The sequence below is a fragment of the Pseudomonas sp. F007 genome, assembly GCF_057814275.1.
Window position 1 is genome coordinate 576,346 of sequence record NZ_JBVATA010000003.1, and the last position, 45,906, is coordinate 622,251.

Sequence of the window (45,906 nt, forward strand, 5' to 3'; positions counted from 1 at the left end):
TGGCCCGGCGCAGCAGCGCGGGGCGATTGGCATCATGGCCGCCGCGACCTTCGGCCTGGCGCTGTTGTTTGCATTGCTGGTGGTCGACAGCGGCCGGCTGTACCTGGAGCAGCGCAAGTTGCAGCGGGTGGCCGATACCGCTGCGCTGGAAGCGGTCAGTCGCGGCGGTAACTGTCTGCCGGGCCTGAGCGCCGCCGCCTATGCCGGGCAAAGCGCGGTGCGCAACGCCTTTATCGTCGACCCCACCACCACCCTGACCACCACCTGCGGCACGCTGGTCACCGCCGCCAACAACTTGCGGACTTTTGCAGTCGATAGCAGTCAGTCGGCGGCGATTCAGGTGGTCGCCACCCATCGGGTGCAGACCAGTGTCGCCGGCGCACTGTTCAGCCTGTTCAGCGGCAAGGCAGTCAGCATCAATACCCAACTGACAGCGACGGCGGTAGCGGCCAAGCCCAAGCCGACCCTGGCGCAATTGAGCATCCGCAGCACCCTGCTGAGTGTCGATACGGCGCGTTCCAATACCCTTAATCCGTTGTTTTCCGGCTTGCTCGGCGGCAATGTCAATCTCACCGCGGCGGGCTGGGATGGCCTGGTCAAGACCGACGTCAACCTGCTCAAGTTCATGGATCAATTGGCGATCAAGCTCAAGGTCACGGCGGGCGACTACACCAAATTGCTGACGACCGAGGGCTCAGTGACGGATTTCCTTCAGGTCGCCGCGACCGTGGCACCGGTCAACGGCGCCACGGCCGACGTCCAGGCAGCGCTGGCCAAGCTGCAGGTAGGCGCGATCAACGCGCCCCCGATCAAGCTGGGAGACATCCTGCAACTGCAAACCGGCACTACTGCGGCCGGCCTTGATGCGGCGGTGCAGCTGTTCCAACTGGTGCAGGCGTTCGTGCAACTGGCGAACAAGAACGCGGCAGCGGTGGCGGTATTGCCGGTCAATGTGCTGGGGCTGTTGGGCCTGACCACCACGGTCAAAGTGATTGAGCCGCCGCAGTTTTCAGCGGTAGGGGATCCGGCGTTGGCCAAGGTTGCGGGGGAGTTCGGGGTGAACCGGATTTATGTGAAGACGGCACAGGTGCGGGTGTTGAGTTCGGTGGATCTATCGCTGGTGAGCAACTTGCTGAAGCTGGTGACCGACCTGCTGAACGGCGTCCTTGGCCTGATCAACACCTTGCTGGCGCCCGGCTGCCTGCTGGGTGGTACCTGTACCCAAACGGACCTCCAGGTGTTGCCCAACGCCAAGCTGGATGTGGGGTTGGAGGCCGGGGTGGGCAAAAGCTATGTGACGGACTACACCTGTGACCTGCCGACCACCAAGAGCCTGACAGCTACCACTGAGATCGCGGCTGTCAGCGTCAAGATCGGTCATATTGATCCGGCGATCTGGTTTTCGACTTCGCCCAATAATCCATTGACGCCCCTGACTCTGGTCGATATCGGCAGCACAGTCTGCAAAGGGCTGAGCAACTGCGGCACACGCACGCCCTTTACCGGCGGCGGTGCCGAAATCATGATCAACAGCCCGATCCTCGGCACCAGTGACCCCAACTACCCCTACAACAATCCGAAGGACGTCAACGTCACGCCTTCGCCGCTGCACACCGTCTCAGTCTCCGGGGTGGTGGGTGGCTTGAGCGCGACGCTGGGCGGGGTCAAGTTGATTACCCACGACCCGTCGCTCGGCTTCAGCTTGATCGGCGCCTTGCTGGCGACGTTGAACGGGGTGTTGACCCAGGTATTCAATCTCCTGATCAGCACAATCAACGGCCTGCTCGCCCCCCTGGTCGACCCGCTGGTAAACGCCTTGCTCTTCAACCTCGGCATCGACGTCAACAAAGTCGACGTCGGCTTCAACCTGACCTGCGGCCAAAAAGGCAAAGCCTACCTGGTGATCTAAACCGCCCCCACAATCGGCAGCTCGATACAGAATCGCGCCCCCTCAGCCGCGTTGCTGACGCTGAGGGTTCCGCCCATGTTCTCGACAATCCCATAGCTTACCGACAGCCCGAGGCCGGTGCCGAGGCCCACCGGCTTGGTGGTGAAGAAGGGCTCGAAGATGCGTTCCAGCAGGCGCGGATCAATACCGCCGCCGTTGTCTTCCACCCACAGCCGGACCGAACGCTCATCGCAGTCGGCTGACAGGCTGATCCAGGGCGCGAATGCCGGGTCGGCCTCGCGTTTGCTCAGCAGCGCATCGCGAGCATTCACCAGCAGGTTGATCAACACTTGCTCCAGCTGATCGGCGTGGCCGCGCACCTGCACCGCAAAGCCGAACGCACGACTGCGCAATTGCACACCCTTGCCCTGCATGCCCTCGGCCAGCAATGCGAGCGTGCCTTCGACGGCCAGGGCCGGATCGAACGGCTGCTGTTCGATCTCCGAGCGCCTGCCGAACACGCGCATGTGGTCGACCACTCGGGCGGCACGCTGGATCTGCGAGTCGATGCGGGTGAGCTTGTCCTGCAAATAATCCATCTGCACGTCGCCGTTGCTCAAGCGCTTGAGGGTGTTGACCACGGCCATGCGCATTACATTCAGCGGCTGGTTGAGCTCATGGGCCAGGCCCGTGGCCATTTCCCCGAGCGTCGCCATCTTCGCGCTTTGCAGCAGTTGTTGCTGCGAGCGCCGCACCTCGGTGTTGTCCCGGCCCACGGCCTGGATTTCGAGCAGCCGGCCTTGCGCGTCGAACACGCCGCGATCCGACCAGACCCACCAGGCGTGTTCGCGCCCGGGCAATTGCAGGCTGATTTCCGCGGTGCTGACCGGAAATTCGGGGCTCAATTGCGCGATGCGCTGCACGAAGGCCTCACGCTGTTGCGCCGACAGCCATTGGCCCAGATCGGCGCCGGGCAATTGCTCCGGGGCGGTTTCCAGGTACAGCGCCAATGGGCGGTTGGCGAAGGACAGCGTCAGGTCGGGGCGGTAGCGGCAGATCATCGCCGGTGAATCCTCGACCAGAATTCGATAGCGCTCCTCGCTCTGCCTGACCTGCTCGGCGGCCAGGGTCGCTTCGGTGACATCGAGCCACAAGCCGACCGCTTCCACCGGCAAGCCAAGGTCGTCGCGCAGCAGCCGGGCCTCGTCGAGCAACCAGTGGTAGTCGCCCTGATGGTCGCGCAGGCGGTAGCGGGCGCGCACGTTGCCCTCGCGCAGCAATTGCCGGCTGCGCTGGAAATACAGTTCGCGATCCTCGGGGTGGACCCGTTCGATCAAGGCGCTATCGCTCAAATCGCTCAATTGCCAGCCGAGCAGCGGCAACAGGCTGGCGCTGAAAAAACTCGGCAGCAGCGCGCCCTGGTCATATTGCTGGACATAGATCACCGCCGGCGAGCTGGCGACCAGATTGTCCAGTCGGGCATGGGCGGCGGCAGCCTGTTGTTGCTGCTCCTTGCTGTCGCTGATGTCGAGCATGAAACCCACCAGCCGTCGTTGCCGGCCACTGCCGCGGACCTGGCCCTGTACCCGGTACCAGCTGCCATCGGCGTGTTGCAGGCGCACGCACATCAGCAACGGCGTGCCGTGCTGCGCGAGCATCTGCAGGCGGCTGGCGAGTTCCGGGCGGTCCACCGGATGCAGCAGCGCGAGCCACTCGTCCAGCGCCAGGCGCCCGTGATCCAGGCCCAGGGTCTGCGCCAGTTGCGGGGCGAGGCGAATGTCGTCCGTGCCCTCGGGACACTCCCACCAACCGCTGCCGAGCAAGTCCTGCAGGGCATCCAGACGTTCGAGCTGTTGCTGTTGCTGCTGCTCGCGCAAACGGCTGAGCAGCGGCCCGGCCAGGGCGGCGACCAGCTGCAGCCAGTCGCGCTCACCCAGTTGTGGGGCGCGCTGCATGACCGGATAAAAGCCGCAGAGCAGCCAGGCGCTGGTGCCCCGGTCATCGCGGTAGGGCACCAGGAAGCCTTCGGTGTGGCCGAAGATATCCAGCAGGCGCGGGTCCTGGTCGGCACTGTGGGCGGCACTCAGGTGTTGTGGGGTTTGGCCGGCGAAACGCTCGAGCAGCGTGCCCAGGGGTTGCCCGTTGTGCCACAGCTCGGGGGCATCGTGGGCGCGGTACTGGCTGAAAATCTGCCAACCCGGCGCGTCATGGTTCGGCAAGGCCAGGGCCACGCAGGGGATGCGTAACTGCTGGGCCAGGCTGTGCAATTGCTCCTGCAGCACCTCGGGCAGGCGCGCTGCACTGCACAGGCGCAGGCGCTCGCCCAGTTGCTCGGCGAGTTGCCGACATTCTTCGCGGCCCTGTGCTTGCTGGCGTTCGCGCAACAGGTCGCCGATATCCAGCAGTTGCAACAGCCAGCCGTCGAGGTTCGGCTGGGTCCAGCCGCGCAGGTGCAGGGTCTCGCCCGCCGCGCCGGGAAAGTCCAGGTCCAGGCTGTGTCCCTGCCACTCCACGGGCACACCTTCGACGGCGTGGCGACTGTGGGGCAGCAGGTAGTCCGCCAGGTGCCCGGCGCCGTCAGCAGGCAGCTGGCGAGAGAGCAGTTGGCGCAGCGGCCCGCTCAGCTCGAGCACATGCCCCTGATGGTCCAGTTGCACATGTAGGCCGATGTTCTGCACCACCAGGCTGTGGGCGCTGGCCAGCTCGGCGGAGGGTGGGCGCCCGAGCAGGCGGGCGAAGAGCGTGTCCGAGGCCTTCAAAATTTCAGGCTCGATTGCGCGCTGAGGTTCACCGGCAGGCTGGGGACGTTGCCGACGCCAGGCAGGACCAGGAACGGAATCACCTGGTTGAGCTTGCTGGTGGGGTAATCGACGCTGGCGGTGAGCACGCCGGCGCTGTAGACCGCCTTGGCATCGCCGCCGGTGCCGTAGGTGATGTTGAATGCCTTGGGCACCCACGACAGCTGTTGTTGCAGTACGCCGTTGGCCAGACTCTCCAGTGCCGTCGGATAGTTATTGGTATTGGGGTCGAGGGCGACGCTGCGACGTACCGCTTCGGCGGTCGCTTCATTGAATGACTGCATGAGTAACAACGGCACGCTGTAGCTGACGATGCCGTAGAACACCGCGAAAAAAATACTGAAGACCAGGGCGAATTCAATCGCGACTGCGCCTTTTTGCTTGCGGGGGAGGTGTCTTCTCATGAGTGCGTCTACCCTGACATTTACTACGTGCTATCAGCATAGAATCATTCAGCCAATACGGACGGTTTATGCAGAGTTTTGTCTTACTGATCTGGCTGGCGCTCTGCGCGGCTCAGGATGTTCAGCAACGGCATATCGCCAATGGCTTGACCCTCGGCGCGGGTCTCATTGCCCTGCTGTACATGCTGACCAGCGGCACCACCTGGCTGGGCGCGCCGGCCGAGCAGGGGGGCTGGGCGCTGGTGCTGGCGCTGCTGTTCACCCTGCCCGGATACGCCACCGGGCGTATGGGCGCCGGTGATGTGAAACTGATGGCGACGATCGGTCTGGCCTCGGACCCTGTGCATTTATTGGGCAGTTTCGTCGGTGCCGGAGTGTTGGGTGCGCTGTGGCTGCTGTTGGCGCCCAAGGTCTGGCCATATATGACTCAAGGACTTAGGAAACGTATTGCGCAGATGGCGCCGGAGCTGTCAAAAAAACCACCTTTTGCGCCTTTCGTGCTGGTCGGCTTTTTGTTGACCATGGCTTGGATTCCCTAGGTCTGTACTCACTTTCCAACTATGTACAGAGTGATAAACAGCGACTACTTTCAATGCAGAATTCGGACTGTTTTGCAGTCGAATCAGGAACGATCAGTCTCGCCTGGGCATGGAGTCGCAAGTGAACAAGTCCCTCTCTGCAGTAAAAGTATTGGTAGTCGACGACGAGCCCCTGATCGTCGAAGAATTGTGCGAATTCCTCGAAAACAGCGGCTATCGCTGTGTGCCTTGTGAGTCAGGCAAGCAGGCGCTGGACCGCTTCTGTGAAGACCCCGACATCGGCCTGGTGTTGTGTGACCTGCACATGCCGGACTTGAGTGGCATTGACCTGGTCCAGGCGCTGCAACACCTGGCCGGCAAGGAGCGGATCTTCGAAGCGATCATGCTCACCGGCCGCGCCGATAAGCAGGACGTGATCAAGGCCCTGCGCGCCGGGATCGCCGACTACTATCAGAAGCCAATCGATCTCGAGGAGCTGCTCGAAGGCGTGCAACGTCAGGAAGCGGCCTTGCAGGAACGGCAGAAAACCCTGCAACTGGGGCACCTCAACCAGAAGCTGCAAACCCTTTCCGAGTCCATCGACGATCTGTATCAGGATCTCGACAAAGTCCGCCGCACACCGTCCAGCGAGTCCGCCAGCGACAGCGCCGGCGATGTCGATCAGGTCGAGATTCCGGCCATCTTCAATCAGCTTTCACCCCGCCAGCTGGACGTCGCGCGGTTGGTGGGCAAGGGCCAGACCAACTACCAGATTGCCTGTGAGCTGGGGATCACCGAGAACACCGTCAAACTGTATGTGTCGCAGGTGCTGCGCCTGACCCACATGCACAATCGCACGCAGCTGGCGCTGGCCCTGTCGCCAAGCAGCGCGGGGATGCGCCAGCGGGTCACTGCCCACTGAAGACTCGGGCACTGCCGGCGCAGGCGATCACTTGCTGCTCTGGATGTGCCCTTCCTGACCCTGTTCGAACAGGTCCGGAATGTCGTAGTTGAATTTCCTCAGCCAACGTTGCATCGCCAATTCGCGCTCGGTGGCCGTCGCCGTCTGCGCAATCGGCGAGGCGGCCTTGTTGCTGATCTGCAGCTGCAGCCAGCCTTCGGTTTCTGCCTGCTGCGGCGAGGACGGCCCGGCCTCCAGGGCCATGGCCGAGCAGGGCAGGGCCAACAGCCCGAGGCAGGCGAGAATCGGCAGTCTGTTCATAGTCCTTCTCCACTGCGTTACTTGAGATGGCTGGTCTGGGTTTCGGCGACGGCGGCGACTTGATCACCGGCCGCAGCCTTGGCTTTTTGCGGGGCCTTGAGTTGTTCGGCGCGGTCCTGGGCAATGCTGAACTGCTCGCGACTCAGGCCGGCCTGGCTGACCACTTCGGCGGCCTGCTGCCAGTTGTCCTGATAGAGCAGCAGGGTCACCAGGTTGATCGACGCCAATGGATCGCCCTGCTTCAGTTCAATGGCCGTGAGGAACTCGAAGCGCGCGTCCTCCAGGCGCAGTTGGTTGAGGTAGACCACGCCGAGGTCGTTGCGGATTTTCTCGTTGGTCGGCGCCAGCCGTGCCGCACGCTGCAAGTGGGCCTGGGCCTGGCCGTTGTCGCCGCGTGCCGCGTACAACTGTCCCAGGCCTTGTTCGGCTTCGGCGCTGACGCAGCCGCCGACCAGGCTGCGGTACAGCGGCTCCGCCTCGCTGCGCCCGAGCAGGCGATAGACCCGGGCCTTGCGCAGGCGCACTTCGCTCAAGGTGTCTGGCAGCTTTTCCAGGTTGGCCAGGCTGGCGTGCAGCTTGCCGTCGTTGGCCATGTCATCGGCCAGGTTCAGTGCCAGCTCCTGATCGGAGCTCAACTTGGCGCAACTGGCGCCGCCGCTGATGGCCGCCCAGGGCGTCTGGCCGTTGCTGGCGCAGCCGCTGAGCAGTAGCAGGCTGGTGGCGATAATCAGTGCTTTCATCGGTTTTCCTCTAGGACGCAAAGGCCCGGGCGATGGCGGTGAAGCCCGGCCCGGCCAGGACAATCAATAACGCCGGGAACAGGAACAGCATCATCACCACCGACATCTTGGCGGACATTTTCGAGATGTATTCCTGCAGGCGGGTCAGGCGTCGGTCGTCGAGCAACTGCTTGAGCGCCAGCAGCGACTTCATCGCCCCGCCGCCTTGCTGCAGCAGTTGCTGGAGGATCACGCAGGTGTCGGTGTATTCGTCCACCGCCAACAGCGCGGCGGACTGATTCAGCTCCAGGCCCAGCTCCAGGCCGGAGTCGACCCGCGCCAGGATCAGACGCAACTCGCTGGTCAGCTCCGGCAGCAGTTTCTGTGCCTCGCTGCTGAGCACTCGCAGCGACTGCTCCACGGCCATGCCGGACTCGAAGAGAATCCTCAGCAGGGGAATAAAGGTCGAAATCTCCTGGGCGATCTGCTTCTGCCGGCGACCCACGGCGTAGGCCAGCCAGCGCTTGGGCAGCAGGTAACCGACGCCTGCACCGAGCACCGGGCCAATCCAGCGATTCTGCGCGTCGGGGAAAAACACTTCCTGGAGGAACACCACCAAGCCCAGCACCAGGATCGGCGTGCCGACCTGGAACGCGGCGAACAGCGAGCGTTCGCTGGTGGTGCGCCAGCCGAGGCGCGCGAGCAGGGTCTGGGTTTCACCATCGATGCTCACCGAGCGTTGGCCGAACTTGCTGTCGCCGAGCTGGCGCATCCAGGTTTCCAGGCTGTTGTCCCGCGACATCTGGCCCTGCAGGCGACGCGCGACCTGGCGTGCCCGACGGCGCTGGGCAAGCAGGTTGCCGAGGAGCAGCGCCACGGCGGCCAACAGCAGGATGATGCTCGCCAGGATCGCCATTCAAATACTCCGCAACATGCGCGACAGCGCCAGGCAGCCGAACACTTCCAGGCTCACGGCGGCAAGCAGCATGTGCTGGCCGCTGCTGTCGCTCCACATGCCCATCAGGTAGGCCGGATTGGTCAGCATGAACCAGCCGGCAATCAACACCGGTAGCACGCCGAGCACCCAGGCGGTCATGCGGGTTTCACCGGTCATGGCGCGCAGTTGGCGGGCGCCTTGCTCACGCTCGCGAATCAGCTTGATCAGGTTTTCCAGCAGCTCGCTGGCATTGCCGCCGTAACGGTGGTTGACCTTGAGTCCGAGGGCCAGCATGCGCAGTTCGTCCTGGTCGTAGAGCTCGGCAAAGTCGTGCACGGCGTCCGGCAGGTTGACCCCCAGTTGCACGTTGCGCTGGACCCGGCCCAAGGCGCTTTTCAGCGGTTCGGCGCTGCTGTCGATGCCCCCCATGAGTGCGTCGGCCAGGGTTCGTCCGGATTTCAGGCTGCGGATGGCGTGATCGAGCATCGCCGGCAACTGCGCGATCATGCGCCTGAGCCGCAGCCGGTAACGCAGGGAAATGTACAGGCGCAGCGCAAGCGGAGGCAGCAGGATCAGCAGCATCAACCCCGGCCAGCCACCGAGCAGAAAACCCAGCAGGATGGCACCTGCCCACAGCAGCAACCACAGGCCCAGGCGATCCGTGGGTGCACCCAGTCCGGCGCGCAGGAATGCCCGTTCAAGGCTGTTCCACGCCGGTTTCTCGACGATCAGTTGCGGCTGCCCTGCGGCCAGGCGGTTGAGTACGCGCTCGGTGCTGGTCTTGCGCACGCCCTGGTAAAACAGGCGGATCGACAAGCCCAGCAACAGCAGGCACAGCAGGATGAGCACCCAGGGTCCCATGATCCGCCTCCTCAGGTCAGTTGTGGGTGGACGCTGCGCCGCAGCTTGTCGCCCGCCGGATTGACCGCTTCGCGCAGAAAGCCGAAGCCGGTGCGTCGGTCGAGACGGAACAGGGTGTTGGTGACATAGACGTCGTCGCGGATGCCCACCACTTCGACCACCTCGCTGACGCAACGGCGGCCATCGGGCATGCGGGTGAGCTGGATCACCACATCCAGCGCGGCGCAGATCATCTGCCGCAGGGTGCGCTCGGCAATCTGCCGTCCGGTCAGGCCCACCAGGGTCTCCAGGCGCAGTAAGGCATCCTGGGCATTGTTGGCGTGCACGGTGCTCATCGAACCGTCGTGACCGGTGTTCATCGCGGTCAGCACGTCGAGTACTTCGACGCCGCGAATTTCGCCGAGGATGATCCGGTCCGGGCGCATCCGCAGGGCGTTGCGGATCAGGTCGCTGGCCTTGACCTCGCCATGGCCCTCGGCATTCGGCGGACGGGTTTCCAGGCGCACCACATGCGGGTGATTCAATTGCAGTTCGGCGATGTCTTCGATCGTCACCAGGCGTTCGTGGGGGTTGATCAGCTGGCTGAGAATGTTCAGCAGGGTGGTCTTGCCGGTGCCGGTGCCGCCGCTGATCAGGACGTTGCAGCGGCGCCCGACGGCTTCCTGGATAAACTCCAGCATCGCCTGGTCAATGGTCTGCATCGCCACCAGGTCACTGCTCTTGAGCATGTCCTTGCGAAACTTACGAATCGACAGGCAGGGGCCGTCGAGGGCGATGGGCGGGATGATCGCGTTGACCCGGCTGCCGTCGGGCATGCGCGCATCGACCATCGGCGAAGACTCGTCCAGGCGCCTGCCCAGGGGCGCGAGGATGCGCTGCATGACCCGCTCGACGTGGTGCGCATCGATGAAGCGCAGGTCGCTCTGGTGCAGCACGCCATCGCGCTCGATGAACACCCGGTGCGGACCATTGACCAGAATCTCGGTCACCGCCGGGTCGCGCAGCAGCACTTCGAGCGGACCGAAGCCGGTCAGTTCGTCGACGATCTCCTCAGCCAGGCGCTCCATTTCATAACGGGAAATCGCCAGGTGCAGACGCGCGGTGTACTCGGCGACCTTGTCCATGACGAACTGGGTCAGGACCAATCTGGAGCCTTCCAGCAGGTTTTTTCCGGACTCTTCGATGGCGTCGATGATGTGCCGGTGCAGCACCAGTTTCAGGCTTTCATGATCGTGGTTGCCGCCCGCTTTGCGCGATTGCGCGCCGAACAGATTGTCGCCGTTCATTTGCTGCCTCGCAGGCGGTTCAGCCAATTGACCTTGGGTTTTTCCTGGCCAGCGGAACGCTTGGCCAGGCGGGTGCCGAGGGTGCGCAGGTGCTGGGTGAGGTTTTCTCGCGGCGCCAGTTCGAACAGAGTCAGCCCCTGATTCTTGGCGTTGAGCCGCACTTCCGGGCTGTAGGCCAGGGTCGCGATGATTTCCAGGCCGAAGGTCTTGCCCAGGGTGTCCGAGTCGGGGGCGACGTTGCGCAGATAGCGGTCCACCAACAGCTTGGCGTGCTCGAGTTTCATGCCTTTTTCTCGCCAGCGGTTGAGCACCGTCAGGTTGCGCCGGCAATCGAGCACGCTCTGGTCGGTGTACCAGAGCAATTTGTCGCAATGGCTGACGAAAGTGCGCACGGCCTCACTGTCGGGTTGACCGGCGAGGTTCACCACGATGTGCTGGAAATGTTGGCGCAGGGCGCTGAGCAGCATGTACAGCTCGGCGGCACTGGTACGTTCCAGTGGCTCATCGTTGTCGGCAGAGGCGAGGATGCGCAGGCCGGCTTCGGCGCTGGTGAACGCGCTGTCGATCAGGGTCGCATCGAGGCGGCGCAGATGACGCAGGGCGTCGCCGAAATGGAACGAGCTCTCCAGCCCCAGCAACGCCAGGCTGTCGCCCCGTGGCAAGCCGAGGTCGAGCAGCAGGGTTTGCTGGCCGCTCTGCTGCACCACCAGTGCCAGGTGGCTCGACAGCAGCGCGCCATCGGCACTGCTTTGCGCGCCATAGAGCACGGTCAGGCCGCCCAGTTGGGTATTGGGTGCGACGGCGGGCAAGCGTTTGCTCAGGCGTCGAACCAGACCGGACACTTCGCTGGAGCGCGAGCCATAGGCGACAAAATCCCGCGCCCCGGCGCGCATCGCATTGAGCACCAGTTGGTTGTCCATGCCATCGCCGAGGGCGACGATCGCCAGCATCGGCTTGGCTTCCAGCGCGCCTTCGATCATCGCGCACTGCGCGACCACATGTTCTCGGTCGAGGCCGACGAACACCAGGCTGGCGAAGGTCACGTCGACCAGCGCCAGCAGTTCGTCGAGGTCACTGGTGCCCGTGCCCACCACCTGGCCCAGCGGCGCCAGTGCCCCTTGCAACCACTCCAGATCAGTGTTGTTGCGCGTGATGGCGAGAAAGGTCTGGCTCAGGTTCTGGCTCATCGCGACAGTCCACTGCGTTTGTCGAAGTCACCGTTCTCGAGGAAAAACATGCGATAGAAGTTCGGGTCGTAGGTGCGCAGTTTTTCCCCCGGCAGCGACGGCAACTGGGCATCGGCGGCCAGCGGTTGGACCAGGTGCGGGGTGACGATCATCAGCAACTCGCGCTCTTCGCGGTTGATCGTCGAGTCACGAAAGAACGCGCCGAGCACCGGGATGTCGCCGAGCCCGGGAAACTTGTTGACCTGCGAGCTGTTGCGACTGCTGATCAAGCCGCTGATGACGAAGCTCTCGCCATCGGCCAGGGAGATACTGGTGTCGGTGCGGCGGATGCTCAGCGCTGGCACGGTGGTACCGGCGATGACCACGGCGTTGCTGAAGTCCAGTTCGCTGACTTCCGGCGCGACTTTGAGCGAGATCCGGTTGCGGCCGACGATGGTTGGCGTCAGGGTCAGGCGAATGCCGAACTCCTTGTACTCGATCGACACGTTGTCGCTGCCAGAGCTGGGCACCGGGATCGGCACTTCACCGCCGGCCAGAAAACTTGCGCTCTGCCCGCTCAACGCCACCAGGCTGGGGCGGGCGAGGGTGTAGGCGAAACCGCTGCCTTCCAGGGCATTGATCATGACCAGGGTCTTGCCGCCAATCCAAGAGAAGTTGAACTGGTCGTTGTTCACCGGTAGCCGTGGCTGGACCACGCCGTCGATGGTCGGCAGGGTCCGCGGTGAGCCGAACAGGAAGTTGCCACGGGTGCCGAAGACCGAGGCCGAGGCTTCCTTGAGCTTGGTGCGGCTGACTTCGACGAAGCGGATGTCGGTCTGTACCTGGCTGGGCAGCAAGTCTTCTTCCGAGGGCTGAGTGCCGGTCAAGGCCACGCTGGCCTTGCCCTTGACGAACACCATGCTCTGGCGTGGCGCCGTCGCGCAGGCGGTCCAGACCATCAGGCTGGTGGCGCCCGGGGCCATGCCGGTGAGCAGGAAGCTGCTGTTGCCGCTGGTTTGCACGTCGGCGATTTTCGGGTCGCCGATGGCCAGGCGGGTAATGGCCATGGGTGACTGGATCTGTTGTTGCAGGCCTTCGCCCACTTCGAGGGTGGCGGGCAATTGGTTCAGGGCGCTGCAGGAGCTGGCGGCAGCCATCGCGATATCAATGGGCAAACTGGCGAGCAACAGGGCGCAGCTGGCACGGCCAAGCAGTGGCATGAGGCGACTGGGCATCTCTGTGGATCCTTGCGCAATCAGGGAAGTTGTTGGGTGACCTGGTTGCCGCGGATCACTTCGATTCCGCGACGAGGGGCTGAGCTCGGCAATGCGCTCACGGGGTTTTTCGGGGTGCTGGCGAAGGCCAGTTGGTTGAACTGCAGGAGTTGGCTGCTCGCGGCATCCAGGCGCGCGGGCGATTCGCTTTCACCGGCCCAGTAACGGGCCAGGCGTTGTTCCTCGCTGCTGCGCACGGCCAGGCGCAAGGTGCCCGCCTGGGATGCCAGCATCAAGCGGCTCAAGAGCTGTTCCGGTACCGCCAGGACCACCGTGCGGGCGGCGCCGCGGCGTTGTTCCTGTTTGAGTTTTTCTTCGGCGCTCAGTGCCGGGTTGGCGGGCTTGCCGTCGTTGGCCAGGCCGAGCTGGTCGCCCACACCCAGCACGCGCATGGCCGGGATGGCGATCTGGGCCGATTGCTGCAGGTTGATGTTGTCCTGGCGCAGGAACAGCAGGACGTCGACGTAATCGCCCGGCATCAACTGGCCGCCCGCACTGATGACTTCGTCCACGGCCACGGCCAGCGCCCGCTCATCCTTGCGAATCATCCGCGCCAGCGGGCCGCCGGCGTCGAAGCTGTCGTCGCTCAGCCAGGTGCCGGCACTGAGTGGCCGCCATGGCGTGCGGCCGATGGCCTGGTCGAGGTTGTCGAGGCTGCCGGCGGGGGCGATGTGGAGTTTTTCCACGGTCAGGTCGGCGGCGGTGAGGGCGGTGTAGGCGGGCACATCACGGGCCAGGACGACCACGGCCTGGCGGGTCTGGTCTTCGGCACTGGCCACGCTCTGCTCCACCACAGTCAGGGCCGTTGGCGCCACGGGGGCGACAACCGGTTCAGTGACGGTTTGCGGTTGACGGCTGAGGACCAGCCCCCAATACCCGACAATTAGCGCGGCGACCAGAAGCAGGCCAGCCAATCCCATGGTGACACGACTGTTCATGACGGCTCTCCCTATCCTGCTGCACGACTACTCGTTGAGTTTCAACGAGTAAGCTCGCGTCCAGGCAGCTATGAACATTCAACTATTTCGCTATTTGACGTTAGCGCAGCTATTTCAAAATGCCATTACCGGTCAAAAAAATAACTCACGTATTTATGGCGCGCGTTGGTTTGCTGCGTATTTCCGGCGTCAAGGGAGCGGATATCACTTTGTGATTAATCCTTTCTTACAGTTGCTGGGGTGGGATTTGTTGACAATGCTCCGGTGGCACAAAGCAATCATGCCCCTCGTGACGATGCGCTCTGGCGCAAAGGAGTAGTCATATGTTCCTTAACTTCATTCGGTCTCTCTACGTTCGCTTTCAGCTGTTCATGTCCAGGACCGAGGGCGCCTCAGCCATTGAGTACGCGTTGATCATCGCGATGGTCGCGTTGGTAGTGATCCTGTTTGTGCCGGCGTTGGGCGGAGCAGTAAAAATCACCTTCAACAAGGTCGTTACTGCGTTGGGGGGGACTCCCATATAAGGGGCGTGAGTCTGCTGTTGCCATGCTTCTTCGCTAATGGGAGTTGCCGATGAATGCATCTTCACTTCAGCGTCAACAGCTACTTCTGGTCGACGATGAAGACGACGCTTTACTTGAACTTGCGGAACTGCTGGAGGGTGAGGGCTTTTGTTGCTTCACCGCCACCTCGGTCAAGCTCGCCCTTCAGCACCTGACTCGCCACCCGGACATCGCTTTGGTTATCACCGATCTGCGCATGCCGGAAGAGAGTGGTCTGTCGCTGATCCGCCGTTTGCGCGAGCACACAGCCCGCCAATATTTACCGGTCATTGTCGTCTCAGGGCATGCCGCCGTTGAGGATGTCGATGAGTTGAAGCGGATGCAGGTACTGGATCTGTTTCGCAAGCCCATCTACCACGTTCGCTTGCTGGAGACGCTGAATACTTTGTTCCCGCATCCGATAGTTCATGCGGTTAATTACTGAAAACTGATGGGTGCCATATTCCAGGCAGGAGAGGTCCTATGTTGTTGCATTTCGCGCGGTATCTGTTCATTCGTATACAGCTGTTCATGCGTCGCAGCGAAGGCGCATCGGCCATCGAATATGCGTTGATCATCGCGATGGTTGCGCTGGTGGTCATCGCTTTTGTCACGCCGTTGGGAGATGCGGTGAAAGGCACGCTTAACCAAGTTGTCAAACAGTTGGGTGGTACCGAGGTTAAATGATGCTGCTACAGCACTGAGATCCTGCCAAACGACCCGCCATGAGCGGGTCGTTTGCCTTTCGCCCGCCTACAACTGATAACTGAAACTCACGCTATACCGCGTCCGCCGGTTGAACGTATCCAGCGCTTCATCCGACATCGCCTTGCCGGCCTCCAGCGCAACGTTGTAGTACTTGCCATCGCCAAAGCGCAGGCCCAGGGCCACGGAGGACAGGTCGCTGCCCTGGATCGGCAACGTGTTGAACCAGGTTTTCGCCCGGTCCAGTACCACATAGGGCTGCAGGATCCGCAGCCATCTGCTGTCGCGATTGAAGCTGTAGTTCACCTCATAGGCCGCGCCCCAGCCCTTGTCGCCGGAGGCCTGGTCGTCGGGATAACCACGGCCGAAATTCTGCCCGCCGAACACCGCGCGCTCGCTGTCGGGCAGGGTGTCGTCGCTCCAGTACAACGCCGCCGACAGCACCCCTTGCCAGTGCTCGAAGAAACTATTGCTCTGCACGCCCGACAAGCGCAGGCGGAAGAAGTCGAGGTCGTAGGTCGGATCGTCGCTGTGCGCGCCCAGGCCGTCGATGCCCTGGTACAGGCCGGCGCTGATGATCTGCAGTTGCCGCGCATCAGCCTTGCGCCAGTCGCCTTCGAACGCCAGGGCGCGGATATCGGTCTTGAGACTGATCTGCCGGGGATCGTCGACCACCCGATAGCGGGTCTTGTCGTCCACCGCATACAGCCGCGCCCCGGCGTTGAGTTGCTCGGTCGGCGCGGCGATCAGCGGGTGATTGAAGCCTACGGAATAGCGATCATTTTCACGGTGGGACTTGAGCTGCAGGCCGTTGTCCAGACGCAGCAGGGTGGCGGGGTCGGCGCGGTAACTCGAGCCGGACACCAGCAGTTGCGTACCTTCGGCATTGAGGAATTGGCTGTAGTCCAGGCGGTAGTACTTTTCCTCGTCGTCGCCCGGTGGAAACAGGCCGCTGAGGCTCAACTGCTCGCCCATCGCGGTCTGTGAATTGCTGCTGACACCCAGCAGCGCCTGGGTGCCTTTGCGGTTGTCGGCGGTGGTGCTCAGGCTGCTGGTCCAGGGTTTGCGACTGGCCTCGGCCACCAGGTAGGTGGCGCCATCGGTGGTGCCGGGCGGCGGCACCTGGGCTTGCAGGCTAACGCCTGGAATCCGGTTCATCAGGGTGGTGTAGCGCTCGAAGGTCTTGCGCGTCAGCGGTCGTTCGGCCCTGAGCTTGGCCACCAGTTTGTCGAGCAGCGCCCGGGAGCGGCCGATGTCGCCTTGCAGTTGGTAATCCTTGATGTAGCCCTCCACCAGCACCACGCGCACCAGGCCCTGGTCGAAGGATTGCTGCGGCAGATAGGCATAGGACAGCAGGTAGCCGTCGTCCTGATAACGACGGGTGACGCTGCGGGTCGCCTCGATCAATTCGCCGACGGTAATCGGATGGCCCACTAGCGGTTGGTAGACCTTGCCCACTTCGCTCAGGGGGTAGCGGGTGCCGCCCTCGATCTGCAGCTTGCGAATGGTCAGCGTGGTGCCCATGGTCAACGGCTGGGCGGCGCTGGCCGCGGGCTGCGGCATCTGCAAGGGCGCGGCGGCCGGGCGGTAGGCGTCGGTGGGCAGGTTGGGAACTGGCAGGTTGCGGGTGGTCTGGTTGGTGTTGAGGTAGCTGGGCAGGGAATCAGCGTGGGTGTAGCTGCAGCAGGTGAAAACCAGCAGGCAAGCAATAGCGCGCATAGGACACTCCTTGGTCGAAACGGCAGCCTCGCCAGAGGAGCTTCAGTCCATTGATCCCTCAAGCGATTGGGAGCAACAGGCCCCTTGAAGAAAAGGTGGAAAGCCTGTGGGGCTTTCCACCTGCAACCAAGCGTAGGCGCTGAAAGGGCGGCCGGCGAACCGGTCAGGTGCAGCGTTAGTGTCTGTTGCCGGTGAGTCCACCGAGCCCGCCAGTCAGGCCACCGCTGCCGGTGCCGTTGGTCAGGGTGCCGACCGCGCCCAGGGTGTTGCCGACGGCCTGGGTTACCGGGTTGGGTGCAGCGCCGGCGATGTTGGCGCCGACGCTGCTCACTGCGGCCCCGGCTTGAGCGGTGAGACCGGCGACTGGAGCACCCAGTCCGGTGGCGCTGCCAACGGTCTGGGTCACGCTGGCGACGCCACTGGTGACCGGGTTGAGCGCGGTGCCGAGGGCATTTCCGGCACCGGCCAATGGCGCGGTGGCGGCGGTGTTGGCCACGCCGGAGCCGCCCAGTACCGGGCCGACCGTGGCCACCAGCGAACCGCCCGTACCCGCGGTGACGGCCGCCGAACTGACCAGCGGATTGTTGTTGCCGGCATTCAAGCCATTGCCCAGGTTGAGCACGGCGCCGCCGACAGTTTCCAGCACGCCGCTGCCGTTTGCGCCATTGCCGGGCGTTGCCACCAGGCCGGTGGAGGTGTGCAGGGTAGTGGCGACGTTGGTCAGCGCGGTGCCGGTGGTGTCAGTCAGCGGATTGCCGTTGCCCGCCGTCTTGACCTTGCCGCCCAGATCGGCGACGCCACCGCTGACGCCATTGAGCAGGCCGCTGACCGGAGCGCTCAGCCCGGTGGCGCCGGCAACCTTGCCGGTCAGGCCTTCAGTCAGGGTCACCACCGGCACCAGCACTTTGTTGCCGGCCTGGTCACTGAGCGAGCCCAGCGGTCCCTTGCTGGTGACAGTGGTCAGGGTGTCGCCGAGCATGCTGACTTTTTCACCGACGCCGCCGAGCACGGGGTCGACTTTGGAGATCACGCCTCCCACCAAGGGAATGCTGCCGGTGGCAGTGGTCAGCTTGCCGCTGAGGTCGGTGACGCCATTGCCGACATCGGTCACCACATGGCCGGCCACTGCCGTGGTCTTGCTCACCGCCTGGGGATCGCTGCCGAGTTTGCCCAGGCCATTGCTCAGGTCGTCACCTACGCTGCCCACCACATTGCCGGTGGTGTTGGTCACGCTTTGCACGACGCCACCGACCACCGGCACCGTGGCGGCACCGTTACCAATCTGGGTCACGCCATCGCCGACGCCACTCACAGTTTTGCCGATATCGCTGATCACATTGCTGGTGGTCAGTCCTGGGGTTGTTGTACCGCCACCGTTGCCGCCGCCAGGATTCGTGCCGCCACCGTCGCCGCCCGGATTGGTTGTGCCCCCGCCGGTTCCACCGCCGGTGCCTGCGGTGCCATCACCCGCTCCGCCGCCAATGCTGCCACCCGTGCCACCGGTACCGGCCGTGCCATCGCCACTGCCAGCCGATCCGCCGGAGCCGTCACCGCCCGCCGCCCCGGCAGCGCCATCGGGGGATGAGCTGCCCGAGGTGCTGTGATGGCCGCCACCGCCACTGCTGCAACCGGCCAGGCCGAGACTGAGGACCAGGGCCAATGCCGTACTTGCCTTCAACCAAACGCGCGTGTTCATGAGGATTGTCCTTGCACCTGATACCACGATCACTGATTCGATGGCCTGCCGGTTCTGAATGCCGGCAATGCCTCGTCCGTCGCATACAGTTCTAATCCTCGTGGTGTTGTATTCCACTCTGCAGTTGGTATTAGGTCTTTCGATAAGGGAGGCCGGTGGTGCGGAAAAAAACCGCTGTAAATCAAGGCGCTGGATAAACCGCTGAGGACTTTCCCCACTTAAGTGATAAGCACAATTAAGCAGCCGGCTGCGGACGCTATACTGCGCGCCACATCTTTTCGTTGGAGAACAGCATGCCGGCACCTGTCTGGTGGTTACTTTGTCTGCCGTTGATTGCCGGGGCGTTTTTGCCGCTGCAAGCCGGTATCAATGGTCAGTTGGCCAAGCAGGTGTCCAGCGTGCTGGCCGCTGCCCTGATCTCGTTTTTTGTCGGCACCCTGGCCTTGCTGGTGCTGATGCTGATCCAGCGCGAAACGCCGAGCCTGAGCGCGCTCAAGGGCCTGACCTGGTGGCATTGGAGTGGTGGCTTGCTGGGGGCCTTCTTCATCACCACGGCAGCGTTCGCCGGGCCGCGCATTGGCGCGATGCTGTTCATGGCACTGGTGCTGGCCGGGCAACTGGGCATGGCCTTGGCCCTGGATCATTTCGGCTGGGCTGGGTTTCGCGAGGCGCCCATCAGCTCCGGCAAGATTGCCGGGCTGGTGTTGATCCTGGCGGGGGTGTTCCTGATTCGTCGCGGCTGATTCAGCTCAGGGCAGTGTCTGCCAGGTGCCGCGCATGTGTTCCAGGTCGCCATGGCCGAGCAGTTGCACCTCACCCTGGGAGCCTGCCGCGCTGCTCTGCAGAATGACTTCGCTGGGCAGGCGCACCGGTTTCTTGAACTGCACGGCGATCTCATAACCGCTGCCGGGCAGGTGCCCGCTCAAGGCCGCCATCGTCCGCGCCTTGAGCCACAGCCCATGGGCGATCGCCTTGGGAAAACCGAACAGCCGGGCACTGGCGGCGCTCAGGTGGATCGGGTTGTAGTCCCCCGAAACTCGCGCGTACTGCCGGCCAATATCGGCCGGTGCCCACCAGCGTGTCATCTCATCCAGCGCCCGTGTTGCCTCCGGCAAGCCTTCGGCGGGTTCGCCCTCGAGTTTCACGCCTTTGCACAACATCTGGCTGTCGGCCTGCCACAGCGGGCCAAGGGCATCCTCCAGGCTTGTCACCAGATCGAAAGTTGCTCCCTTGGCGTGGGGTTGCAGGTTCTGCACGTGGACGCTCACCTGCACCCGGCTGATGCCGCCGAGGGGCCGGATCAAGCGAATGCGATTTTCCAGGTGCACCAGCCCCAGCAGCGGAAAGGGGAAATTCTTGCCCGTGAGCAGTGCCATCTGCAGGCCAAAGGCGAGGACATGGGGATAAGTCGGCGGCAGCAGCGCGCTGTCGGGAAAACCGCAGACCTTGCGATAGGCCGCGACGTTCCGTGCATCGACTTCGACCCACGCGCGCAGGCCGTCATTCGGCAATTGCGTGCCGGTGATCTTGCGTCGAGTCGCCGCGCGCCAATACAAACCGGATAGCTGAGGGGGGCTGTGAAGTTGCTGCCAATCGGTGGTCATGTTCAGGCTCCCAATACACTTTGGCCGCAGACCCGCAGCGCCTGCCCGCTCACTGCACCACTGCCAGGCTGGGCCAGCCAGGCCACGGCTTCGGCGACGTCCTGCGGCAGGCCGCCCTGGCCCAGGGAGCTCATGCGCCGCCCGGCTTCACGCAGGGCGAAGGGAATGTGGGCGGTCATCTGGGTTTCGATGAAGCCCGGCGCCACGGCGTTGATGCTGATTGCGCGTGCTGCGAGCGAAGGCGCCCAGGCTTCGGCCAGGCCGATCAGCCCGGCCTTGCTCGCGGCGTAGTTGGTCTGTCCGCGGTTACCGGCGATGCCGCTGATGGAGGCGAGCAGGATCACCCGGCCGTTGTCGTGCAGGGTGCCGCTGTCGAGCAGGGCCTGGGTCAGCACTTGCGGTGCATTGAGATTGACCGCCAGCACCGCGTCCCAGAAATCCGGGGTCATGTTGGCCAGGGTTTTATCGCGGGTGATCCCGGCGTTGTGCACGACGATGTCGATGCCTTCGGGCAACTGTTCAATCAAGCGGCTGGCGGCGTCTTCGGCGCAGATATCGAGGGTGATGCTCTTGCCGCCGAGGCGTGCGGCGAGGGCTTCGAGGTCGTTTTTCGCCGGCGGTACGTCGAGCAGCACCACGTCGGCGCCATCGCGGGCCAGGGTTTCGGCGATCGCGGCGCCGATGCCGCGTGCCGCACCGGTCACCAGCGCCTTGCGCCCCGCCAGTGGCCGGGTCCAGTCTTCGACCTGGGTCGCGCAGGCGTCGAGGCGCACCACTTGTCCCGAGATGTAGGCGCTTTTCGGCGACAGGAAAAACCGCAGCGCGCCTTCCAGTTGATCTTCGGCACCGGCGCCGACATACAGCAACTGCAGGGTGCCGCCGCTGCGCAGCTCCTTGGCCAGCGAGCGGCTGAACCCTTCGAGGGCGCGCTGGGCGCTGGCGGCGAACGGGTCGCTGAGGTTTTGCGGGGCGCGGCCGAGAATCACCACATGGGCACTGTGGTCGAGGTTTTTCAGCAGCGGCTGGAAGAATTCGCGCAACTGCTTGAGCTGACCGGTGTGCAGCAGTTCGCTGGCATCGAACAGCACCGCCTTGAGCTTGGGCCCGTGGCCGGGAATCCACGCCTGGGCCACCAGCGGTTCGGGGCCGTAGCTGTAGATTTGCTCGGTGAGCTTGTGGGCGAAGGTGCCGACATTGTGCGCCAGGGCGCCGCCACCGATCAGCAGCGCGCCGTCCACCGGCCGCAGGCGCCCGGCTTGCCAACGCTCCAGGCGCACCGGCGAGGGCAGGCCAACGGCGGCGACCAGGCGCTGGCCGAGGGACGAGTTGGCGAAGTCGATATAGCGGTCAGACATGGAACGCGCTCCGGGAGTTGGGGTTCAAAGTGTGGACCACGGATTGTCATCAGTCGTTCGATCCGCGAGATAAGGCCTACGCTTGTGGGTCATGGCTGTCACAGAATAGGAGCTTTTCATGACCCAGTTGCGCCGCGTCGCGATCATTGGCGGTAATCGCATCCCTTTTGCCCGGTCGAACGGGCCGTACGCCACGGCCAGCAATCAGGCGATGCTGACGGCGGCGCTCGAAGGCCTGATCGAGCGTTACAACCTGCATGGCCTGCGCATCGGCGAAGTGGCGGCGGGGGCGGTGCTCAAGCATTCGCGGGACTTCAACCTGACCCGTGAGTGCGTGCTCGGCTCCCGGCTGTCTGCGACCACTCCCGCCTACGACATTCAGCAGGCCTGCGGCACCGGGCTGGAAGCGGCCTTGCTGGTGGCCAACAAGATTGCCCTGGGGCAGATCGAGTGCGGCATTGCCGGCGGCGTCGACACCACCTCGGACGCGCCGATCGGGGTCAACGAGGGCCTGCGCAAGATTCTGCTGCAAGCCAATCGAGCGAAAACCACCGCCGACAAGTTGAAAACCTTCCTGCAGCTGCGGCCTCGGCACCTGGTGCCGGAATTGCCGCGCAACGGTGAACCGCGCACCGGCTTGTCCATGGGCCAGCACTGCGAGCTGATGGCCCAGACCTGGAACATCCCGCGTGCCGAACAGGACCAACTGGCCCTGGAAAGTCATCAGAAAATGGCCGCTGCCTACGCCGAGGGTTGGCACAACGATCTGCTTACGCCCTTTCTCGGCCTGACCCGTGACAACAATTTGCGCCCGGACCTGACCCTGGAAAAGCTCGCGGCGTTGAAGCCGGTCTTCGAAAAGAGCGCCAAGGGCACGCTGACAGCCGGCAACTCGACGCCACTGACCGATGGCGCCTCCCTGGTGTTGCTGGGCAGCGAGGCCTGGGCGAAAGAGCGCGGGCTGCCGATCCTCGCCTACCTGCGCGATGGCGAAGCGGCGGCGGTGGATTTCGTCAACGGTGCGGAAGGCTTGTTGATGGCGCCGGTCTATGCGGTGCCGCGTTTGCTGGCGCGCAACGGCCTGAGCCTGCAGGATTTCGACTACTACGAAATTCATGAAGCCTTCGCTGCGCAGGTGCTGTGCACGCTCAAGGCCTGGGAAGATGCCGACTACTGCAAAAGCCGCCTGGGGCTCGACGCGCCGTTGGGCTCGATCGACCGCAGCCGGCTCAACGTCAAGGGCAGCTCCCTGGCCGCCGGCCACCCGTTTGCCGCGACCGGCGGACGGATCGTCGCCAACCTCGCCAAGCTGCTGGAGACGGCAGGGCAGGGCCGCGGCCTGATCTCGATCTGCGCGGCGGGCGGGCAGGGTGTGACGGCGATTATCGAACGGTGATACCCATAGGGGCGCGAATGAGGTGACCTGTAGGAGCCGGCTTGCCGGCGAAGGTGGTGTGTCTGGTGCACCGTGGTGTCTGGATCGCTGGCAAGCCAGCTCCTACAAGAGCCTGATGAAACATGTAGGAGCCGGCTTGCCGGCGAAGGTGGTGTGTCTGATGCACCGTGGTGTCTGGATCGCTGGCAAGCCAGCTCCTACAAGAGCCTGATGAAACATGCAGGAGCCAGGTTGCCGGCGAAGGTGGTGTGTCTGATGCACCGTGGTTTCCGGGTCTGGCAATCCGCAAGCGGGTGCCAGATCCCGGGGCATTGAACAGGCTTTATGTGCGGAACCGACGCACCAACCCATCCAACTCATTCGACAACCCCGCCAGGCTCTGCGAATCCAGGCGGGCCGAGTTGGCCAGTTCGGCCACCAACTGTGCATCGCCATGGATCTGGCTGATGTGCCGGTTGATGTCTTCGGCGACCTGATGCTGTTCTTCGGCGGCGGTGGCGATCTGGGTGTTCATGTCGCGGATCACGTCCACCGATTCGCGGATCTGCCCGAAGCTGTTACGCGCCTCACCAATGCGGCTCACCGATTGCTGTGAGACTTCAAGGCTGGCGTGCATCTGCTGCGTCACCTGACTGGTGCGCTTGGCCAGGTTGCCCAACAGGCCATCAATCTCTGCGGTGGAATCGGCGGTGCGCTTGGCCAGGGCTCGCACTTCGTCGGCAACCACGGCGAACCCGCGGCCCTGCTCTCCGGCCCGCGCTGCCTCAATGGCGGCGTTGAGCGCCAGCAAGTTGGTCTGCTCGGCAATCGAACGAATGGTGCCAAGGATCGACTGGATATCGTTGCTGTCACGTTCCAGTTGCTGCATCGACTGCGCCGATTGTTCGATCTCCTGGCTCAGGCGATCGACGCTGCTTACGGCTGCATCGATCTGCTGCTGACCTTCCCGTGCCTGGCGCTGGCCGCTGTCGGCCGAGTCGGCGGCCTGGCTGCAGGAACGGGCCACTTCGTTGGCGGTGGCGACCATTTCGTGGAACGCGGTCGAGACCATGTCTACTGCTTCACGCTGGCGCCCGGCGGCTTCGGCCATCTCGCCGGAGACCTGGGTGGCATTGTGGGAGTTGGCGAGGATCTTGGTCGCGGCGCCGCCGATGTGCTGGATCAGGCTGCGGATCGCCGCGAGGAACTGGTTGAACCAGTTGGCCAGTTGCGCGGTTTCGTCGCTGCCACGGATTTGCAGATTGCGGGTCAGGTCGCCTTCGCCCTGGGCGATGCCTTCCAGGCCACTGGCGACGCTGCGAATCGGGCGCACGATGAGGCTGGCGAAGCTCGCGCCGACCACGGCAAAGATCACCGCCAATACGGCGGCGATGATGGCGATCAACCAGGTCAGTTGGGTCGCCGAGCTCATTACGTCAGCCTGTTTGATCAGGCCGACGAAGGTCCAGCCCAGTTGCTCCGACGGCCAGACATTGGCCATGTAGCGCTCGCCGTTCAACTCGACTTCCACCAGGCCCTTGCCGGCCTTGGCCAGTTGCGCATAGCCGTCGCCCAGGCTGTTCAGTGGCTTGAAGTTGTGTTCCGGCTGCTTCGGATCGACCAGCACGGTGCCGTTGTTTTCCATCAGCATCAGGTAGCCGGTTTCACCGAGCTTGATCTGTTTCACCAGCTCGGTCAGTTGGGTCAGCGTCACGTCGATACTGACCACGCCGCCCTGCGCCCCAAGCTTGTTGTCGATGGTGCGCACGGTACTGACGTAGGTGGTGTTGTCATCGGTCCAGTAATAGGCTTCGGTGCGCAGTGGCTTGCCGGGCTTGGCCTGGGCGGCCTTGTACCAGGGCCGTTGGCGCGGGTCGTAGTTGGCGAGATTGGCGTCGTCGGGCCATGAGACGTAACCGCCGGCGCTGGTGCCGACGATGGCATAGGCATAAGCCGGGTGGCTCTTGCCTAGATTTTCCAGCAGGGCAAATACCTGCTTGTCCATGTCGCCCTGGGGAATGCTCGCCGCGTTGGCGCCCATATAGCTCTTGAGGCTGGCGTCGGTGTTCTTGATCAGGGGCAACGAAGCCAGGTAATTGACGTTCTGGCTGATGCCGTCGAAGAACATTTGCATGGCGTTGCTGACCTGGCGGATCTCTCGATCACTGGAGTCGACAAAGCTGGCCTTGGCATCGCTGCGCAGGTTCATGATCACCAGGGTCGCCACCAGCACCACCGGCAAGCAGGCGATAACGGCGAAGGCCCAGGTCAGTTTTTGTTTGATGTTCATCCGCGCTCCAGAATTTTTCTTATTGGCCGATTGTCAGACAAATCCATGTGTCCCTGATGACTTCGGCTGCCGACTGCGGAAATTGAGGGGTTGTGTGAAAAAACCTACAAAAAATTGGCTGTAGTACCTCGGGTTCTGTCGCAAATGCCTTCTGCTCGCAGCGGCAACAGGCGCTGAAGTCTCGGCTATGATCAGCGTCACCCGACGACTGGCCGCGAATTAATCTGGCACAGTGAGTGCATCCACAGGGTTCATAGGTCGGCAACCCCTCCCCGTGTCGAGAGGATTGCCGTATAACGAGTGACATTCGCGTGTTTGGTAATAAAGGACCCACAATAAAAGCTGATGAAGACTCCAAAACGCATTGAACCCCTGATCGAGGACGGTCTGGTTGACGAGGTGCTGCGCCCACTCATGAGTGGTAAAGAAGCAGCTGTTTATGTGGTGCGCTGCGGCAACGAACTACGTTGCGCGAAGGTCTACAAGGAGGCGAATAAACGAAGTTTCCGCCAGGCAGCCGAGTACCAGGAAGGCCGCAAGGTGCGCAACAGCCGCCAGGCCCGGGCCATGGCCAAGGGCTCCAAGTTCGGTCGTAAAGAGACCGAGGACGCCTGGCAGAACGCCGAAGTCGCGGCACTGTTCCGCCTGGCCAATGCCGGGGTGCGGGTGCCCAAGCCGTTCGACTTCCTCGAAGGCGTGCTGCTGATGGAGTTGGTGGCCGACGAGTATGGCGATGCGGCGCCGCGTCTCAATGACGTGGTACTGGAAGCCGATCAGGCGCGCGAGTATCACGCTTTCCTGATTTCCCAGATCGTGCTGATGCTGTGTACCGGTCTGGTGCACGGTGACCTGTCCGAGTTCAACGTGCTGTTGACGCCAGACGGTCCGGTGATCATCGACTTGCCACAAGCGGTCGATGCGGCGGGCAACAACCATGCGTTCAGCATGCTCGAGCGCGACGTCGGCAACATGGCTTTGTACTTCGGGCGTTTTGCCCCGGAGTTGAAGCGCACGCGCTATGCCAAGGAAATGTGGGCGTTGTATGAAGCCGGCACCTTGCACCCGGCCAGCGTGCTGACCGGCGAGTTCGATGATCCGGAAGAGCTGGCGGATGTCGGCGGCATCATGCGCGAGATCGAAGCGGCGCGCCTGGACGAGGAACGTCGCCAGGCGATCCGCAAGGCCGACGACGCACCACCGAGCAAGGCCGAAGAACCACCGCCACCCTGGATGCAGTGATCCGCTTTCCCGTGGCGAGTCAGCTCGCCACGGGTTGCGTGCAACAGCCCGACGCCAGTTCCTTGAGGATCGGGCAGTCGGGACGGTGGTCGCCCTGGCAGTGCTCCACCAGATCCTGCAGGGTGTCGCGCAACTGGCCCAATTCGCGAATCTTCTGATTCAGCTCATCGATATGCTGGCGCGCCAGGGCCTTGACGTCGGCGCTGGCCCGCTGCCGGTCCTGCCACAGGGTCAGCAACTTGCCGACCTCCTCCAGAGAAAACCCCAGGTCCCGCGAGCGCTTGATAAAGGCCAGGTTGTGCAGGTCCTCATCGCTGTAGATGCGGTAGCCGCTGTCGGTGCGATGGGCCGGTTTGAGCAGGCCGATCGACTCGTAGTAGCGAATCATCTTCGCGCTGAGGCCGCTGTGCCGGGCGGCTTGGCCGATGTTCATTCGAGCTCCTCCAGTTGTTTCGGCTTCCAGGTCTTGAGCAGTAACGCATTGCTGACCACGCTGACGCTGGACAAGGCCATCGCCGCGCCCGCCATCACCGGGTTGAGCAGGCCGAACGCTGCCAGCGGAATACCAATCAGGTTATAGACGAAGGCCCAGAACAGGTTCTGGCGGATCTTCGCGTAGGTCTTGCGGCTGATTTCCAGGGCGGCCGGGACCAGGCGTGGGTCGCCGCGCATCAGGGTAATGCCGGCGGCGTGCATGGCCACGTCGGTGCCGCCGCCCATGGCGATGCCGATGTCCGCCGCTGCCAACGCCGGGGCGTCGTTGATGCCATCGCCGACCATCGCCACCACCCCGGATTTTTTCAATTCGCTCACGGTCGCAGCTTTCTCGGCGGGCAGCACCTCGGCATGGACGTTGCGAATGCCCAGCGCCTCGGCCACCACTCGGGCGCTGCCACGGTTGTCGCCGGTCAGCAGATGGCTGCCGATCTGTTGACCGTGCAACTCACTGATGGCTTGCAAGGCACCCGGCTTGAGCGTGTCGCCAAAGGCGAACAGGCCGAGCACCCGGGGCTGCGGGCTTTGTTCGATCAGCCAGGACAGGGTCCGGCCTTCGGCTTCCCAGGCTGTGGCCGAGGTCGCCAGCGAACCGGCGCTCAGGCCGCTCTCTTCCAGCAGCCGGCGATTGCCCAGTGCCAACTGTTTACCTTCCAGCGTGCCGGTGATGCCGCGACCCGTCAGCGACTGACTGGCACTCACGTCCGCCACCGCCAGGCCCCGCTCGCTGCAGGCGTCGAGCACCGCCTTGGCCAGCGGGTGTTCACTGCCGCGCTGCAGGGCGCCGGCTTGTTGCAGCAGGCGCGCCTCGTTGCCATCGAGGGCAGCAAAGTGGGCGATGCGCGGGGTGCCGGAGGTCAGGGTGCCGGTCTTGTCGAACACCACCACGCTGACTTCATGGGCGCGTTCCAGGGCTTCGGCGTCCTTGATCAGAATGCCGTGGCGCGCCGCGACCCCCGTACCGGCCATGATCGCGGTGGGCGTGGCCAGGCCCAGCGCACACGGGCAGGCGATCACCAATACCGCCACCGCATTGATCACCGCAGTTTCCAGCGGCGCGCCGTACAGCCACCAGCCAACCAGGGTCGCCAGGGCCAGCAACAGCACCACCGGGACGAAGACCTGGCTGACTTTGTCCACCAGTTTCTGGATCGGCGCCTTGCCGGCCTGGGCGTCTTCCACCAGGCGGATGATCCGCGCCAGCACGGTTTCCGCACCCAGCGCCCGGGTGCGTACCAGCAGGCGCCCTTCGCCGTTGATGGCGCCACCCGTCACGCTGTCGCCGGGTTGTTTCGGCACCGGCAGGCTTTCGCCGCTGATCAGTGCTTCGTCGGCATGGCTCTGACCCTCGACCACTTCGCCATCCACCGGAAAACGCTCGCCGGGCTTGACCAGCACCAGGTCACCCACGCGCAGGGCGCTGATGGCGACGTCTTGCTCGCGGCCGTCGATTACCTGAATCGCCCGTTCCGGCCGCAGCGCTTCGAGGGCGCGAATGGCGCTGGCGGTCTGGCGTTTGGCGCGGCTTTCCAGGTATTTTCCCAGCAGCACCAGGGCGATGACCACCGCCGAGGCTTCGAAGTACAAATGGGGCAGGGCGCCGGCGCTGGCGGTGGCCCACAGATAAATGCTCAAGCCATAACCGGCGCTGGTGCCCAGGGCCACCAGCAGGTCCATGTTGCCGGCGCCGGCGCGCACGGCCTTCCACGCGGCGACATAAAAGCGCGCACCAAAGATGAACTGCACCGGTGTCGCCAGGGCGAACTGCACCCAGGCCGGGAGCATCCAGTGCAGGCCGAAGGGTTGCACCAGCATCGGCAGCACCAGCGGCAAGGCGAGGATGACCGCGAGCAGGACACTCCAGCGCTCACGCTGCAGGCGTTGCTGCTGGTCGTTATTGGTGGTTTGTTCGGCTTGCCAGACGCTGGCGCTGTATCCCGCCTTGGTCACGGCACTGATCAGTGTTTGCGGATCGACCTGACCCAGCAATTCCAGGTGTGCCCGTTCGTTGGCCAGGTTGACGCTGACACTTTTGACGCCGGCAACCTTGTTCAAGGCGCGCTCGACCCGTCCCGCGCAGGAGGCGCAGGTCATGCCGCCGATACTCAGTTCGAGGCTCTGGGCCGGAACGCTGTAACCGGCTTGCTGCACCGCTTCCAGCAGTGCCGGCAAGCTGTCGCGAGGCGCCTCGACCCGCGCCTGTTCGGTCGCCAGATTGACGCTGACCGCGCGGGCACCGCTGACTTTGCGCAAGGCGCGCTCGACACGCCCGGCGCAACTGGCGCAGGTCATGCCGGCAATCGGCAGATCGAAGGTAGTGGAATCGGACATCGGTCTTACTCCCTGTAGAAATGACCTACAGGATCAACCTTGCCACGCTGGCAAGGTCAAGCGCCATTGCCAACCGCCACTTAATAGCCCAGATCAGCCTTTCTCAGGTACATGCCCTGGTCGTTCATGGCGATGCGGTATTTCTGGATATCGCCGGCGCGCAGGGTGATGTTCTGGGAACCTGGCGCGAGCATTCCCGGATTGCAACCGGGCGCCTGGCCAGGCAGCAGTTTCAGGCGCAGGGAAAAGCTGCCTGGGGGCAGATTGAACGAGGTGCTCTGTTCCTGGAACAGGCGGGCCGACAGCTGATCCTGAATGTACACGCCAATTTCGCAGGGGGTCGCGACTTCCAGGCGTTCGCGGGAAATGATCAACACCCCGTAGTCTTGCGCACTGGCGGGTGGGGCCGCGGCGAAAAGGCCGAGCAGGGCAAATAGGCTGAAAGCGTGCCAGCGCATGGCTGAGGCTCCTGTTGGAAGTCATCGATGGCCAAGCTTGGACGAGCGTGTCGCGTTATGCCAGCCCGGCAGTGGTGCGAAGAACTTGACCTTGCCACGGTGGCAAGCTCAAGACTGCTCGCAACTTCATTAAAGGAGACGTCTCATGCAAGTATTCAACGTTCAGGGAATGTCCTGCGGTCACTGTGTTCGGGCCATTACCCAAGTGCTGCAAGCCGAAGATCCAGCGGCCAGTGTGCGCGTTGATCTCGCCGCCAAGGAAGTGGGTGTGGAAAGTCGGTTGACTGCCGAGCAGGTGATTAATCTGATCAGCGCAGAGGGCTATGAAGTCCAACTCGCCGGGTAAAAAACAATAGTTAGCGACCTATCGGAATGTTCAAGGCGTCCCAGCGCGGCTAGACTGTCGGGCTGTCGACTGATGTGAGCTGGACGCCTGATGAATTTTCGCACCATCCTGATTCTGGGCGCCTTGAGCGCTTTCGGGCCGTTGGCCATCGATTTCTACCTGCCCGCCTTCCCGGCGATGGCGGCGGCGTTCGGCACTGACGAACAGCACGTGCAGTTGACGCTGGCCGCGTATTTTCTTGGTTTGTCGATCGGGCAGTTGGCTTACGGTCCGGTGGCCGATCGTTTCGGACGGCGTATTCCCTTGTTGATCGGCGTTGGCCTGTTCACCCTGGCCTCGCTGTTCTGTGCCTTTGCGCCGAGCCTTGACTGGTTGATTGGCGCGCGGTTCCTGCAGGCCCTCGGGGGCTGTGCCGGGATGGTGATTTCCCGGGCGGTGGTCAGCGACAAGTGCGACGCGGTGGGTTCGGCGAAGGTCTTTTCGCAACTGATGCTGGTGATGGGGCTGGCGCCGATTCTCGCGCCGATGCTCGGTGGTCTGCTGGTCAATCTGCACGGCTGGCAGTCGATCTTCATTGCCTTGACGGTGTTCAGTGCGGCGGCGGGGTTGGCGGTGGCCATGGGGTTGCCGGAGAGCATGCCGGCCAATCAGCCTCGGCAACCCTTGTCCGGCGCGTTGCGCCAGTACGGGCGGCTACTGTCGGACAAGGTGTACCTCGGGCACGCCTTGACCGGCGGCATTGCGATTGCCGGGATGTTTTCGTACATCGCCGGTTCACCGTTCGTCTTCATCAAACTGTATGGCGTGCCGGCCGAGCATTTCGGTTGGCTCTTCGGGGTCAATGCGGCGGGTTTCATCCTTGTGGCACAGATCAACGCTCGCCTGCTTTCCCGACGCGGACCGGCGTTCCTGCTGACGCGCACCGTGTGGCTTTACCTGATCGCGGGTCTGGCGTTGCTGGCGGTCAGCGCGCTGCACACCGAGCATCTGTGGCCGCTGCTGATTCCGCTGTTTATCTGCATCTCCAGCCTGGGCTGCATCCTTCCGAATGCCTCGGCCTGTGCCATGAATGGTCAGGGGGCGCGCGCAGGCAGCGCTTCGGCGTTGCTCGGCTGCCTGCAATTCAGCGTCGCCGCCGGTGCGGCGGCGTTGGTCGGCGTGTTGCATGATGGCACCGCTGTGCCAATGGCCATGGTCATCAGCCTGTGCGGGATTCTGGTGGTGAGCGTGGCGATGCTCACCCGTCGCCTGCAGATTGCCCGGGCGGCGCAAGCCGAGGCTTGAATCAGCTCGCGACGCGTTGTGGCTGGCGCTCGGGCAGGTAATGAGGGGCGTGAATTCGGGTTTCGAGGGTGGTGGTGAAGGCGCGGGCTTCGGCTTCGGAACGGAAGTTGACGGTCTGTTCGTCCAGTCGCACTTGCCACCGGGATTTTGCCATTTCTTTTATCAGGATCTTCATTGCTGACCTCCGTGCGTAAAAGAGTGCATTGCAGAAGCTGCGATTGTAGACCCGGAATTCGCCGACAAATATGACGGCGATCAACTGTCGGACTGGTGGCTTAGAAGCAAAAGAGCGCAGATTGCGCTCTTTTGTTCCAAGGCGGGTCAGAAGCCTTCGAGGACGATCTTGCCCTTGGCCGTACCGCTCTCCAGCAGTTCATGAGCACGGCGCAGGTTGGTCGCATTGATGGTGCCGAAGTGCTCGCCAACCGTGGTTTTCAGGGTGCCGGCGTCAATCAGTTCTGCCACCCGGTTGAGCAGTTTGTGTTGCTCGAGCATGTCGGCGGTTTCGAACAACGAGCGGGTGTACATGAACTCCCAGTGCAGCGACAGGCTCTTGCGCTTGAGCTGGGTGATATCCAACGCCTTCGGATCGTCGATCAGCGCCAGCTTGCCCTGGGGCGCGAGGGCTTCCACCAGTTGGGCGAAGTGCAGGTCGGTCTGGGTCAGGCTGGCGACGTGGGTGACGTGAGGCTGACCGGCGCGCTTGAGTTCCTCGCTCAGCGGCTGGCTGTGATCGATCACCAGGTCGGCGCCCAGCGTTTCGACCCAACTGCGGGTCTGTGCACGGGAGGCGGTGCCAATCACTTTGAGTGCGGTGAGCTGGCTGGCCAATTGGGTCAGGATCGAGCCCACGCCGCCGGCAGCGCCGACAATCAACAGGCTCTGGCCCTCGGCGGCCTGACCTTCGCCAATCTGCAGGCGTTCGAACAACAGTTCCCAAGCGGTAATGGCCGTCAGCGGCAGCGCGGCGGCCTCGGCAAAGCCCAGTGACTTGGGCATGTGCCCGACAATCCGCTCATCGACCACGTGCAATTCACTGTTGCCGCCCGCGCGGGCAATGGAGCCGGCGTAGTACACCTTGTCGCCGGCCTTGAACAGGCTGACGTCACTGCCGACGGCCTTGACCACACCCGCCACATCCCAGCCCAGCACCTTGGCGGCGCCGCCTTCGGGCGAGACGTTCTGGCGAACCTTGGTGTCCACCGGATTGACCGAGATCGCCTTGACCTCCACCAGCAAGTCCCGTGGACCGGCGATGGGCTCCGGCAGTTCGATGTCTTGCAGCGCTTGTGGGTCGTTGATCGGCAGGCTGGCGTAGTAGGCGATGGCTTTCATGGCGTCACGGACTCGGCTGTTCAGAGAGATGGCACATGATTGGCTATTTATCTGCGAGATAAAACCCGCTAAAACCACAGTCTCTTTCAATATTTTTTTGATAATTGCGGGTGCGCTGATGCTGCGTTTTGATGATTTGCAGTTATTCGTCCGGGCGGCCGACCTCGGCAACCTGTCCGCGGCTGCACGGGGCATGGACATGTCACCCGCCGTGGCCAGTGCCTCGCTCAAGCGTATCGAGCAGCAATTGGGGGCGCGTTTGCTGGCGCGTTCGACCCGCAGCCTGCGTTTGACCGCGGAAGGCGAGGGCTTCCTGGAGTATGCGCGGGCGGCGCTGGGGCAACTGGACGAGGGGCGGCGTCTATTGGCGCGCGGGCAGGATCAGGTCAGCGGCGTATTGCAGCTGTCGGCGCCGTCGGATTTCGGGCGCAACCTGTTGCTGCCGTGGCTCGACGAGTTCCAGCGCGAGCATCCCGGCCTCACCGTGCGCCTGTTGCTCGGCGACCGGATTGCCGACCTGTTCCGCCAGCCGGTGGACATTGCCCTGCGTTACGGCGAGCCGGAAGACTCCAGCCTGGTGGCGCTGCCCATCGCACCGGACAATCGCCGGGTGCTGTGCGCCTCGCCGCACTATCTGGCGCGCTGTGGCGAGCCGCGCCAACTGGAGCAACTGGCGCAGCACAATTGCCTGCTGTACATGCTCGGCAGCCGGGTGCATGACCATTGGAGTTTTCACGACGGCAAACGGCAGGTCAGCCTGACTGTCACCGGTGATCGCTTCAGCGATGATGCCGACGTGGTGCGCCTGTGGGCGGTGGCCGGTGCCGGAATCGCCTACAAGTCGTGGCTGGATGTCTCGGCCGATGTCCTGGCCGGTCGCTTGAAAGTGCTGATGCCGGAGTTGCAGTGCGAACGTGCACCGCTGAATTTGTTGTGCGCTCATCGCGCACAGTTAAGTAAGCCAGTGAACCTGTTGAAGGAAATGCTCAAGCGTCGATGTGCGGATTTGACCGGTCATTTTTCGACAAAAATTGTCACTGGCCATTAATCGCACTCGTATAGCGAAATTTCCTTGGGCAGCTGTCGCCTTTGGCGCTTTGCCAAGGGCAGGATCCGTCGATCATCACGCTTATACTAGCGCCCGCCTGGGTTCGCAGCATTGTCAGCGAACGTATGCCGCCTTGCTCAATTCCTTGGGTTCGGTTATCCGCCGGATTTGCCCAGGGATGAGGGTTTCGAAGAAGTTTGTCGCTTTAGTTTGTTAGTTAGCCCGGTTTTTGGCGGATATCGCGCCTTGGCCGGCACCCCATTACTGGTCAAGATGTTCGCCGAGCAGTAGACAAATGATTCAACAGGGAGTGAAGACATGGAACATGCACCTTGCATCAGCCAGATAGCCACCTTGCTGGCTGACCCGAAGCGTAGCGCGATGATGTGGGCCTTGATGGACGGCACGGCTCGACAGTCGGAGGAGTTGGCACTGCTGGCAGGGCTGTCGCCGTCATCGGCCAATGCCCACCTTGGGCGGTTGTTCAGCGGTGGCCTGCTGAAGCTCGAGGAACGTGGACGCAAGCGGTTCTACCGACTGGCAGCGCCCGAAGTGGGCGCGGCGGTCGAGGCCCTGGCCAGTGCGACGCTGGTCAGTTCACCGGGCCACATTGCCCCGGTATTCAAACGCACTCACCCATTGGTCAAAGGCCCTGCGGCACCTTCCTCGGTGATGCGCGCACGGCTCTGCGACGAGCATTTCGGCGGAACCCTGGCGGCGGAGCTGTATCAGCGCCTGCTGGACGCCGGCTGGCTCGAACAGGCGGACAAGCGCGTCAGGGTGACCCACAAGGGTGCCAATCGCCTGGCCTCCCATGGGGTCTTCATTCAAGCCCTGGCGCACAGCGACGCACAGGTGGCCTGTGCCTGTCCGGACTGGAGCGAGCGGCGGCCACACCTGGGTGGCGCATTGGGCGCGGCGCTGCTGCAACTATTCATTCAATCGGGTTGGTTGAACGTACCCGCCGACTCCCGCGCCCTGCAGGTGACGGCCGTGGGCGCACGCGCACTCGCGCGCTTCGGTACCGAAACCGAGCTTGAAGTCGCACTCTAGGTGAATGGGGCGAGGCAGCGGGAGCGAGTCGGCTCGCTCCCGCATCGGCCTAGGGTTTGACCAGGCGGGCATCCAGGCTGTTTTGCGCCAGGCGTTTGGCCTGGTCCTGGGTCATGCCCAGGTGGGTGTGCAGGGCGTGGAAGTTTTCCGTCACGTAGCCACCGAAGTAGGCCGGGTCATCGGAGTTCACCGTAACCTTCACCCCGCGCTCGAGCATGTCGAGGATGTTGTGCTGCGACATGTGGTCGAACACGCACAGCTTGGTGTTGGACAGCGGGCACACGGTCAGCGGGATCTGCTCGTCGATGATCCGCTGCATCAGGCGCTCGTCTTCGATGGCGCGCACGCCATGGTCGATGCGCTGGATCTTCAGCAGGTCGATGGCTTCCCAGATGTACTCCGGCGGGCCTTCTTCACCGGCATGGGCAACGGTCAGGAAGCCTTCATGGCGAGCACGGTCGAACACGCGCTGGAACTTGCTCGGCGGATGGCCCATTTCCGAACTGTCGAGACCGACGGCGACGAACGCCTCACGAAACGGCAGCGCCTGGTCAAGGGTCTTCTCGGCTTCTTCCTCACTCAGGTGGCGCAGGAAGCTCAAGATCAGGCCGCTGGTGATGCCCAGTTGCTGTTCGCCATCTTTCAACGCGCTGGCGATCCCGTTCAACACCACTTCGAAAGGCACGCCACGGTCGGTGTGGGTCTGCGGGTCGAAGAAGGGTTCGGTGTGGATCACGTTCTGCGCCTTGCAGCGCAGCAGGTAGGCCCAGGTCAGGTCGTAGAAATCCTGGGACGTGCGTAGCACATCGGCGCCCTGGTAATACAGGTCGAGGAACTCTTGCAGGTTATTGAAGGCATAGGCCTTGCGCAGGGTTTCGACGTCGCTCCATGGCAGGGCGATCTTGTTGCGCTCAGCCAGGGCGAACAGCAACTCGGGCTCCAGCGAGCCCTCCAGGTGCAGGTGCAGTTCTGCCTTGGGCAGGGCGTTCAGCCAGTCGTACATGTTCAAATCTCATCAGGTGCTTATGGGCGGCATTCTACAGGTGACCGTGCAAACATTTGGCAAAACCTGACCAAGCCACTCTGGACTAAGGTTCAACGGAACATGTGCGGGGCGTTGCAGTCAGTCGTTCATCGCCCAGGATTTGCTGGTTTCAGGAAAAGGCTGCGTCATGCTCACACTCTTCAAGCAAGAAAAATTCCTCCTGCTGGCCGTGCTGGCAGCCTGCGCGGCGTACCCGCTGGAGCACTGGCTGCTGCACAACGGGCAACCGATCGCGCTGCTCGGTGGGGTCGCGCTGATCGGCTTTATCGTGATTGCTTCAATGCGCGTCGCCCACCATGCGGAATTGCTCGCGGAAAAGGTCGGCGATCCCTACGGCACGATGATCCTGACACTGGCCGCGGTGCTGGTGGAGGTGGTGATCCTGGCGATCATGATGAGCAACGAGGCTTCGCCGACACTGGTGCGTGACACCATTTACTCGGCGGTGATGCTCGACATCAACGGCATCCTCGGGCTCGCGGCGTTGATGGGCGGGATCAAGCATGGCGAGCAGTCCTATAACGACGATTCGGCGCGCACCTACAGCGTGATGATCATGACCGCCATGGGCGTTTCCATGGTGGTGCCGGAGTTCATTCCCGAAGCGGACTGGAAGATTTACTCGGCCTTCACCATTGGGGCGATGGTGGTGCTGTACACCCTGTTCCTGCGCATGCAGGTCGGCCCGCACAGCTACTTTTTCAGCTATAGCTACCCACAGAAACGTCGACGCAAGGAAGCCGTGCAGGAGGAACCGACGATCAGCCTCGGGCTGTCCATCGCGACCCTGGTGTTTGGCGTGGTGGTGATCGGTGCGCTGGCGGAAGTGATGTCCAAGACCCTTGATCTCGGCCTGCAGGGAAGCGGTGCGCCGCCGGTGCTGACGGCGATTGTGGTGGCGGCGATCTCGGCGGCGCCGGAAATCCTCACAGCGTTGCGCGCGGCCCTGGCCAATCGCATGCAGTCGGTGGTCAACATCGCCTTGGGCGCGTCGTTGTCGACGGTGATTCTCACGGTGCCGGTGATGGAAGCGATGGCGCTGTACACCGGCCAACCCTTTCAGATGGCCATGACTCCGGTGCAAACAGTGATGGTGTTCATCACCCTGATTGTCAGCGCGATCAACCTCAACGACGGCGAAACCAACGCCATCGAAGGGATGACCCATTTTGTGCTGTTCGCGACCTTTATCATGCTGTCGCTGCTGGGGCTTTGAGTGCTGCGCCGGCCAGCGTGCGGTAGCCGGCGCAGCAGGCGCATCAGACGTCGTTGATCAACTGGCGCGCGGCCTGGCTGTGATCGGCGATCAGGCCCTTGAGGTCGAGTCCTTCGACCTGGCCATCGATCACCCGCCAGTTGCCAGCGACCATCACGCGGTCAGCGCGGTCGGCACCGCACAGCAGCAGTGCGGAGATCGGGTCATGGCTGCCGGAGAAGCGCAGTTCATCGAGTTTGAACAGGGCCAGGTCGGCCTGTTTGCCGACGGCCAGTTCACCAATGTCCGTGCGTCCCAACAGTTTTGCCGAACCCTGGGTCGCCCAACCCAGCACGCCTTCGGGGGTGATTTTTTCCGCGCCGTAGCGCAGGCGCTGGATGTACAGGGCCTGGCGGGCTTCGAGAATCATGTTCGAGGCATCGTTGGAGGCCGAGCCATCGACGCCGAGCCCGACCGGTGCACCGGCCGCGATCAGGTCCAGGCTCGGGCAGATACCCGAGGCCAGGCGCATGTTCGAGCTCGGGCAATGGCAGATGCCGGTGCCGGCGGCGCCCAGGCGGGCGATTTCATCCGGGTTGAAGTGAATGCCGTGGGCCAGCCAGGTGCGCGGGCCGAGCCAGCCGACGCTGTCCAGATAGTCGACGGTGCGCAGGCCGAAGCGCTGCAGGCAGAAGTCTTCTTCGTCGAGGGTTTCGGCCAGGTGGGTGTGCAGGCGCACGTCCAGTTTGTTGGCCAGTTCGGCGCTGGCGGACATGATTTCCGGGGTCACCGAAAACGGCGAGCAAGGCGCCAGGGCGATCTGGATCTGCGCGCCGTCGCCGCGTTCATGGTACTCGGCGATCAAACGCTGGCTGTCGGCGAGGATCACTTCGCCTTCCTGCACGGTCTGCTGTGGCGGCAGGCCGCCGTCTTTTTCGCCAAGGCTCATCGAACCGCGGGTGAGCATGGCGCGCATGCCCAGTTCGCGGACGCTTTCGACTTGCACGTCGATGGCGTTTTCCAGGCCGTCAGGGAACAGGTAGTGATGGTCAGCCGCCGTGGTGCAGCCCGACAGCAGCAATTCGGCCAGGGCCACCTTGGTTGCCAGCGCGAGTTTTTCCGGAGTCAGGCGCGCCCAGACCGGGTACAGGGTCTTGAGCCAGGGGAACAGCGGTTGGTTGACCACCGGTGCCCAGGCGCGGGTCAGGGTCTGATAGAAGTGGTGGTGGGTGTTGATCAGGCCCGGCAGGATCACATGCTCGCGGGCATCGAAGACTTGTCCACAGGGTGTCGCGGGTTGTTGGCCTTGCTTGAGTACTTCGACGATGACGCCGTCTTGCACGACCAGGCCGCCACGGGCATCGAGTGCGTTGGCAGTGAAAATCGCGAGGGGGGTTTTTAACCAGATACGGGTCGCAGGCATTTGCCGGCTCCTCTGAAAGTTGGGTTCAGGTTCGCCAGCTCAGTGTTGCCCTGTCTGCTGATCCAGGTTCGTCGCGGGGACGAGGTGCGCAGTGTCGGGGAAAAGGGCCTGACAGGCAAGCCCGGCCCGACAGGACGAAATTACCAGGGAATGGTTTCGCCCTTGTAGTTGATGAAGTGGTGGCCGCCCTTGCCGGCATAGGCATTCACTTGGTCGATCAGGCCGCGGGTGCTGGTCTGCACATCGAGGTCGGCACCTTCGCCACCCATGTCGGTTTTCACCCAGCCCGGGTGCAGCGACAGTACGGTCGGCCGCGACTCGCCCAACTGGCTGACGAAGCTGTTGGTCATCGAGTTGAGCGCCGCCTTGCTGGCCTTGTACAGCGCCAGTTCCGGGGCGTCGGGCATGGTCACGCTACCCAGCACCGAACTCATGAACGCCAGCACGCCGCTGCCCGGGCGAATCTGCCCGACGAAACGCTGGGCCAGGTTGATTGGCGCCACGGCATTGGTGAAAAACAGCTGGCCAACCTCGGCCAGGGTCGCGCCGCCATTGGGCGTCTGCACGTCCGGGCCCTTGACCCCGGCGTTGACGAACAGCAGGTCGAACACTTGACCCTTGAGTTGCTCGCTCAAGGCGATCTGTGCCTGCTGGTCGTCCATGTCGAGCTGTTCGATCCGCACGTCGCCCAATGCCTGCAAGGCTTCGGCTTTTTGCGGATTGCGCACGGTGGCGGTGACTTGCCAGCCGTCGGCCAGCAGGGTTTGCACCAGGCCAAGGCCCAGGCCTCGGGAGGCGCCGATGATCAGCGCGGTTCTTGCGGTAGTCATGAGTGGCTTCCTTGAACAAAGTCGGGGTTCGCCGGGTGTCGCGGCTGACGGCGCGAACCGGAGGGCTTGACCCTCGAGCATACTCCAGCCTTTACCCTCGGTGCTCCTTGAATAAATGGAGTGTTCGATGATGTGGACCACAGAACAGTACCGCCGGCTGGTGCGTGGCAGTGCCTGGTATGACTTGATCGTGATGGCGGCGTTTGTCACGCCCTGGGGATTCGTCGCCTTGCACGGCGCCTTGTCGGCGCTGAGTGCAATGCTCGATCTGCCGGGTTTGCCGGCATTCGAGCCGACGCACCGGTTGATGGCTAACCTGTTGGGCTCGATCGTCTGCGTCTGGTCAGTGCTGCGCATTCGTGACCCGCAGCCGCAATACGGACGCTACGATGCGGCGGCCAGGTTCCTTTTCGCCACCTGGCAGGCCCATGCCTTGATGCAGGGGGCCACGCCGTTGTTGGCGGTGTTCCTGGCCGTCGAGCTGGCTTGGGGTGTCGCCCAGGTATTGCCCATTCGGGCAGAGGTGCGGACGCATCTGATGCCTGGTTAAAAAATGATCATCGTCCTGCGCGCCATGCTGGCTATGCCACTGCGCGACCCATGAACGGCTTATCCACAGCTTGCTCCACAGTATTTGTGTGCAAGCCAAAAGCTCGGGTATAAGCCGGATATGGCTTTGATCCAAAGCTGCTAACGGGCGCTAACTGCTTGTTTTACGGTCGAATGGAACCGCTTGCGGGGTAATTGGACAAAAACTGAGCAGTGCCCGCAAAGCCACGTGACAGAAGGCTTACAACGCTGTGTGCTCAGGTTATCCACAGCCGGGTGCACAGCAGATGTGGGCAACTGTCGATGATTCAGCGCTGCAGCAGAATCCGCCCGCGACTCAAGTCGGCCAGTTGCCTTTGCAGCAGGTCGATCTGCGCTTCACCCACGGCCAACTGGAGCTCGACGCCATTGGCCGTGAACTGCTCATCCACCACCAATCCGCCGGCTTCGGCGACCCGTAGTCTGACCAGTGCCAGCTCGCTGAATCCGCAATGGCAGCTCAGGGGCACGCGGCTGATCAACTCGATCTTCGGCGCGCCTTGCAGGCATTTGTTGGCGCCACCGCCGTAGGCCCTGGCCAAACCGCCAGTGCCCAGTTGAATGCCGCCGTACCAGCGAATCACCAGCACCACCACCTGGTCGCAATCCTGGGCCTCGATGGCGGCCAGTATCGGTCGGCCGGCGGTGCCACCCGGTTCGCCGTCATCGTTGCTGCGGTATTGCTCGGCGAGTTTCCAGGCCCAGCAGTTATGGGTGGCATCCAGGTCGCTGTGCTGTTCGATAAAGGCCTGGGCTTCGGCGGGGCTGGTGATGGGGGCCGCCAGGGTGATGAAGCGGCTTTTGCGAATCTCTTCGTGGTATTCGCAGAAGCCGGCGAGGGTAAAGGGCATGGTGACTGTCTTAAATGGCGGGAGTGAGGCCGCAGCCTTTGAGTATGATGCGGATCAGGTTAGTGCCGGCGTCGTCGATATCCTGCCTGGTCAGCTTGCTGCGCCCAGTGACACGGCAGATCTGGGTGGAGAAGTCGGCGTAGTGCTGGGTGCTGCCCCAGAGCAGGAAGATCAGGTTGACCGGATCGACCGGGTCCATTTTACCGGCGTCGATCCACGCCTGGAACACACTCGCGCGGCCCTGGAACCAGGTCCGGTAATCCCGGTTGAAGTATTCGCTCAGGCATTCGCCGCCGCTGATGACTTCCATGGCAAACACTCTGGATGCCTGCGGATGGCGACGGGAGAATTCCATCTTGGCGCGAATGTAGCGGGTCAGCGCTTCGGCCGGGTCATCGTCGGCGGTGAGGGTGTTGAAGGTGCTGTCCCACAATTGGATGATGTTGCTCAACACGCCGATGTACAGGCCCAGCTTATTGGTGAAGTAGTAATGCAGGTTGGCCTTGGGCAAGCCGGCGTTCTGCGCAATGGTGTTCATGCTGGTGCCTTTGAAGCCATGTCGGGCGAACTCGACTTCCGCGGCCTTGAGAATCGCCTGTTCGTTCTTTTGACGAATGCGGCCGGCAGGTTTGCCGCTGTGTGCTGGGACTTCAAGGGTCATGGAGGTTTCCAGGCTGGTCGGTGGGGGCGTCAGTGCGTTGATAGCGCACCAGCAGGCATCCGACAAGGCTTGGCGCTATAAAAAGCCGGGTGCATCAGCGAGTCGCCGCCAGGCTTTCAAGGAAGCTTTCCAATACCAGGTTCGGACGCCGCCCCTTGCGCGTGACCGAGGCCAGGCTCAGGTCATAAAAGCGCACGTCAGGCTTGAGCGCACGCAAGCGGCCTTGCTGGACCCACAGGCTGGCGTAATGATCGGGCAGGTAGCCGATGTAGCGCCCGGTCAGGATCAGGAACGCCATGCCCTCGCGGTCCGAAGCGCTGGCGGTGCAATTGAGTGCCTGGTAATGGGCCTGGATCTCCGCGGGCAAGCGAAAGGTCGGGGCAATGGCGTCCTGACTGTCGAGGCGCGCATCGTCCAGCTGTTTGTCGTCGACATAAAACAGCGGGTGGCCAACCGCGCAATACAGCAGCGAGCGCTCACTATACAGCGGTTGATATTCCAGGCCCGACAAGGCGCTGGCCTGCGGTACGACACCCACGTGCAGGCGACCGTCGAGTACACCTTGTTCGACTTCATTGGGCGCAATCATGCGGATCTGGATCTGCACGTCCGGCCCGCGCTCCTTCAATTGCGCCAGGGCGTGGGTGATGCGCATGTGGGGCAGGGTGACGAGGTTGTCGGTCAGGCCGATGGTCAGCTCGCCGCGCAGATGTTGATGCAGGCCGTTGACCTCGGTGCGAAAACTTTCCAGGGCACTGAGCAGCTGCAACGCCGATTGGTAGACCTCACGCCCTTCCTCGGTCAGGGAAAAACCGGCACGTCCACGCTGGCACAAGCGCAGGCCAAGGCGTTGTTCGAGGTCGCTCATCTGCTGGCTGATGGCCGAACGGCCGATCCCCAGCACGCTCTCGGCGGCCGAGAAGCCGCCGGATTCGACGACGCTGCGGAAGATCCGCAACAGGCGGATATCAAAATCGCTGACTTGCGCCAGTGGGTCGGGTCGACGGCTGCTCATGCGGCGTGCTCGATAGTTTAGTGGTGATCTGACTGAAGGTTAGAAATGTTGGATTTCACCGACTTTATCGCCGTGGCAATTTAGCTGCAACCACGGTTTTCAATCCCTACGCCGAATATTGCCTTGCGAGGTTTTGCTGATGAACTTGCCTGAAAACGCCCCGTCGTCCCTGGCCAGCCAGCTCAAGCTGGATGCTCACTGGATGCCTTACACCGCCAACCGCAATTTCCAGCGTGATCCACGCTTGATCGTCGGCGCTGAAGGCAGCTGGCTGATCGACGACAAGGGTCGCAAGGTCTACGACTCGCTGTCCGGTCTGTGGACCTGCGGCGCCGGGCACACCCGCAAGGAAATCCAGGAGGCAGTGGCCAGGCAATTGGGCACCCTGGACTACTCGCCAGGCTTCCAGTACGGCCACCCGCTGTCGTTCCAACTGGCGGAAAAGATCACTGACCTGACCCCAGGCAACCTCAACCACGTGTTCTTCACCGACTCCGGTTCCGAGTGCGCCGACACAGCGGTAAAAATGGTGCGTGCCTACTGGCGCCTGAAAGGCCAGTCGACCAAGACCAAGATGATCGGCCGGGCCCGTGGTTATCACGGGGTGAACATTGCCGGCACCAGCCTCGGCGGGGTCAACGGCAACCGCAAGTTGTTCGGCCAGGCGATGATGGACGTCGATCACCTGCCGCACACCCTGCTGGCCAGCAACGCCTATTCGCGCGGCATGCCGGAGCAGGGCGGTATTGCCCTGGCGGATGAACTGCTGAAGCTGATCGAACTGCACGACGCCTCGAACATCGCCGCGGTGTTTGTCGAACCCCTGGCCGGCTCGGCTGGCGTGCTGGTGCCGCCACAGGGCTACCTCAAGCGCCTGCGCGAGATCTGCGATCAGCACAACATTCTGTTGGTGTTCGACGAAGTGATCACCGGTTTCGGTCGGACCGGCACCATGTTCGGCGCCACCACCTTCGGCGTCACCCCGGACCTGATGTGCATCGCCAAGCAAGTCACCAACGGCGCGATCCCAATGGGCGCGGTGATTGCCAGCTCCGAGATCTACCAGACTTTCATGAACCAGGCGACGCCCGAGTACGCGGTGGAATTCCCCCACGGCTACACCTACTCCGCCCACCCGGTGGCCTGCGCCGCGGGCCTGGCTGCACTCGACCTGTTGCAAAAGGAAAACCTGGTGCAGAGCGTGGCCGAAGTCGCACCGCATTTCGAGAATGCGCTGCATGGCCTGAAGGGCACAAAAAACATCATCGACATCCGTAACTACGGCCTGGCCGGTGCGATCCAGATTGCGCCGCGTGACGGTGACGCCATCGTGCGTCCGTTCGAAGCTGGCATGGCCCTGTGGAAAGCCGGCTTCTATGTGCGCTTCGGCGGCGACACCCTGCAGTTCGGCCCAACCTTCAACAGCAAGCCGCAGGACCTCGATCGCCTGTTCGATGCGGTTGGCGAAGCGCTGAACAAGATCGACTGATTGCAATTACCTACTTATATAAGCAGGCGCCCTTCAACGGGCGCCTGTGGACAACTTTTCAGGAGCCCTGCATGAGCCTCATCCCGCATTTGATCAATGGCGAACTGGTGAACGACAACGGTCGCACCGCCGACGTGTTCAACCCGTCCACCGGTCAGCCGATCCATAAAGTGCCGTTGGCCAGCCGCGAAACCATCCAGCAGGCCATCGATGCTGCCAAGGCGGCGTTCCCGGCCTGGCGCAATACGCCGGCGGCCAAGCGTGCCCAGGTGATGTTCCGCTTCAAGCAATTGCTGGAGCAGAACGAAGCGCGCATCTCGCAATTGATCAGCGAAGAACACGGCAAGACCCTGGAAGACGCGGCCGGTGAGCTCAAGCGTGGTATCGAGAACGTCGAGTTCGCCTGTGCCGCTCCGGAAATCCTCAAGGGTGAATACAGCCGTAACGTCGGCCCGAACATCGATGCCTGGTCGGACTTCCAGCCGCTGGGCGTGGTAGCGGGGATCACCCCGTTCAACTTCCCGGCGATGGTGCCGCTGTGGATGTACCCGCTGGCTATCGTTTGCGGTAACTGCTTTATCCTCAAACCGTCCGAACGTGATCCGAGCTCCACGTTGCTGATTGCTCAGCTGCTGCTGGAAGCCGGTCTGCCCAAAGGTGTGATGAGCGTGGTGCACGGCGACAAGTCGGCGGTGGATGCGCTGATCGAAGCGCCGGAAGTCAAAGCCTTGAGCTTTGTCGGTTCGACGCCGATTGCCGAGTACATCTATGCCGAAGGCACCAAGCGCGGCAAACGCGTCCAGGCACTGGGCGGGGCGAAGAACCATGCGGTATTGATGCCGGACGCCGATCTGGATAACGCCGTCAGTGCACTGATGGGCGCCGCCTACGGTTCGTGCGGCGAGCGTTGCATGGCCATTTCGGTGGCGGTGTGCGTGGGTGACCAAGTGGCGGATGCGCTGGTGGCCAAGCTGGTGCCGCAGATCAAGGCGCTGAAGATCGGCGCGGGCACTTCCTGTGGCCTGGACATGGGGCCGTTGGTGACTGGCCAGGCGCGGGACAAGGTCAGCGGTTATGTGGATGACGGTGTGGCGGCGGGTGCCAAGCTGGTAGTGGACGGTCGCGGCCTGAGTGTGGCCGGTCATGAGGAGGGCTTCTTCCTCGGTGGCTGCCTGTTCGACAACGTCACGCCTGAGATGCGCATCTATAAAGAAGAGATCTTTGGCCCAGTACTGTGCGTCGTCCGGGTCAACAGCCTGGAAGAGGCGATGCAACTGATCAACGATCACGAATACGGCAACGGCACCTGCATCTTCACCCGTGATGGTGAAGCGGCGCGGCTGTTCTGTGACGAGATTGAAGTGGGCATGGTCGGGGTCAACGTGCCATTGCCGGTACCGGTGGCGTATCACAGCTTCGGTGGCTGGAAGCGCTCGCTGTTCGGCGACCTGCATGCCTACGGTCCGGACGGCGTGCGCTTCTACACTCGGCGCAAGGCAATCACCCAGCGCTGGCCGCAGCGTGCGAGCCATGAGGCCTCGCAGTTCGCCTTCCCTAGCTTGTAAGGCTATGTAGTGAAGAAGGCCGTGCCCCTGGGCACGGCCTTCGCGTTTTCGGGTGTTTCTGACTTATATGACAGAATTATGAAATTAGTGGTTGACGCGAGTTTTTATCTGTCTATAATTCGCCCCACTTCCGGCGCAGTCGAAACGGAAAACTCCTTGGTAAACAACGAGTTACGCAGTTTTCGGCAGTCAGTGTTTCAGGTCATCGAAGCGCGAAGGAAGTTGAAAAATAGGTGTTGACAGCAGCGTGTAACGCTGTAGAATTCGCCTCCCGCTGACGAGAGATCGAAAGCGCAAGTGGTTGAAGTTGTTAAGGATTCCTTGAAAACTTCTGAAAATAATCACTTGACAGCAAATG

Annotated in this window: 43 protein-coding genes and 1 pseudogene (1 of these 44 only partly in view); 17 read left to right on the forward strand and 27 right to left on the reverse strand. The window is 62.8% G+C overall.

Annotated features, from left to right (window positions below; all coding sequences use genetic code 11):
• Positions 1 to 1,909 carry the 3' portion of a pilus assembly protein TadG-related protein gene (locus ACZYR5_RS10010; RefSeq protein ID WP_489089474.1) on the forward strand. 23 nt of this gene lie to the left of the window's left edge, so only the last 1,909 of its 1,932 coding nucleotides appear in the window; its start codon lies off the left edge, out of view; its stop codon occupies positions 1,907 to 1,909.
• Here ACZYR5_RS10010 and ACZYR5_RS10015 read toward each other — a convergent pair.
• A complete protein-coding gene (locus ACZYR5_RS10015) occupies positions 1,906 to 4,647 on the reverse strand; it encodes a PAS domain-containing sensor histidine kinase (RefSeq protein WP_489089475.1) in 2,742 nt (913 codons plus the stop codon). The two genes, ACZYR5_RS10010 and ACZYR5_RS10015, sit on opposite strands and share 4 nt — an antisense overlap.
• Complete coding sequence (locus ACZYR5_RS10020) at positions 4,644 to 5,090, reverse strand: TadE/TadG family type IV pilus assembly protein (protein WP_489089476.1); 447 nt, start codon at positions 5,088 to 5,090, stop codon at positions 4,644 to 4,646. Before ACZYR5_RS10020 ends, ACZYR5_RS10015 begins: the two co-directional genes overlap by 4 nt.
• Positions 5,091 to 5,158: 68 nt before the next feature.
• Between ACZYR5_RS10020 and ACZYR5_RS10025 the strand changes: the two genes are divergently transcribed.
• Together ACZYR5_RS10025 and ACZYR5_RS10030 are read left to right on the forward strand one after the other, a co-directional pair.
• The gene (locus ACZYR5_RS10025) at positions 5,159 to 5,629 is read left to right on the forward strand and encodes a prepilin peptidase (RefSeq protein WP_489089477.1); all 471 of its coding nucleotides are present in this window, start codon (positions 5,159 to 5,161) and stop codon (positions 5,627 to 5,629) included.
• Positions 5,630 to 5,750: 121 nt separating this feature from the next.
• Positions 5,751 to 6,530: a response regulator gene (locus ACZYR5_RS10030; RefSeq protein ID WP_489089478.1), complete on the forward strand. Its 780-nt coding sequence runs from the start codon at positions 5,751 to 5,753 to the stop codon at positions 6,528 to 6,530.
• A 27-nt stretch (positions 6,531 to 6,557) separates the two neighbouring features.
• On the opposite strand, the gene ACZYR5_RS10035 is transcribed toward ACZYR5_RS10030, so the two are convergent.
• The 8 genes from ACZYR5_RS10035 to cpaB are packed head-to-tail and all read right to left on the reverse strand — an operon-like array spanning position 6,558 to position 14,011.
• Complete coding sequence (locus tag ACZYR5_RS10035) at positions 6,558 to 6,830, reverse strand: DUF3613 domain-containing protein (protein WP_489089479.1); 273 nt, start codon at positions 6,828 to 6,830, stop codon at positions 6,558 to 6,560.
• 17 nt (positions 6,831 to 6,847) lie between these two features.
• Positions 6,848 to 7,570, reverse strand: a complete 723-nt coding sequence (locus tag ACZYR5_RS10040; RefSeq protein WP_489089480.1) for a tetratricopeptide repeat protein — start codon at positions 7,568 to 7,570, stop codon at positions 6,848 to 6,850.
• Positions 7,571 to 7,580: 10 nt separating this feature from the next.
• The gene (locus tag ACZYR5_RS10045; protein ID WP_489089481.1) at positions 7,581 to 8,465 is read right to left on the reverse strand and encodes a type II secretion system F family protein; all 885 of its coding nucleotides are present in this window, start codon (positions 8,463 to 8,465) and stop codon (positions 7,581 to 7,583) included.
• The gene (locus ACZYR5_RS10050; protein ID WP_489089535.1) at positions 8,466 to 9,350 is read right to left on the reverse strand and encodes a type II secretion system F family protein; all 885 of its coding nucleotides are present in this window, start codon (positions 9,348 to 9,350) and stop codon (positions 8,466 to 8,468) included.
• Between the two features lie 8 nt (positions 9,351 to 9,358).
• Positions 9,359 to 10,633 (reverse strand): TadA family conjugal transfer-associated ATPase, encoded by a 1,275-nt coding sequence (locus tag ACZYR5_RS10055; protein ID WP_489089482.1) that lies wholly within the window; start codon positions 10,631 to 10,633, stop codon positions 9,359 to 9,361.
• Positions 10,630 to 11,820 (reverse strand): CpaE/TadZ family protein, encoded by a 1,191-nt coding sequence (locus tag ACZYR5_RS10060; protein WP_489089483.1) that lies wholly within the window; start codon positions 11,818 to 11,820, stop codon positions 10,630 to 10,632. The genes ACZYR5_RS10055 and ACZYR5_RS10060 overlap by 4 nt, the downstream gene beginning before the upstream one ends.
• Positions 11,817 to 13,019, reverse strand: a complete 1,203-nt coding sequence (locus ACZYR5_RS10065; protein ID WP_489089536.1) for a type II and III secretion system protein family protein — start codon at positions 13,017 to 13,019, stop codon at positions 11,817 to 11,819. The genes ACZYR5_RS10060 and ACZYR5_RS10065 overlap by 4 nt, the downstream gene beginning before the upstream one ends.
• A 35-nt stretch (positions 13,020 to 13,054) precedes the next feature.
• Positions 13,055 to 14,011: a Flp pilus assembly protein CpaB gene (gene cpaB / locus ACZYR5_RS10070; protein WP_489089484.1), complete on the reverse strand. Its 957-nt coding sequence runs from the start codon at positions 14,009 to 14,011 to the stop codon at positions 13,055 to 13,057.
• 323 nt (positions 14,012 to 14,334) lie between these two features.
• On the opposite strand from cpaB, the gene ACZYR5_RS10075 reads away from it, so the two are divergent.
• From ACZYR5_RS10075 to ACZYR5_RS10085, 3 genes are read left to right on the forward strand one after another with little or no spacing between them, the layout of a single operon-like run.
• The gene (locus tag ACZYR5_RS10075) at positions 14,335 to 14,535 is read left to right on the forward strand and encodes a Flp family type IVb pilin (RefSeq protein WP_489089485.1); all 201 of its coding nucleotides are present in this window, start codon (positions 14,335 to 14,337) and stop codon (positions 14,533 to 14,535) included.
• A gap of 49 nt (positions 14,536 to 14,584) precedes the next feature.
• Entirely contained in the window at positions 14,585 to 14,998 is a 414-nt protein-coding gene (locus ACZYR5_RS10080) for a response regulator (protein WP_489089486.1), read from the forward strand.
• A gap of 38 nt (positions 14,999 to 15,036) precedes the next feature.
• A complete protein-coding gene (locus ACZYR5_RS10085; protein WP_489089487.1) occupies positions 15,037 to 15,240 on the forward strand; it encodes a Flp family type IVb pilin in 204 nt (67 codons plus the stop codon).
• A gap of 66 nt (positions 15,241 to 15,306) precedes the next feature.
• Here ACZYR5_RS10085 and ACZYR5_RS10090 read toward each other — a convergent pair whose 3' ends face one another.
• Complete coding sequence (locus tag ACZYR5_RS10090) at positions 15,307 to 16,977, reverse strand: ShlB/FhaC/HecB family hemolysin secretion/activation protein (RefSeq protein WP_489089488.1); 1,671 nt, start codon at positions 16,975 to 16,977, stop codon at positions 15,307 to 15,309.
• A 175-nt stretch (positions 16,978 to 17,152) separates the two neighbouring features.
• A complete protein-coding gene (locus ACZYR5_RS10095) occupies positions 17,153 to 18,673 on the reverse strand; it encodes a collagen-like triple helix repeat-containing protein (protein WP_489089489.1) in 1,521 nt (506 codons plus the stop codon).
• A gap of 293 nt (positions 18,674 to 18,966) precedes the next feature.
• Between ACZYR5_RS10095 and ACZYR5_RS10100 the strand changes: the two genes are divergently transcribed.
• Entirely contained in the window at positions 18,967 to 19,416 is a 450-nt protein-coding gene (locus ACZYR5_RS10100) for a DMT family transporter (RefSeq protein WP_489089490.1), read from the forward strand.
• Between the two features lie 6 nt (positions 19,417 to 19,422).
• Here the strand turns inward: ACZYR5_RS10100 and ACZYR5_RS10105 are convergent, their stop codons facing one another.
• A complete protein-coding gene (locus ACZYR5_RS10105) occupies positions 19,423 to 20,277 on the reverse strand; it encodes a MaoC family dehydratase (protein WP_489089491.1) in 855 nt (284 codons plus the stop codon).
• A 2-nt stretch (positions 20,278 to 20,279) separates the two neighbouring features.
• A complete protein-coding gene (locus ACZYR5_RS10110) occupies positions 20,280 to 21,632 on the reverse strand; it encodes a 3-oxoacyl-ACP reductase (RefSeq protein ID WP_489089492.1) in 1,353 nt (450 codons plus the stop codon).
• A 118-nt stretch (positions 21,633 to 21,750) separates the two neighbouring features.
• On the opposite strand from ACZYR5_RS10110, the gene ACZYR5_RS10115 reads away from it, so the two are divergent.
• Entirely contained in the window at positions 21,751 to 23,028 is a 1,278-nt protein-coding gene (locus ACZYR5_RS10115; protein ID WP_489089493.1) for an acetyl-CoA C-acetyltransferase, read from the forward strand.
• A gap of 322 nt (positions 23,029 to 23,350) precedes the next feature.
• Here ACZYR5_RS10115 and ACZYR5_RS10120 read toward each other — a convergent pair whose 3' ends face one another.
• Both ACZYR5_RS10120 and ACZYR5_RS10125 read right to left on the reverse strand, forming a co-directional pair.
• Positions 23,351 to 24,118: a methyl-accepting chemotaxis protein gene (locus ACZYR5_RS10120; RefSeq protein ID WP_489089537.1), complete on the reverse strand. Its 768-nt coding sequence runs from the start codon at positions 24,116 to 24,118 to the stop codon at positions 23,351 to 23,353.
• Between the two features lie 90 nt (positions 24,119 to 24,208).
• A pseudogene (locus tag ACZYR5_RS10125) lies at positions 24,209 to 25,297 on the reverse strand (cache domain-containing protein); the annotation flags it as partial.
• Positions 25,298 to 25,642: 345 nt separating this feature from the next.
• On the opposite strand from ACZYR5_RS10125, the gene ACZYR5_RS10130 reads away from it, so the two are divergent.
• Complete coding sequence (locus ACZYR5_RS10130; protein WP_489089494.1) at positions 25,643 to 26,536, forward strand: PA4780 family RIO1-like protein kinase; 894 nt, start codon at positions 25,643 to 25,645, stop codon at positions 26,534 to 26,536.
• Between the two features lie 19 nt (positions 26,537 to 26,555).
• Here the strand turns inward: ACZYR5_RS10130 and cueR are convergent, their stop codons facing one another.
• The 3 genes from cueR to ACZYR5_RS10145 form a co-directional block, all read right to left on the reverse strand.
• On the reverse strand, positions 26,556 to 26,969 hold the full coding sequence (cueR, locus tag ACZYR5_RS10135; protein ID WP_489089495.1) for a Cu(I)-responsive transcriptional regulator: 414 nt from the start codon (positions 26,967 to 26,969) through the stop codon (positions 26,556 to 26,558).
• Complete coding sequence (locus tag ACZYR5_RS10140) at positions 26,966 to 29,362, reverse strand: heavy metal translocating P-type ATPase (RefSeq protein ID WP_489089496.1); 2,397 nt, start codon at positions 29,360 to 29,362, stop codon at positions 26,966 to 26,968. Before ACZYR5_RS10140 ends, cueR begins: the two co-directional genes overlap by 4 nt.
• Before the next feature lie 80 nt (positions 29,363 to 29,442).
• A complete protein-coding gene (locus ACZYR5_RS10145; RefSeq protein ID WP_489089497.1) occupies positions 29,443 to 29,820 on the reverse strand; it encodes a hypothetical protein in 378 nt (125 codons plus the stop codon).
• Between the two features lie 145 nt (positions 29,821 to 29,965).
• Between ACZYR5_RS10145 and ACZYR5_RS10150 the strand changes: the two genes are divergently transcribed.
• Together ACZYR5_RS10150 and ACZYR5_RS10155 are read left to right on the forward strand one after the other, a co-directional pair.
• A complete protein-coding gene (locus ACZYR5_RS10150) occupies positions 29,966 to 30,166 on the forward strand; it encodes a heavy-metal-associated domain-containing protein (protein WP_489089498.1) in 201 nt (66 codons plus the stop codon).
• 90 nt (positions 30,167 to 30,256) lie between these two features.
• The gene (locus tag ACZYR5_RS10155; RefSeq protein ID WP_489089499.1) at positions 30,257 to 31,450 is read left to right on the forward strand and encodes a multidrug effflux MFS transporter; all 1,194 of its coding nucleotides are present in this window, start codon (positions 30,257 to 30,259) and stop codon (positions 31,448 to 31,450) included.
• A gap of 1 nt (position 31,451) precedes the next feature.
• Here ACZYR5_RS10155 and ACZYR5_RS10160 read toward each other — a convergent pair whose 3' ends face one another.
• Positions 31,452 to 31,625: a hypothetical protein gene (locus tag ACZYR5_RS10160; RefSeq protein ID WP_489089500.1), complete on the reverse strand. Its 174-nt coding sequence runs from the start codon at positions 31,623 to 31,625 to the stop codon at positions 31,452 to 31,454.
• Positions 31,626 to 31,771: 146 nt separating this feature from the next.
• Positions 31,772 to 32,785 (reverse strand): zinc-binding alcohol dehydrogenase family protein, encoded by a 1,014-nt coding sequence (locus ACZYR5_RS10165; RefSeq protein ID WP_489089501.1) that lies wholly within the window; start codon positions 32,783 to 32,785, stop codon positions 31,772 to 31,774.
• Positions 32,786 to 32,903: 118 nt separating this feature from the next.
• Here ACZYR5_RS10165 and ACZYR5_RS10170 point away from each other — a divergent pair, with 118 nt between their 5' ends.
• Positions 32,904 to 33,833, forward strand: a complete 930-nt coding sequence (locus ACZYR5_RS10170; protein WP_489089502.1) for a LysR family transcriptional regulator — start codon at positions 32,904 to 32,906, stop codon at positions 33,831 to 33,833.
• 318 nt (positions 33,834 to 34,151) lie between these two features.
• Complete coding sequence (locus ACZYR5_RS10175) at positions 34,152 to 34,886, forward strand: ArsR/SmtB family transcription factor (protein ID WP_489089503.1); 735 nt, start codon at positions 34,152 to 34,154, stop codon at positions 34,884 to 34,886.
• A 49-nt stretch (positions 34,887 to 34,935) separates the two neighbouring features.
• Here the strand turns inward: ACZYR5_RS10175 and ACZYR5_RS10180 are convergent, their stop codons facing one another.
• Entirely contained in the window at positions 34,936 to 35,889 is a 954-nt protein-coding gene (locus ACZYR5_RS10180; protein WP_489089504.1) for an adenosine deaminase, read from the reverse strand.
• A gap of 169 nt (positions 35,890 to 36,058) precedes the next feature.
• On the opposite strand from ACZYR5_RS10180, the gene ACZYR5_RS10185 reads away from it, so the two are divergent.
• Positions 36,059 to 37,147, forward strand: coding sequence for a calcium:cation antiporter (locus ACZYR5_RS10185; RefSeq protein WP_489089505.1), 1,089 nt, complete (start codon positions 36,059 to 36,061; stop codon positions 37,145 to 37,147).
• Between the two features lie 43 nt (positions 37,148 to 37,190).
• Here ACZYR5_RS10185 and ACZYR5_RS10190 read toward each other — a convergent pair whose 3' ends face one another.
• Both ACZYR5_RS10190 and ACZYR5_RS10195 read right to left on the reverse strand, forming a co-directional pair.
• A complete protein-coding gene (locus tag ACZYR5_RS10190; RefSeq protein ID WP_489089506.1) occupies positions 37,191 to 38,549 on the reverse strand; it encodes an 8-oxoguanine deaminase in 1,359 nt (452 codons plus the stop codon).
• A 140-nt stretch (positions 38,550 to 38,689) separates the two neighbouring features.
• Positions 38,690 to 39,379, reverse strand: a complete 690-nt coding sequence (locus ACZYR5_RS10195; protein WP_489089507.1) for an SDR family oxidoreductase — start codon at positions 39,377 to 39,379, stop codon at positions 38,690 to 38,692.
• Between the two features lie 130 nt (positions 39,380 to 39,509).
• On the opposite strand from ACZYR5_RS10195, the gene ACZYR5_RS10200 reads away from it, so the two are divergent.
• Positions 39,510 to 39,929, forward strand: a complete 420-nt coding sequence (locus ACZYR5_RS10200) for a hypothetical protein (protein WP_489089538.1) — start codon at positions 39,510 to 39,512, stop codon at positions 39,927 to 39,929.
• 307 nt (positions 39,930 to 40,236) lie between these two features.
• On the opposite strand, the gene ACZYR5_RS10205 is transcribed toward ACZYR5_RS10200, so the two are convergent.
• From ACZYR5_RS10205 to ACZYR5_RS10215, 3 genes are all read right to left on the reverse strand, one after another.
• Positions 40,237 to 40,818, reverse strand: coding sequence for an IMPACT family protein (locus ACZYR5_RS10205; protein WP_489089508.1), 582 nt, complete (start codon positions 40,816 to 40,818; stop codon positions 40,237 to 40,239).
• 10 nt (positions 40,819 to 40,828) lie between these two features.
• Positions 40,829 to 41,479 (reverse strand): TetR/AcrR family transcriptional regulator, encoded by a 651-nt coding sequence (locus ACZYR5_RS10210; RefSeq protein ID WP_489089509.1) that lies wholly within the window; start codon positions 41,477 to 41,479, stop codon positions 40,829 to 40,831.
• Positions 41,480 to 41,573: 94 nt separating this feature from the next.
• The gene (locus ACZYR5_RS10215) at positions 41,574 to 42,494 is read right to left on the reverse strand and encodes a LysR family transcriptional regulator (protein WP_489089510.1); all 921 of its coding nucleotides are present in this window, start codon (positions 42,492 to 42,494) and stop codon (positions 41,574 to 41,576) included.
• A 139-nt stretch (positions 42,495 to 42,633) separates the two neighbouring features.
• Here ACZYR5_RS10215 and aptA point away from each other — a divergent pair, with 139 nt between their 5' ends.
• Positions 42,634 to 43,983 carry an omega-aminotransferase AptA gene (aptA, locus tag ACZYR5_RS10220; protein ID WP_489089511.1) on the forward strand — a complete coding sequence of 450 codons (1,350 nt, stop codon included), beginning with the start codon at positions 42,634 to 42,636 and terminating at the stop codon, positions 43,981 to 43,983.
• 71 nt (positions 43,984 to 44,054) lie between these two features.
• Positions 44,055 to 45,548, forward strand: coding sequence for a CoA-acylating methylmalonate-semialdehyde dehydrogenase (locus tag ACZYR5_RS10225; RefSeq protein WP_489089512.1), 1,494 nt, complete (start codon positions 44,055 to 44,057; stop codon positions 45,546 to 45,548).
• The last annotated feature ends 358 nt before the right edge of the window (positions 45,549 to 45,906 follow it).

Excerpts from the sequence above, each read along its gene's own strand:
- ACZYR5_RS10020 (WP_489089476.1), bottom strand. The coding sequence starts at position 5,090 with ATGAGAAGACACCTCCCCCGCAAGCAAAAAGGCGCAGTCGCGATTGAA.
- ACZYR5_RS10025 (WP_489089477.1), top strand. The coding sequence starts at position 5,159 with ATGCAGAGTTTTGTCTTACTGATCTGGCTGGCGCTCTGCGCGGCTCAG.
- ACZYR5_RS10035 (WP_489089479.1), bottom strand. The coding sequence starts at position 6,830 with ATGAACAGACTGCCGATTCTCGCCTGCCTCGGGCTGTTGGCCCTGCCC.
- ACZYR5_RS10040 (WP_489089480.1), bottom strand. The coding sequence starts at position 7,570 with ATGAAAGCACTGATTATCGCCACCAGCCTGCTACTGCTCAGCGGCTGC.
- ACZYR5_RS10045 (WP_489089481.1), bottom strand. The coding sequence starts at position 8,465 with ATGGCGATCCTGGCGAGCATCATCCTGCTGTTGGCCGCCGTGGCGCTG.
- ACZYR5_RS10055 (WP_489089482.1), bottom strand. The coding sequence starts at position 10,633 with ATGAACGGCGACAATCTGTTCGGCGCGCAATCGCGCAAAGCGGGCGGC.
- ACZYR5_RS10060 (WP_489089483.1), bottom strand. The coding sequence starts at position 11,820 with ATGAGCCAGAACCTGAGCCAGACCTTTCTCGCCATCACGCGCAACAAC.
- ACZYR5_RS10065 (WP_489089536.1), bottom strand. The coding sequence starts at position 13,019 with ATGCCACTGCTTGGCCGTGCCAGCTGCGCCCTGTTGCTCGCCAGTTTG.
- cpaB (WP_489089484.1), bottom strand. The coding sequence starts at position 14,011 with ATGAACAGTCGTGTCACCATGGGATTGGCTGGCCTGCTTCTGGTCGCC.
- ACZYR5_RS10075 (WP_489089485.1), top strand. The coding sequence starts at position 14,335 with ATGTTCCTTAACTTCATTCGGTCTCTCTACGTTCGCTTTCAGCTGTTC.
- ACZYR5_RS10080 (WP_489089486.1), top strand. The coding sequence starts at position 14,585 with ATGAATGCATCTTCACTTCAGCGTCAACAGCTACTTCTGGTCGACGAT.
- ACZYR5_RS10085 (WP_489089487.1), top strand. The coding sequence starts at position 15,037 with ATGTTGTTGCATTTCGCGCGGTATCTGTTCATTCGTATACAGCTGTTC.
- ACZYR5_RS10090 (WP_489089488.1), bottom strand. The coding sequence starts at position 16,977 with ATGCGCGCTATTGCTTGCCTGCTGGTTTTCACCTGCTGCAGCTACACC.
- ACZYR5_RS10095 (WP_489089489.1), bottom strand. The coding sequence starts at position 18,673 with ATGAACACGCGCGTTTGGTTGAAGGCAAGTACGGCATTGGCCCTGGTC.
- ACZYR5_RS10100 (WP_489089490.1), top strand. The coding sequence starts at position 18,967 with ATGCCGGCACCTGTCTGGTGGTTACTTTGTCTGCCGTTGATTGCCGGG.
- ACZYR5_RS10105 (WP_489089491.1), bottom strand. The coding sequence starts at position 20,277 with ATGACCACCGATTGGCAGCAACTTCACAGCCCCCCTCAGCTATCCGGT.
- ACZYR5_RS10110 (WP_489089492.1), bottom strand. The coding sequence starts at position 21,632 with ATGTCTGACCGCTATATCGACTTCGCCAACTCGTCCCTCGGCCAGCGC.
- ACZYR5_RS10115 (WP_489089493.1), top strand. The coding sequence starts at position 21,751 with ATGACCCAGTTGCGCCGCGTCGCGATCATTGGCGGTAATCGCATCCCT.
- ACZYR5_RS10120 (WP_489089537.1), bottom strand. The coding sequence starts at position 24,118 with ATGGCCGAAGCCGCCGGGCGCCAGCGTGAAGCAGTAGACATGGTCTCG.
- ACZYR5_RS10130 (WP_489089494.1), top strand. The coding sequence starts at position 25,643 with ATGAAGACTCCAAAACGCATTGAACCCCTGATCGAGGACGGTCTGGTT.
- cueR (WP_489089495.1), bottom strand. The coding sequence starts at position 26,969 with ATGAACATCGGCCAAGCCGCCCGGCACAGCGGCCTCAGCGCGAAGATG.
- ACZYR5_RS10140 (WP_489089496.1), bottom strand. The coding sequence starts at position 29,362 with ATGTCCGATTCCACTACCTTCGATCTGCCGATTGCCGGCATGACCTGC.
- ACZYR5_RS10145 (WP_489089497.1), bottom strand. The coding sequence starts at position 29,820 with ATGCGCTGGCACGCTTTCAGCCTATTTGCCCTGCTCGGCCTTTTCGCC.
- ACZYR5_RS10150 (WP_489089498.1), top strand. The coding sequence starts at position 29,966 with ATGCAAGTATTCAACGTTCAGGGAATGTCCTGCGGTCACTGTGTTCGG.
- ACZYR5_RS10155 (WP_489089499.1), top strand. The coding sequence starts at position 30,257 with ATGAATTTTCGCACCATCCTGATTCTGGGCGCCTTGAGCGCTTTCGGG.
- ACZYR5_RS10160 (WP_489089500.1), bottom strand. The coding sequence starts at position 31,625 with ATGAAGATCCTGATAAAAGAAATGGCAAAATCCCGGTGGCAAGTGCGA.
- ACZYR5_RS10165 (WP_489089501.1), bottom strand. The coding sequence starts at position 32,785 with ATGAAAGCCATCGCCTACTACGCCAGCCTGCCGATCAACGACCCACAA.
- ACZYR5_RS10170 (WP_489089502.1), top strand. The coding sequence starts at position 32,904 with ATGCTGCGTTTTGATGATTTGCAGTTATTCGTCCGGGCGGCCGACCTC.
- ACZYR5_RS10175 (WP_489089503.1), top strand. The coding sequence starts at position 34,152 with ATGGAACATGCACCTTGCATCAGCCAGATAGCCACCTTGCTGGCTGAC.
- ACZYR5_RS10180 (WP_489089504.1), bottom strand. The coding sequence starts at position 35,889 with ATGTACGACTGGCTGAACGCCCTGCCCAAGGCAGAACTGCACCTGCAC.
- ACZYR5_RS10185 (WP_489089505.1), top strand. The coding sequence starts at position 36,059 with ATGCTCACACTCTTCAAGCAAGAAAAATTCCTCCTGCTGGCCGTGCTG.
- ACZYR5_RS10190 (WP_489089506.1), bottom strand. The coding sequence starts at position 38,549 with ATGCCTGCGACCCGTATCTGGTTAAAAACCCCCCTCGCGATTTTCACT.
- ACZYR5_RS10195 (WP_489089507.1), bottom strand. The coding sequence starts at position 39,379 with ATGACTACCGCAAGAACCGCGCTGATCATCGGCGCCTCCCGAGGCCTG.
- ACZYR5_RS10200 (WP_489089538.1), top strand. The coding sequence starts at position 39,510 with ATGTGGACCACAGAACAGTACCGCCGGCTGGTGCGTGGCAGTGCCTGG.
- ACZYR5_RS10205 (WP_489089508.1), bottom strand. The coding sequence starts at position 40,818 with ATGCCCTTTACCCTCGCCGGCTTCTGCGAATACCACGAAGAGATTCGC.
- ACZYR5_RS10210 (WP_489089509.1), bottom strand. The coding sequence starts at position 41,479 with ATGACCCTTGAAGTCCCAGCACACAGCGGCAAACCTGCCGGCCGCATT.
- ACZYR5_RS10215 (WP_489089510.1), bottom strand. The coding sequence starts at position 42,494 with ATGAGCAGCCGTCGACCCGACCCACTGGCGCAAGTCAGCGATTTTGAT.
- aptA (WP_489089511.1), top strand. The coding sequence starts at position 42,634 with ATGAACTTGCCTGAAAACGCCCCGTCGTCCCTGGCCAGCCAGCTCAAG.
- ACZYR5_RS10225 (WP_489089512.1), top strand. The coding sequence starts at position 44,055 with ATGAGCCTCATCCCGCATTTGATCAATGGCGAACTGGTGAACGACAAC.